The following is a 57,671-nucleotide window of genomic DNA, read 5'->3' on the forward strand; positions in this document are numbered from 1 at the left end:
TGTCTAATGGCCTAAGAACAAAGCTTTCCCTCTCTTTTACACCTGACTTAAATAAATAAGTAGCTAAAGCGGGTACAAAAAACAACGCAACCACAATAGCAGATATAACAGCTAAAATGATGCTTATTGCCATAGGTTGAAATAACTTTGCCTCAACACCTTCAAAGCTAAATAAAGGCGTAAATACAACTAAAATAATAGAAGCTGCAAAAAATACGGGACGAGCCACTTCTTTACCCGCATTTTGAAGACGTAACTTAATACCATGCTCATCTTGTTCTACATCATGTGGATCAGTATCAGCACTAGGCACTCTTTCTTTTACAGTTTTTAAATGGGTAGAGTCTGGTCTATTTAAATGCTTAAACATGTTTTCAACCATCACGACTGAACCATCAACTAGCATACCAATGGCTACGGCAATGCCACCCAATGACATAAGGTTTGCAGAAATGCCCCACCAAGCCATGATCATTAACGCGATACCAATTGAAATTGGAATAGATATTAGGACAAGGAAGGTTGCACGTATATTCATTAAAAATAGTGCTAATACAATACAGATGAAAATAAATGCTAGTAATAGTGCATCAACTACTGTATCAACGGCTTTTTCAATCAAATCAGCCTGATCATAAAATGGTTCAAAGCGAACACCTTTAGGCAATGCTTGATTAATCAATGGGATTCTTGCATTGATACCATCAATGGTGGCTTTAGTATTAGACCCCATGCGTTTTAAGACAATGCCAGAGACAACTTCACCTAAATTTTCGACTTTACCGTCTTCGGTTTTGCGCGTCATTGTGACAGCACCTTGACGAATTTCACTGCCCATTTCAACTTTAGCAATATCCGAAACCGTCACAACTGTCCCATCAACTGTTTTGACGGGAACTTGTTTGATATTACTAATACCAGCGTCACCACTTTCAAACCAACCTGCACCTCTAATAACAAGCTGCTCTTGCCCACGGTTCATATACCATCCGCCAACATTGGCATTGTTGTTATCTAGGGCACCAACAACGTCTTCTTGCGTTAGGTTATAAGAAAGAAGCTTAGATGGATCTACATTTACTTGGTACTGCCTAACAATACCTCCAAAGGAGAGTACATCAGTAACACCATCGACAGGCATAACGAGTAATTTTACTACCCAATCATTGAGACTCCTGAGTGCCATAGCATCATAGCCTGCATCTTTATCTGAAATAAGAAGGTACTGAAATACTTGGCCTAGCCCTGAGGTGTTTGGCCCCATTTCGGGTGTGCCGACACCTTCTGGTATCAGTTCTTTTGCGGCTTGAAGACGCTCAAATACAAGTTGTCTTGCAAAGTAAATGTCGGTGCCTTCTTTGAAAACAACCGTGACGCCAGACAAGCCTGTCTTAGAAATTGAGCGCACTTGTTCTACATCAGGTAAGGCATACATGACCGCTTCAATGGGGTACGTAATGAGTTGTTCAACTTCTTCAGCAGCTAGTCCTGGCGCTTCAGTATTTACAGCAACTTGAACATTAGTAACATCAGGAAAGGCATCTAAATTTAGTTTTGGTATAACCATAATTGCGCCGACAATTGTGGCAAACAGCGCAATCAAAATCAGGAGTCTATTATTAACAGACCAATCTATTATTTTATTAAACATAGTCTTGCTCCTTAGTGGTTATGCGGATCAAATCCGCCTTTAGCGATTTCAGAAGCAACAAAAAATGCGCCTTTGGTTACAATTCGCGTCCCACTATCAAGGCCAATGATTTCCCTAAAATCACCTAAGGCTCGGCCTAGTTCTACTTCTACAGCTTTAAATTCTCCAGGGTGGTCTTCGACAAATACGGTCCAATCACCATCTGCGCTGCGGATCAATGCTTCTTCTGGCACAGCCATCACTTTCTGCTTTGTGGCAAACTGAAAGTAAACTTTTACAAACATACCTGAATGAAGGTTATCATCAGCATTCTGTACCCCCAATCTAATAATTCTTGTACGAGTTACGGGATCAATTGTATGGGCTTCTTGGATAACTTTGGCATTGTAACTCTGGCCTTCTAATTTAAGTACCGCAGGAGAATCAATTGATAAATTTAGCTTTTTATTTGGAGAAACTTTTGCTTCAACCCATAGTTGTTTTTCATCAGCTAACAACATGACTGAATCCCCAGCATCAACACGTTGCCCTTGGATAAAGTCGTCTTGAAGCACGACACCTTCACGGTGCGCCGTTAATGCATATTGTCCAAATGCTTTAATGTCTTTGTTAGAAATACCATTTATTGCTTTTTCAGTTAACCCTAAAGCAATGAGCTTGCCATAGCTCGCATTGTATGTTGTTTCAGCTTGTAATAATCGACTTTCACTCACCGTCTTATTACCCAGCTTTTTTACACGTTGCCATTCGGTTGAAGCGATTAAATAGTCAGCTTGTGCTTGTGCCATTGCTTCACTAAATAAAGTGACTAACTTTTGGCCTATTTCTACGTGCTCTCCAAGCGCTGCGTGACGACTAATAATGACGGACTCAGTACGAGGTGAAACCACGTAGCTTTTATAACCGTTGGCTTTTATTTCTCCGGGGGCATATATCGTGCTAAATTGATATTCTGGGATGACGCTTTCTACTTTGATGTTAGCAAGTGACATATTTTTCGGGCTAAGAGTTATACCTTCTTCATGTTCGTCTTCTTTATTCTCATTTCCGTGGTCATGGTCACCTTTTTCTTCCTTATGTCCTTTTTCGTGGCCGTGCTCGTCAAGATCTTCTTCTTGACCTTTTAGGCTTTCTCTTTCTGAGTACTCACTATGCTCAGGGTGTTCTTTAGCATGAACTCTCTCGTTCTCAGAGTGTTTATGTTCTTTTGTGTCTTGTTTGGAAAGCTTTGTGACAGAATCAGTAACATCTGACGACTGTGCAAAAGCATCATGACTTGTAGTAAGCCCTACTAACAGGCTGCTAATTACTACGGCTAAAAATTTTTTACTAATTACTGTATTCATTTTTGTAACCTATATTTTTAATAAATTTAAGATTTCGTTTTTCGCTACTGAAAAAACAAAGCGCTCAAATCTCAAATTTGGATAACTGACCCATACTTAAAATGAAGGATATTTCTGCAAGCTTGAATTGATTTTCCAAACGTATTCCTGCATGAAGCCCTTCCGCACGTTGATTTAATGCAAGTAAGTAGTCAGAAGTATTAATGTCACCAGCTTCCCAGCGCTTATTTAATAAGTTTTCGCTGCTATCTAATCTGCCTTTTGTCAGTTTTTGCCATTGCTCATAATATTTTTTACTGACAATAAGCGATTCATAATTAGCTTTTGCTTCAAATGACTGCTTTCGATAAACCGACCGAAAGTTAGCCTCTGCTGCAATTGCTTCTGAATAAGCGGCTTTAACAGTATCTGAATAGTTATTTCTGATATTTAAAGGCATTGAGAAAGTCACGCCAATCAAGTCTTCATCTCCACTTTTCCCTGCGTTAACTCCAATGGTTGGATTGGCTTTAGATTCCATAGTGGTTAGTTGAGCTTTAGATTGTTTTATCTTCCATTGCGCTCTAGCGAGTTTAACTTTTGGATGTTCCTCAACCCACTGAGAGTTAAATGAATAGTTTGTTGCTCCAAAAGTAAATGAAAACAAATTGGTAGTATTAGGCGTCCAATCAGGCAATAACTCCTGAACATTTACCTCTGCATTTTTCAAAGCAATTTGCGACTCAGATATTTCACTGAAAACTTGGGACAAGTTTAAATAAACCAGTTCAGCGTCAAGTGGCTCTAGAAGTCCTGCTTTTCGCTTATCTTCAATAATTCCAACGAGCGTTTGTAATTGATTTTCTCTTACTGAAAGTAACTGAGCCACCTTTTTTGCTGCTTGCCAATTAACTATTGCAGTTAAAGCGTTAGCCTTTTTAGAATCGAGTAGAGATAACAATTGTTGCTGGTTTGCATAAACACCAATTTCACCAATGCTTTTATTTGCTGATTGCTTATCCCAAAAATCAATCGTTTGACTGATACCAATAGAATAATTATCAAAATCACCCTCTTTTTCATAGCTTGCTTCAAGCTCTGGGTTATATACGGCTTTAGTTAAGCTCTTGGCTCTATGATTACTTGCATTAAGTAACTCTTTAGCCGCAACAACTTCGGGATCTTTATTTATTTGACTATCTAGCCATGAAATACTTTTCTGTTTGGCATAAGTGGCAACTGAAAAACTCACAGCCATACATAAAGACAGGACTAAACCTGCATTTTTTAAATATATATACATAAAAATTCTTAATTTTAAAATTAATAAACACGAAACCTTTATCCATTATTAAAGGATAAATAGGTCATTAAAAATTAATCTAATTAAGAAATAGGCGGACGAAGTATCGCTTCAAGAAAGGTACTTGTTTGATCAATTTGATAAGGCGTTTTATTGATAATGTTTAGTTTGCCCGTGGTATTTGAATTACTGACTAAAATCCAAGATAAGTGGCTGCCACTGCAATGTCCGCAGTGATGACAATCTTTTTCATTATGCTGCTCATCACCTACATTATCATTTGAGACATTTCGATCATCTGCATGATCATGTTGAGTTTGAAGGTGCTCTATATCTATTTGGTGATTCTCAGATGTTGAGGATGCTACAGCAGTTAACGATTGTAAAACAATCGAAATAACCAAGAGCATTTTTAGTACAACATTAAGGTTCAAAGTTATCACCAGTTAAATATAGTATTTAAAATACTAGCAGAAACTATTTTCTTAAACTAGCTTTTCAATTCAGTTTCCACGCTTTTACATTAAATAATTTTTTATTTGACTCTATAGCCACTATAGATTTTATACTTATTTTAATATTATTACGGAATGTTAAATATGTCAGAAAAATGTAGTGGTCAGTGTCAATCATCTTCTACCAATGAAGATGTAAAAATTGATACACAATTAGATAACTATAGTGGCGCGTTTGTCAGTACATTTAAAGTACCTCAAATGGACTGTCCTTCAGAAGAGAGATTGATTAGGTTAGCACTTGACTCAATTGAGCCTTCAGTTGGGTTGCAATTTGATATTCCTAGCCGTTTAGTCAAGGTTTTTCATGATGAAAATTTAGATGAGATAACAAAAAAATTACAACAACTCAATCTCGGTGCAGAGTTGGCATCAACTAAAGAAAGTTGCAGCACCGAAGCTGCAAAAGCAAAAGATCTAGCCCAAAAAAATGAGATGAAAGAAGCATCAACCCTAAAATGGTTGTTAGCCATTAATGGAGTCATGTTTTTTATAGAAGTAATTGCTGGGTTGATTGCACAGTCTGCTGGCCTAATTGCGGACTCATTAGATATGTTTGCTGATGCTGCTGTGTATGGTTTGGCTATTTATTCGGTAGGTAAAAGTATCAGCATGAAACTTAGAGCGGCACATATATCTGGTGTGCTTCAAGTTATTCTAGCGCTAGGTGCTTTGAGCGAAGTCGTAAGACGCTTTGTTTACGGTAGTGAACCGATCTCTTCTTTAATGATGATATTTGGTGGAATAGCACTAATCGCTAACATTGCTTGTCTATTTTTAATATTTGGTAATAAAGAAGACGGCGCTCATATGAAAGCAAGCTGGATTTTTTCCGCAAATGACGTTATTGCAAATGTTGGGGTAATCTTAGCTGGCTTTTTAGTTACAGTAACAAGCAGCCGTTATCCAGATTTAGTGATTGGTTTGATTATTGCTGTTGTCGTTTTAAACGGTGCTCGCCGTATCTTACAGCTAAAGTATTAAACAAATTCATCATGGCTATTTATTTAAATTTTAAAACCATTAATAGCATCTTTATAGCTAGTTTAAGTCTGCTTCAAACGGCTAAAGGGAAATGAAGTTATGAAAAACAATGCCTACATTCCGCCATTACGATTTCATTGGTTAACTAATTTTTATGACAGCCTCGTTGCTATCACCACGAGAGAAGCATTTTTTAAAAAACTGATTGTAGATAAAGTTGCCAACGTCAAAGGAAACAACCTACTTGATGTTGGATGTGGAACCGGAACGCTAACAAAATTAATAGCTGAAAAATCACCTAAATATACCGTAATAGGCTTAGATGCAGACCAAACCGCTTTAGATATTTCACAGAAAAAAGTTATAGGCAAGGATCTTAATATTTCTTTTAGACAGGGCTTTGGACAAGAAATGCCTTTTAGTGATAATTCCTTTGATATCGTAGTTTCAAGTTTGTTTTTTCATCACTTAAGCCGTTCAACTAAGCGTGCGACATTAACTGAAATTCGTCGGGTACTGAAACCGGGTGGCATTTTATTAATTGCTGACTGGGGAAAGCCGACTTCAATATTTCAACGGATATTGTTCTTTGTCGTTCAGTTATTAGATGGTTTTGAAACTACAAAAGATAATGTAGATGGAGTCCTTCCTTCTTTAGAGGTTGAATCAGGGTTTACTCATGTTTCAGATTTAAACATAGTCCCAACGACTTTGGGAACTATCAGACTGATTGAAGCGAACTAGATAACAATGAACCTAATGCGTCCGTCATATTTTAAACCATATATATCATACGTGATAATGATTTTAATCGCGGTGCAATCTGTGTTTTTTTCGCTAGAAGAGCTTGAAGTAAACTTAATTGAAAGTTCTTTTAATACATCACTAACTGAGTCTATTACCCCGCTAGAATCTCCAGAAACCTCCAATTTATTTGAGGTGAGTAATAGCCAAACTTTAATTGATAATTGTAATTTTTGTTGCTGTTGTCACTTATTTTTAAATGCAGATTATTCTTGTAATATTTTACAAAAAATAGAATATTTCCTTACCTACGCCTTAGTTTCTCCTGAGCTAAAAGGCTATATGTCGGTGCCATTCCGCCCACCTAAATACGCCTAAATTTTATAGAAAATTAAGAAAGGTCAAATGTTAATGACCTAAATATCACATATTAATTTATAGGAAAGTATACATGGCACTTAATACCTGTGAGCATCGCAAGATAGCAATTTTGAGGTGTGTAACACCTCAGCTTAAATATATCGCGTTTCTCGCGTTGTCACTTTTTACATTTAATGTTTATGCCTTTGAAAAGCAGTTAAATCTTCAAGAGGCAATTCAGTGGACGCTTAAACAAAATCCTGAACTCAAAATATTTGATTTCAAACAAACCGCATTAACAGGACAAGAACAAACAGCAAGTTTAAATCCCGCTTATGAACTAGAAGTTGAAGCTGAGAACTTTGCAGGCTCAGGTGAATTTAATGCATTCGACAGTGCTGAATTAACAGTCGCTCTATCTTCGGTTATCGAAATGGGAGATAAACGCTCAGCGCGGATTGGACTTGTTTCAAAATCAAGAGCACTACTCAATGCTGAGAAAGAAGTCTCTGCGCTTAATTTAATGGCTCAAGTCACTGAGAAGTACGTGGAAGTACTTGCAGCCCAACAAAGAGTGATATTGGCAGATAATGCATTGAGCTTAGCACAAGAAACGTTAGAGATTGTATCTCAGCGTAACCGCGCAGGTGCTACTCCTGAGGCTGAAGTGAAACGTTCAAAAGCAGTTATTGCTCAGGCTAACCTCACCCTTCAATCTGAACAAAAGCGCTTGGAATATCTAAAGCTTTCTTTATCAGCTTACTGGGGAGAAACATCAGTGTCATTCTCTAGAGTAACTGGAGATCTGTTTCAGTTTGGCAATGATAGTGATTTTAGTAGTCTCTTTGCGAAATTAGAGAAAAACCCTGCTATTCAAGTTTATGCAAGTGAGCAGCGACTAAAAGAGGCCGAATTACAGTTGGCTAAAACAGAGTCAACGGCCAATATCAAATGGTCTGTTGGTGTTAGGCGCTCTCAAGAAGCCAATGATACGGCACTGGTCGCTGGCTTTAGCTTACCTTTGTTTGCTGAAAAGCGAAATTCTGGTGCAATCGCTAGTGCGCTAGCAGAGCGTGACCAAGTTGCCATAGAGAAAGAGGCGACTAAGTTGAGGTTTAGAAATCACTTACTACGAGCATACTCCAATAGAAAACAAGCCATATTAACAGCTAATTCATTAAAGCAGTCGGTTATCCCAATGCTTGAAGATGCACTGGAAGATACTCAAGACGCCTATCAAAAAGGTCGATATGGATATCTTGATTATGTATCGGCTAGACAAGAGCTGTTAAATGCTCGGCGAACCCTCATTGATGCGGCATCTGCTGCCCTAATTTATGGCGCAGAGATAGAAAAACTAACAAACGAAGCGCTGTCACTCTAAATAAACATCACTTTAAGTTTAATAACAATTTATTGATTCAGTTATTAACTGAATCGTTTAGGAATTCAAAATGAAAAACTATTTACTCGCACTATTGATTTTTATTGGGTATCTATCACCCATTCAAAGTGTTTTCGCTAGTGAAGATGAACATGAAGGCGAAGAAGGCATAAGCAAAATCGACAATAACATGGCAAAAAGGCTTGGTGTTGAAACAGCCTATTTAGCTTCAAAAACGTTGAACCAAACTATCCCTGTATACGGCTCTACGACGATAGGCGCTGAACAATTATTTCAAGTTAGCGCTAGATATAACGGCGTTATAAAGACAATAAACTTCACTGTTGGTGATACGGTAAAAAAAGGCGATCTATTAGCCGTTATTGAATCTAATGAGAGCTTAAATACTTATAAAATAACATCGCCTGTTTCTGGGACTGTTTTACAGAGAAATGGAAATATTGGCGGTATCACGCAAAACACTAGCTTGTTTGAAATCGTCAAATTTGACACCTTGTGGGCTGAATTTAAGGTGTTTACCAGCCAATATAATCAAATCAAAGTCGGTCAGCATGTTGATATTGAGCATGGTGAACAGGCATTCAACTCAACCATCACCAATATAATTCCAGCTAAAGATCAGTCTTATGTTTTAGCACGTGTACGTTTAAATAACACTGAGCTAAACCTAACCTCAGGCCAATTATTAATGGGCAGCGTAAAGATAAACCGATTTGAGGTGGATTTAGCCGTCGAGAAAGTTGCGATACAAGAACTGGGAGGACAATTAGGTGTCTTTGTAAAAGAAAATGAAGAGTACGAGTTTGCACCACTTGTCCTTGGTCGTTCAGACAAAAACTATATCGAGGTCATTGATGGCCTCAGTAAAGACGCTGAATATGTAAACAAAAACAGTTATCTGATTAAAGCAGATATCTTGAAATCTGAAGTAGAAGACGACGATTAGGAGACGCAATATGATTGAATCAATTTTGCGTCTTGCAATAAATAGGCGCTATTTAGTATTAAGCTTGCTGATGGTAATCATCGGCGTTGGTATGTGGAGTTATCAAAAACTTCCCATTGATGCTGTTCCAGATATAACAAACGTACAGGTACAAATAAATACCTCTGCCCCCGGTTATTCACCTTTAGAAGCGGAGCAAAGGGTAACTTTTCCAGTAGAAAACGCATTAGCTGGACTACCAAAGCTGTCTCACACCCGCTCTCTTTCAAGATATGGTTTATCCCAGGTGACCGTTATCTTTGAAGAGGGAACCGATATTTATTTCGCACGCAACTTAATCAATGCAAGATTAGCTGCGATAAAAGGCGTTATTCCCTCTGGCTTAGAGCCAGAGATGGGTCCTATTTCCACAGGGCTTGGTGAAATATTTATGTATACCGTACAAGCTTCTCCTGACGCTAAAATGCCTAATGGAGAGCCTTATACCGCTATTGCTTTAAGAGAAATACAAGACTGGATCATTAAACCGCAATTGGCTCAAGTTAAAGGCGTCATTGAGGTCAACAGCATCGGCGGCTATAACAAGCAGTATCATATAACGCCGAAACCCGAAAAATTACTTTTTCATCAGGTAAGCTTTGAAGACGTTTCTGATGCATTACGTAAAAATAATGATAACCGTGGCGCGGGTTATATTGAGCAAAACGGACAACAAGTGTTAGTGCGCTCCATCGGGCAACTTGCGACAATGGATGAAATCCTCAATGTCATCATCAAAAAGAACGATGGTATTCCTGTAAAAATAAGTGATGTTGCCAATGTTGCTATAGGCAAAGAACTTAGAACAGGGGCTGCTACTCGTAATGGCATTGAGACAGTGCTTGGTACAACCATGATGCTGATTGGTGAGAATTCTCGCACCGTTGCTTTAGAAGTGGAACATAAGCTCAGCGAAATACAAAAATCTCTGCCAAAGGGCATTACCGCAGAGCCTGTTTACGACAGAACAACGTTAGTAGATAAAGCGATTGCAACCGTTACCAAAAACCTCGTTGAAGGTGCGCTTTTAGTTATTGTTGTGTTATTTATTCTACTTGGAAATTTACGTGCAGCTCTCATTACCGCTGCTGTTATCCCTATTTCCATGTTAATGACAATCACAGGTATGGTGCAAGCAGGAGTATCTGCCAATTTAATGAGTCTCGGCGCATTGGACTTTGGCTTGATAGTGGACGGGGCTGTAATCATCGTTGAAAACTCTGTCCGTAGGTTAGCACAGGCCCAACACAACGGTCATAGGCAAGACTTAAGAGAACGCCTAAATACCGTTTTTGAAGCCACTTCAGAAGTGATACGTCCAAGCTTGTTTGGTGTGGCAATTATCACTGTTGTTTACATCCCCATTTTCACGCTAACTGGCGTTGAAGGGAAAATGTTCCACCCTATGGCGGCAACTGTCGTTATGGCGTTAATTTCCGCAATGATCCTTTCAGTTACACTGGTTCCTGCTGCTGTAGCTGTGTTTATGAAAGGTAAAATCAGCGAAAAAGAAAGTGTAGTTATTCGTTCAACCAAGTCTATTTATGAACCATTGTTAAAAATGGCGATGAAATTTCGTTGGATTATTGTCTCATTCTCAACGCTGTTAATGGGGTATAGCCTTTGGTTAGCAACTACGCTTGGGACAGAATTTGTTCCTCAATTAAATGAAGGTGATATTGCACTACAGGCATTAAGAATTCCATCGACTGGCCTAGAGCAATCAGTAGAAATGCAAGAAGTACTTGAGCAACGTATTAAAGCGTTTCCTGAAGTTGATAAAGTATTCTCGCGCATCGGCACACCAGAAGTAGCAACTGACCCAATGCCACCGAGTATTGCTGATATCTTTGTTATTTTAAAACCACGTAAAGATTGGGCCGAACCTTCAAAGCCAAAGAGTGAATTAGTTGAAGAAATGGAAGAGGTACTGAAAAACATTCCGGGCAACAACTATGAATTCACTCAGCCTATTCAAATGCGTTTCAATGAATTGATTTCTGGCGTTAGAGCTGATGTCGGCATCAAAATATTTGGTGATGATTTGGATCGGTTATTACTCACCGCAAAAGATATTCTAAATATAGTGAAAACCGTGGACGGTGCTGCTGATGCCCGAATGGAACAGGTCACAGGTGTTCCATCTTTATCAGTAATTCCTAAACGAGAAGCGCTTGGTAGGTATGGTTTGAGCGTTACCGAACTGCAAGACTGGGTTGCTACTGCAATTGGCGGTGAATCTGCGGGGATCATTTATGAAGGAGACAGACGATTTGAGTTAGTTGTTCGTCTACCGGAGCAAATAAGAACGGATATCGATAGCTTGAAGCATCTGCCGCTTCCACTTGAGAATGGTAACTATGTGCCACTTGAAGAAGTTGCAGAGCTTAAATCTGAGTCTTTACCTGCTCAAATTAGCCGTGAGAGAGGTAAAAGAAGAGTTGTGGTTACCGTCAATGTTCGTGGTAGAGATTTAGGCGGTTTTGTCAAAGAAGTGAAAGCTAAAATTAATCAGGAAGGAGAAATTCCAGCAGGATACTGGCTTGATTATGGCGGAACCTTTGAACAGCTAGAGTCAGCGAGTAAAAGATTAAGCTTAGTTGTGCCGATCACACTAATTGTTATCTTAGGTATTTTGGTTATTGCATTTGGTTCATTAAAAGATGCATTGATCATTTTCAGTGGTGTACCGTTAGCATTAACTGGGGGCGTAATTTCTCTTTATTTAAGAGACATGCCTTTATCTATTTCGGCAGGTGTCGGCTTCATTGCATTGTCAGGTGTTGCCGTATTAAATGGCTTGGTTATGTTGGCTTTTATTCGAGATCTTTGGCATGAAAAAGGCGACCTTTACGTAGCGATCATTGAAGGTGCCATCATTCGTTTAAGACCTATTTTAATGACGGCACTGGTCGCAAGTTTAGGTTTTATTCCAATGGCGTTAAACACTGGAATTGGTGCAGAAGTGCAACGACCACTAGCAACAGTTGTTATCGGCGGTATTGTATCTTCTACAATTTTAACTTTGTTTGTATTGCCTATTTTATATCAATGGGCGCATGGCGCTGAGAGTAGTAAACAGCAATCTGACGAAATTTAAAAACAAAAAAGCAGCTTAATTTATGTTTAAGCTGCTTTTATATTTAATCTTTTTATTTTAATTTTTAAAGTTTAATTCGCATCATCTCGGCAAGTTTCTTTAGGAAACTCAAATTCAATGGTTGTATGAGACAAGCGATAGGCAGAAAGTCTCTTAGCCACTTGTTCCTTAAGTTTAATTAATTCATCAACGTCAGTTTTTTCGACTAATTCTATGTGAGCAGTTAATACGTGACTTTCGCCATCTAACGACCAAAAATGCAGATGATGTACGCCATTAACTTCTGGAAGGTTAGTTAGCGACTGTTTTATACTTTCTTGAGTTTCTTCATCTGGCGCGGCCTGAAGAAACAAGACAATTGTTGATTTCAGATTTTTAAAAACATTGAACAAGATAAACAATGTGAAGCCAATAGATAGTAACGGATCTAAAATGGGCAAATCTACAAATAACAGCACAATAGATACAATAAGCACAGCAACCCAGCCAAGTACGTCTTCAAGCAAGTGCCATGTAAGTACTTTTTCATTTAAGGTTTCTCCAGCTTTTAATTTTAATACAGCATATCCGTTAACGGCAACGCCGAGTATCGCTAGCCCTAACATCCCCTCGACTACAGGCATTTCAGGATTGGACAGCCTTGGAATTGCTTCAAATAAAATCCAAATTGAGCCAATGATTAAAACAATACTGTTTATCAATGCGCCAAAGAGTGTAAGTCTACGATAACCATAACTAAACTTATCTGATGCTTCTTTATCTGAAAAACGACTTAAAATCCACGCAAAACCTATTGAAAGACTATCACCAAGATCGTGAACGGCATCTGCCATTATCGCCGTACTGTTAGTGAGCCAACCACCTATAAATTCTATAATAGTGAATGTCACATTAAGGAAAAATGCCCAACCAATACGGTCGTCTTTACCATGCTGATGACTGTGACTATGGTTGTGCATTTTGTACCTCCAGTACTTTTTTATTTCTTATTTTTGATACATTCATATTAATCAAATGTCGGATCACTCGTTGATACAACCAACGTTTTACACCTGATAGATTAGTACCTTTTTCGAGATAGAACTTATCTGGTGAATCATAAAGCCCAAAGTCGTCATGAATACCTTCTTTTTGAATATAGGTATCCTCTCCACGCCAATCCGTACCGGGTGAAGATAAGCACTTTGTTGCAACACCATAACCACAAAACTCATCTTTTGCTTGGCTAAATTTCTGCTGTAGTGAGCTTAAGTATTGCTCATCCAATATAAAGCCCTCTAAGTTTATCCAACGCCCTTCAAAGTAAACTTCTACCCAACTATGAATGATGTATTTAGGTGCTAACCAAAATACATAGCTTGGGATAGCACCTTTTTGTAGTTGCTGATCAATGGTAAAACCATGGAAACGACACTGGATACCTAGTCCACGCAATAGTGCCATTAACAGATTACCCTTAGTATTACATTGTCCATAACCATCTGCTAGCACATCGCTTGCTGAAATATCATCACTCTTGTTATAGCCAAACATTATTTCATCTTTTACAAACTGATAAGCGGCACCAGTTTTGTTGAAATTATCCAAATTTTTCCACCCTCGTTGATCGATCAGGGATTGGATATCTTTGTGTTCAAAATTAACGATATTCGTATTGTTTAAATATTTCTCAGTCATTTTTATATATCCCTTTCGTTGCATACCTATACTATAGATCCTATAGTAACTATAGAGTCAAATGTCTGGGGGAAATTGATGAAAATAGGCGAATTGTCAAAAAAATCGGGCTGTTCAGTACAAACGATTAGATATTATGAAAGAGAAGGATTACTGTTAAATCCAAACCGTTCAGAAGGTAATTTCAGGCTGTATGATAGTAAAGCACTTAAACAATTGGAATTCGTAAAGCATTTTCGCAGCCTAGATATATCACTCAATGATATTAAACGTCTTATCGAATTAAAAAATAAGCCAGAAGAAAGCTGCTCTAGCGTTAATGCATTAATTGATCAGCAACTTGCACTAGTGAATAAACGTATGAAAGAATTAAGGGCGCTTAAAGCTGAATTACAACAGATGGCAAGTGCTTGTGGTTCAGACAATACAATTGAAGCGTGCGGCATCATCAAATCATTGGATAGCTAAACTAAATATAACTTTAGGTTAGTAGTATTCACAAAGGCAATAATGAAAACCATTGGCAAATTAGCACAATCATTAAATTTAAATGTAGAAACCATTCGTTTTTATGAACGAGAAGGGCTGATTACACAACCTGAAAAACCAATATCTGGTTATAGACAATATGACGAAACAATAGCAGGACAACTTAGGTTTATCACAAAAGCCAAAGCGCTCGGCTTTACGTTAAGAGAAATAAAATCGCTAATGTCTATGGACAGCAACTGCGCTCAAGTTGAGCTATTAAGCCGACAAAAGTTAGCAATCATTCGAGACAAAATTAATGACCTTCAACGTTTAGAGAAAGTAATTGTGGATATGACAAATACCTGTATGCAAAACGAAGATCCAACACATTGCCCCATAATTGATTCATTAAAATGATTGACTCCGTACTTATATACGGAGTTTAGAATGATGGTAATATCAACCAATAGACTTTCAAATGATAAATAAAATATTAGGCAGAGTAGGCTCTAGTGGCGTTTGGCTAGCGGCACGGCCTGCTTCCCTGCATTAAGGTCACTTGCATCGGCATTAGGACTAGGCTTCTTCTCTCACTTCGAAGGAATAGCTGTAAATACGCTTTTACCTATTTTTGCATCTTTGGAACTATTGGTAAACTTATACAACTGGCACAAAAATAAAAACCATACCAGAGCTGTCTTCAGCATTCTAGGGCCTGTAGCAGTGCTATTAACGCTTTATCCTCTTTGGCTATATGATTGGAGCACATACCTATTTTACTTTGGTATTTGCTTAATGGTCGTTATGTCGGTTTTGGATATCGTAAAACCAGTAAGGGAGCAAACATGCAACGTATGGCTAATTGCCGTCGTTGAAACGATTAACGGTCAATATCTGCTTTTCGCTCAAATAAGACCCAAAAAATGGCTCATATAGCTATCTAGGTTAACGCTTTCAAAAACAGAAGTATATTTCCGATAACTACCTTTGAATTCCTATAAACGGAAGTTTGCTTCCGAAATATAGCAATATTGGGTTAGAAACCGGAAGTTTACTTCCGTTTTGTACTTTAAGATTATAAGTGGTATCTAATGAAAGCTCGGAAGTCCAACTCGTTTCTACCCCATTGTGTTTTACGTTAGTTTTTCTACACAGCATTCAGTTTAGTATTTGACTTACTTTACCTTATGACAAAAACTCTAGCTATATGGTCAAACTTACTCATCCACTGCAGTCCGTCAAGTTGATAGCTATTCAATAACTAAGTGCCGGTTAATAGCTTTTTTACACTCAAGGGTAAAGCGCCCCCCCATGTCCCTATCTACTTCGAACCTTTTCTTTTCCGAATCGACAAACCTTACAGTTGTTTTTATGTGCTCACCTTCACCGCTCAGGATGAGGGTAAGAGTGTTCTCATCTACCTCTTTGTAACCGAGAGTTAGCTTCTTCTCTCCAGCTTGGTTGTATATGTCATATTTTGGATAGTTGTCATCAACCTCCACAGCGCCTATTTTATCGCTTTCGCCTAGTAGTGGTTCAAGAACAATATCTTGAATAACCTGACAAGCTAATAGGTATAAAGGAGAACCCTGCGCTTGTTTGATGATCGACCTTAGCTGGATGCTTCTATACAGGCCACCAAATGTAGCCCCTTCACTACTGGTCACTAAACTCTCCGCTATTTCATGGGCAGCAACAAACATGTTCAGTATATCCTCTTGTGAGTTGGATTTTTCAGTTGATGGGGTTTCAACCACTTGATTCACTATGGGGGATAACTCTCCACCTAAGAAGTTTGTTAGATGGAGTGTTTCGAAAAAAGCATCTCGGTAGGTATTTATATCTGAGCTATCCAAATTAATCACCCTCATCCCAATTTCATAATGCAGTGTTAGTGCACATTGATTTAAATACTGAATTAGCTGGATGATCAGACTTTCTTTGATGTGCCTATTCGGCGTTTCTTTGGCTTCTTCGTTTTGCAATAGGTTTAGAGCTTCTTCTAGTAGCCTTTCGGTATTCCGAAAGTAGTAGTCAATGGCTCGTATCGCTTCATCACAGACACTTAGTTTACCACGTTTAATTAGACGGTCTTCCGCATACACCTTTGAGTGAATTGCTGGCAAGTCATCTGTTGAAATAAAAGTAAATGCACGGTCAGAGGATAATTTACCAAACTGCTTAATTAAAAGACGCTCACTAACATCATACTCATCTCTAAGGTGTCTATTTATTACTTGCTGCTCCTCTAATTCGGATGGCTTATTTGAGTTGTGAGCTATCAACCATTGAATTAATGTCGTAACACAAAAAACAACAGAAGCCAGCGGTATCCGATAGGTTTCTAATGTATGTTTTAGCCCCTCAGAGAAGCCAGAGACATTTTGAGCCATAGAGACCAATGTCAACACTACAATTAGAGTGAAAAATGGCAACACCCAAAACCAAATGGATTTGTATGGAGGTTGCCTTCTAGCTTTGCTCTTTATTGTGTCCATAAATATTTCTCAGTCAGTAGGTTATGTACTAGCTTACCCTATGAAACCCGTCATAACCAACAGAGTTTGCTTGCGTTGCACATCATCCACACTGCCAGAAAGTCCGCCGTGGCGAGCCGCTTATTCAATACATCACCTAATTCTAACTGAGTTAATTTAACAACCTATGTAACTCAAAATTGTCCAAGAACGAGCTTAAACGACCGTCCGCTTCTCGCTCTAGGTCGAACTTCATTACAGTCCCAAAACAGACGCTAATTGACAGTTTTTGGTTCGCTAGCTAATACATCCTTAATCCACTTACTATAATTGGAAATTCTCACTTGATATGCAGTTGTACCATATAACCCACCCTTAAAATCAGAAATATCGCCATGCGCTAATTGCCAACTTGAAAGCCCTACAAGAAAGGGTATACCACCCTGATAAATGACAGAGGCTCCACCACTATCACCTGAAGCGTGCATTCCCTCTAGAGGTAATCCATTAGGTGCCTTATCAAACCTGAATGTCAGCCAATTAGTTTCTGCATTTTCGATAATATTTTGGAAGTGATTCAGCTGTTTCAAAGATTTAGTCTCAGACTCTTCGCCAATAAGCCCATTACCTGTGGCACCTCTACCAAAAACTGTAACTGTTTTTCCTTGTTCTTTTGTGTTTGTGTAAAGAGTAATCGGTAATACATCGCTCACAGGCGAAGTTAATTTGATTAATGCAATATCACTTCTTGCTTTAAAAAAACTCATTAAAGGCGCTAAATTTCCTTTCAACAAACTTTCGCTAGGTTTTTCAAATTCAGGATGTATGTACACTTTTTCAATTTGATATGTATTTGATCCAATCCTTAAACTTTTACCAATATAATTATAAAAAATGGTATGCGCGACAGTTACAACCCACCTTGGGTTAATTAAAGCGCCATGCCCTTCATGAGGCATATCCACTAAGAAGTTAGGAGCTTCTTTCGACACATAATTCTCAGGGGGAATATCATGCCTTTTTACAACAGCGAGACAGCTAATAGAAAAGACAAATAGAAAAATGAAAAAGAAAGCTTTCATAGTGCGTCCATGTTTTTATGAATGCTTTACAGGCTACCTTGCAAGCTAGGAGAAGGCAACTAATTCGACCGTCTGCAATTCGCTCATAGCAGTCTGCCTGATGAAGTCTAAACGTATTCACTTAAACTGTAAGATCAGATATGAGCTGGTACAACTTGACTAGTACACCATTATGTTTTTAAATTAAAGCTGTTGTTTACTTAATAAACATCCAAATACCGGCAGCGATCATAAACAGGTTTTCTGTTAGGGAGATAAACCCTAGTGGTACGTTACTGTCACCGCCTACACACGCACATTTTAACTCTCGTTTATCTATATAGACTGCTTTTATCACTGAAACAGCACCAACCCCACCTATGAACAATGAAATAGGGGCAATAATATAGGCTGGTAATCCGGCTATCATTCCAACGCCAACAAATGCTTCTAAAAATGGGTAAACATAGGCGTACCTGACTACTTTCATAGCGACTAAGTCATAGGTTATAAATGAATTAGTAAAGCTAAATAAGTCTTGAAGCTTTTGTATTGCTAACACTGCCATTGTTAGGGCTACAAATAGTTCAGCGGTTTGCATTGATAATAAGCTATTATTCGCTGCAAAACTAAATGCCACACTAAGCAAAAAACTAACCGAAAAAATCGCAATCACGGGCGTGTAAGTTGTACCTTCTTGCCCAGCTTTTGGCTTATCAAAGTAATCGCGTAAGTCGTCATAGCCACCTATACGTTTATTATCAATAAATGTTTGAGGTGTAGTTTCTACACTGTGTTGTTTTTTAAATTCATCTGTTTGCTCTCGAGAAGTTAATAGCTGATCATCAACTGTATATCCCTCTCGCTCTAGTAGGTCTTTTGATTTTAAACCAAACGGGCAAATATGCTCATCTGTGGCCATTCTAAAAAGTTGGGCTGATTTACTCATGTTTAGCTCCCTTTTATGTATTGGTATAAAATTTTACTTAGCATTAAAATCCGGTACGGTCCTAGATTGTGCTTGCTCCTGAGTTTCTGCTAGGCCATTTTTCTCTATATCCTTTAGTAACCACTGCATTTCTTTAATCTCACGACGCTGTGCCTCAATAATATTTGTTGCAAGCTCTTGGACTCGCTTATCTTTGATTTTTGCCCTTTCACTGGTGAGTATTGCAATTGAATGATGTGGGATCATCGCCGACATCCATGAGCTATCATCAACAGTCGCTTGTGATCGAACTAAAAATAAACTTCCCGCAAATACGGTAACACTAGCAATGAGTACTGTTATATTTTTCTTTTTATCTTTATACATATTGAGCATGAAAAGTAGCATTATCACTGCCATCATGGCTCCCATATAAAGCGCCATATAAGTGCGAGTTTCACTAAAAAAAACATGACTTAGCTGATAAGTATTCAAATACATCAGTACAAACATGACTAATGTTGATGTGGCTATCATTAAGAAAAACTTTAAATACTGCGACATTAGATGGCTCCTTTCTATCATTTACTTTGTATATCATTTATACCAATGGGTAATTCTTACAGGTTATTAGGCGTAAACCCACTATATATTTAATCATTGAATCAATGTTTATTATTACATCAAGAGTTGTGCCATAAGTGTTAAAACTGCTCAGCGTATTTGCTAATATGCTTATAAGTATTTTGCTGTAAATCGTGCGTAAGCATTTCAATATTATATTTATAAAAGCGATCGCCCATTTCCATACCTGGCGTACCAGCAGGCATAGCGGGAACAGAGAGCCCTATCGTCTTTTCAGGATGTTGTTCAGCTAAAAACTGTTTTATATGTTTGGCGGGAACATGACCTTCAAATACAAATCCATCGGCTGAAACGGCTGTATGGCATGACCGCATATTTGGTTTTATTTGATACTGAGATTTAATCGTCCCCATGTCATTGACGTTAATTGCTTTTGTTTGAATATTGTTTTCGCTCAAATGAGCAATCCACTTATTACAACATCCACAATTTTTACTTTTATAAACGGTAAGCTCAATTTTAGGTTTTTCTGAATTCTCATAAGTTATTAATGCTTTATGTTGTTTTTCGATACTTATCGCCGAAAATGACATAGTTAATGATAAAAATAACGCTGAGGTAATGTAGATTACTCGCATTGTTAACTCCTTAATTTGACCAATGAATATGAGTGATTTTCCAACCTGTATCGGTGTTTTTTAATGTGATTGATTCCATTCCCATAGACTTAATATCTTTTCCTTTGTACTTTCCTTGAGTTTTACTTCTTGAAATTGAGTAAGCTATGTCTCCATTTGTGTAAACTTGATGCTCTAGTAGTTCACTATTAACAGCACTTAAGAATTTCATATCCGCTATCATATGATGTTTCGCGTATTCATCTGCAGAACGCTCAACACTTCCGCCTTCAAAAATGATGACATCGTCGGCCAGTAATTTACGTGCAGCTTCGCGATTGCCTTGTTTTAGAGATGCATGAAATAGGCTGACTGTTTTTGCAGCCTCGCTATCAACATTGACAAAGGCCTTGCCTTTTTTTGAATATTTTTCATCGTCATGTGCACTAACAGTAAAAGAACTAACAGTGCTAAAAATTAGTAGCAATAAAATTTTTAAATTAAAGGATTTAATTAACATACGTTTCCCTTTTTATTAATCGTTAAATAGGCGGACCAACAAGTGTGGTAAATACACTTGTTGTAATAAGTACAAACAGGGCAATTACTATTTCAACAGTAATCGAGCGTTTTAATATACTTATATGGTGTTGTTGAGTGATTTGCGGGACTAAAAAAAGCTTATGCCATGCACCTAGGAGCAGCATCGCGCTGACGAGTAACAGCTTTAATAAAATTAGTTGCCCATAATCTGATGTAAACAATGCAGAAAATGACTCTAGGTACTGCAGGAGCAGAGTTAAGCCCGAAATAAGTAGTACAAATACAATAACAATAGCGAGTTGACCAAAGTAATGCATTAACCGCTTTACTTCACTGGTAGGTAGTAAAGTGCAGCTTTTGTAAAGCGGCCACAATGACCCTAACCAGCTCGCAATGGCAATAAGGTGAAAGGTTAAAATACTTTTCACTAACCCATTTTCGTTTGCACTGTGCCCAGTAAAAGTGAAGCTATAAGCGATAAACCCAAGCATGATTAGTATAACGGCACCGTTTTTATAACCTGCTACGTTATCATCTGATTCCACATTCCACATACATGCGCTAATTAGAGCAATAATAAGCGCTGGTATTCTAAACCTTGCTTGGTCACCTATGACTGATTGCCAAACAATTTCAAGCATAAAGGGGTCAAACATTCCCATAAAGCCTGATTCAGCCATTGCTCCAGCTTCTATAGGTACTTGTAAAAGTGCAGCAATACTACCTGTAACTACACACGTAATTTGCCAACGTTTTAAGAACTGATGAAAGCTAATTAAGTGATGCCCTGCAACATTGCTGTTGCCACACATAAAGCGCATTAATAAAGTGCCCGCAAGCCCTACAATTGCTATATAGCTTGCTAGTTTTAATAATAGTAAGAGCACTGACCATTCACTTAATTGCATGATGTTGCTACTTAATGATTATGTTTGCTGTGGGTATTAGATTGTTCTTGCATCATCTTATGCGATTCATTTTTATGTACCATAAATCTAAACGTGCCAGTCATTTTATGTCCATCACCACCCAGTGCTGTCCATTTAACCGTGTAAGTGCCTTGGGCTAGGCTCGGTAATGACCAATTAAAGTCTGTGCTTGGGGTGGCGCTGGGTTTGAAATCAAAGTTTATTGTTTTATTTTTTTCATCTTTGATGATGACTTTTGCTAGCCTTACTTCACCACTAAAAATTAACGAAAGTTCCTCTGGTCCTTGCATTAACATGGCTTCTTGTGCAGGTATTGATTGCTTGAGTGATATATGCGCTGATGCGGAAAATGTAAGCACTAAACCTAAAATGGCTACTGCAGAGTTAAAAAACTTCATAATTACCTCTTATTTAAAATGATTAAAACCAAAATTTAATACCCGCAACAAATGCGGTGTTGTTGCTACTTTGTCCACTTGATGTGGCATAGTCGGCGGTATTGCCAAATTTATTGCTCCATTCAACGCCAATATAGGGCGCAAACTGGCGTGTAAATTCATAACGAACCCTAAAGCCAATCGCGCTGCTTGATAGGCCACTTCCAAGCTCGTTTTGTTTATCGTTTTTGCCATAAAGTGTAATTTCGGCTCGCGGTTGTATAATTAGCTTTTGCGTGAGTAGTAGTTCGTACTCTGCCTCTAACGTAAATGCGGTATTGCCTCGCTCACCTACGTATGCTGTCATATCAAGTTCAAACCAATAAGGGGCTAAACCTTGTAAGCCAAAAGCCAACCATTGCCGATTTTCACCTTCTTTATTGTAATCAAGACGAACACCTGCTTGAGTATCCCAATATGCTGATACGGCGTGACCCCATAAAATATCGGTTTGGTTTTCTTCAATACTTCCTTCGCTGAAATCACCCTCGGTTTTAATTACCAATCGATCAAAGGTAGTGCCGTACCATGCTTGTAAGTCAAATACACCTGCGTTTGCTTGCTCGTTATATTCAAGACGATCGCCTAGTAATGCGTAAAATGGATGCTCATCAGCGAGTGTTAATCGCTCATTGCCCTCAAGCGCATATGGGCCTTCTGTTAAAGTTGTTCCCGCAGAGTAAGCATGGGGGTCTCTTGCATCTTTAGGTGCACTTCCTCCTTGTGGTTGCATCTTAGCGCTATTCATTTGTGCCATTTCACTTTGCGCTAATAAAGGGAAACTAATTAATGAAGCCCCAGTTAACATTAATAAACTAAATGATTTAGATAGTTTTAATTGTTTCATGATACGACTACCTCTCTAAACATGCCGGCATCCATATGGAATAATAAATGGCAATGCCAAGCCCAGCGCCCTACATCGTGAGGGGTGGTTAAAAAGCTGATTCTTTGTGCGGGTTGAACAGGTATTGTATGACGTCGCACTTGCACATCACCTTGCTCGTTTTCTAAATCACTCCACATACCATGCAGATGCATAGGGTGCGTCATCATGGTATCGTTTTGTAAAATAACTCTTAAACGTTGGTTATGCTTCATATGCACTGGCGTGCTTTTACCAAATTCTAAGCCATCAAATGACCAGCTATAACGTTCCATATTTCCGGTTAAATGCAACTCAATTTCAGCTTCTGGCTCTTGCTGGTTAGTGATCCCTTCAAGTGAGTGTAAATCTGCAAGTGTTAAAACACGGCGACCATTTTTACGTAAACCAATACCAGGATCATCAAGATTTGTTCTAGGCATATCAACGCGCATATCAACTGAAGCTCCATACTCCGTTTTGGCATGACGCACTTTAGGGCTGGCAACTGCCAATGGGTTTTCAGACATACCATGTTTGCTATGATCCATCGCCATTGCACCGTGCTCCATAGCGCTATGATCCATTTCTTTAGAGTTCATACCTGACATGCCAGCCATACCTGCCATTGCAGAATGCTCACCGCCGTGGGTCATATTGCCCATCATATCGGTCATCGTTAACCATTCAACAGGGTCAAGTGCAGGTACTGGCGCATCAATATTAGGCGAGCTTGATAAAGTTCCTTTTGCGTAACCAGAGCGATCCATACTTTGAGCAAAAATCGTATAGGCATCATTTTTAGGCTCAACAATTACGTCGTAGGTCTCACCAGGGCCGAATCTAAATTCATCAACTGTCACTGGTTCAACGTTTTGCCCATCAGCTTGTACAACTGTTAGTTTTAGTTCGGGAATACGAACGTCAAAAAAAGTATTGCTTGAGCCATTAATAAACCTAAGTCTTACTTTTTCTCCAACTTTAAACATTCCTCGCCAATTTGACATTGGCGTACTACCGTTCATTAAAAAGGTCATTGCTGATGCAGATAAGTCAGCTAAATCTGTAGGATTCATTCTCATTTGATTCCACATTTTGCGGCGTTGCAAAGCATTCGAAACACCGCTATTTGAAACGTCATCAAAAAATTCTGGAACAGTGGGCTGATTGAAGTTAAATACATCACTCTGTATTTTTAATTTGCGGAACAGCGCCATTGGGTCATCATCAGTCCAATCAGATAATTGAATAACATGCTCGTTATCTGCACTAATAATATCTTTTTCTCGCGGTTCAATAATTAATGCACCGTACATGCCAGTCATTTCTTGAAAGCCACTATGTGAGTGATACCAATATGTCCCGCTTTGTTGTAATTTAAATTTATAAACAAAGGTTTCGCCAGGCATAATGCCTTTAAAACTGATACCAGGTACGCCATCCATTTGATACGGTAAAATAATACCATGCCAATGGATTGAACTCGGTACTGATAACTTATTTGTTACTCTAATAGTAACGTCATCGCCTTCTTTGAGGCGCAAGGTAGGGGCGGGTATAGAGCCATTGATAGTTGTCGCCATACGTACTACGCCAGTAAAGTTAACCGGCGATTCATCTATAACCAGATCAATTACTTTGCCGCTAAGTTCGGGCACAGTGCCTGTTATTGTTCCTGCTACTAAAGATGATGCAGCATGTAATACACTCGGAAAAGCAGCAAGTACACCTCCTGCAATTAAGCCTTGAACAAATCGTCTTCGTGGTGTGCTAACCTGTTGTGATGACTTTTTAAACCCCATTTCCTTACTCCTTCATACCAGAATATGTATTGAGTATAGAAAATAGACCTGTCTTAAACATGACGCGAACATTACAAAGTTGTAATGTTGGTGTCATGTTGCTGTAGTGACAGATACTGCATAATATTTGCAGAGGTAGTTGTTAGGACTTTAATGAAGGAATTGTATGCGCTTATTAGTTGTTGAAGATGAATCAAAGACAGGAGATTATTTAAAACAGGGACTAAGTGAAGCTGGTTTTCAGGTTTCTTTGGCGCGCAATGGACTTGACGGTCATCACCTAGCAATGACCGACTTATTTGATGTAATAATACTTGATGTCATGTTACCTGACGTATCCGGTTGGAAAATTTTACAGTCGCTACGTGAAGCAGATAACAAAACCCCAGTACTATTTTTATCTGCTCGCGATAGTATAGACGATAGAGTAAAGGGGCTCGAACTTGGTGCTGATGACTATTTAATAAAGCCTTTTGCTTTTGCTGAAGTTTTAGCAAGAGTACGCACTCTTATTCGCCGTGGTGTAGTACAAACAGTTGACGATATACTGATAGTTGCTGATTTAGAAATGGATATTCCAAAGCGAAAAATACAACGTGCAGGCAAGCGTATTTTATTGAGTAATAAAGAGTTTAGCTTACTTGAACTATTGTTACGGCGCGAAGGTGAAGTACTGCCACGTTCGTTAATTGCTTCTCAAGTATGGGATATGAATTTTGATAGCGACACCAATGTGATTGATGTTGCCATTCGTAGGCTAAGAGCAAAAGTTGATGATGACTTTACTGTTAAATTAATTCATACGGTTCGTGGTATGGGCTATAAATTAGAGGTTGAAACTGATGGCTATTAAGTCACGGCCTTTATCACTTACGATGCGTGTTGTGTTGTTTGTCGCTGTAACCGTTATTGCGTGCTTAACTTTAGTTGCCACCTTAATAAATAGTTCGATAAAACATCATTTTTTCCAGCAAGATAGTAGTGAACTGCATGTTATTAATCAATCTATTGAATTAGTTTTAAGACAACAGTATAAATCAAACCTGAAACTTAAAAATGAATTATCTAACGCTGTAGCGGGTCATCACGGTGTTTACTATCAGGTAAATACCGCAAAAGGAGAGCTCATTTTTCAAAGTTCTGAACGAGATTTTAGTGATTTTGTAATGAGTGCTAATGCTTCAGCTGGCTTTAACCGTAACAACATTACCTCATGGCAAAATGATACCCACACCTACCGAGCTCTGGTGAGTAATTTAAGTACTGGGCAACAGCAATACAAAATTACTACAGCGATAGACATGAGCTTTCATTTACACTTTCTCAATCAATTTCAACAAAGTCTTTGGGCTATTATGTTTGGCTCTGCGGTACTCATTTTATTGGTGGCTTGGTTTGCTATACATCAAGGATTGAACCCTTTACGAGGTTTGAGTCAGAAAATGCATGACATCCAAACTAATAAGATGGATGTAAGGCTTGATGAAAATAAAGTGCCTATTGAGCTTGTTAATATGGTGCAGTCGTTTAACTCGATGCTCGACAGGCTCCAAGGTGAATTTATTCGTTTATCAAATTTCTCTAGTGATATTGCGCATGAGTTACGTACTCCACTAACAAATATAATCACTCAAACACAGGTTGGTTTATCTAAAAAAAGACAGTTGTTAGAGTATCAAGAATTATTGTTTTCTAATCTAGAAGAGCTGGAACGACTAACTAAGATGGTTAGTGATATGCTTTGGCTTGCAAAAACTCAGAATGGACTGGTTAAACCCGTTCAAAATACTCTAAAAAGCCATGATGAAATTGAAGCATTATTTGAGTACTTTGATGCTTTGGCTGAAGACTCATTGATTACATTTAAGAAAAAAGGTCAAAACCTTTGTTTTTATTGTGACAAATTACACTTTCGCCAATTATTATCAAACCTCCTATCCAATGCAATAAGGTATGCCCCAAAAGGCTCATCAATCACAGTAAATAGTGAAATATTTACCGCTGAAAAAATATGTATTTCAGTGATTAATACTGGGGAGAGAATACCTTCTGAGCATTTACCTTATTTATTTGACCGCTTTTATCGACCCGATAAATCGCGCCAACGACACAGCGATGGAGCTGGTTTAGGGCTTGCAATAGTTAAAGCTCTAGCGCAAGCAAACGGTGGAAATATAGAGGTCAGTTCAAATAATCAAACTACCAGCTTTAAAGTTTTTCTAAATTTAGCTAAAAGCTAATTATTAAATTTAATAACCCAATGTTTGCTTGTACCTCTAGACTTCCCAGCTTTCATTAAACACCGGTTTATAAACTTAAAGTACAAAACGGAAGTAAACTTCCGGTTTCTAACCCAATATTGCTATATTTCGGAAGCAAACTTCCGTTTATAGGAATTCAAAGGTAGTTATCGGAAATATACTTCTGTTTTTGAAAGCGTTGGCCTAGATAGCTATATGAGCCATTTTTCGGGGTCTTATTTGAGCGAAAAGCGGAGGGTCGGGTAAACTCGTTTTTGGACAAAAATGAGTTAGAGCTGAAGGACGGCTCTGTGCCAAAAGCAGCCCTTGAGTGACTTAGTGATAAAGGCTGCAATGATACGATTGCTGACATTTCACTATTTCTTTTTATGCCTTCTCATTGCCATTAATAGACTGTCATTTAGCTATCGCAACAACTTTGACCTTCTTGAATTGGCGGGCATTTCACTGTTCCATAAGAGCAATATACGCAACAATCGCCTTTCAAAGGCTTTAGGAGAACTTTGCAAGATTCACATTCATAATACCACTGGCAAGCGTTGGTTGGCATTTCTTCAGTTTTACTGAAGCCACACTCAGGGCAAGTAATGGTAGAATTTAACTCTATACTTTGCATGTTTGCTCCTTCAAAGGTTTAACAATGTCTAATACGGACATTACAATCATCAAACAAATACCTACATAAAACAAATAAGTGCTCCATTCGTATTGCCATAGTGGATAGAGGGTTAACAAAACCGCTATAGGGCCAATAACCCCAAGAATACCTCTCGCATGATTTTGGTTTTTATACCAGTTATACAAATTTACCAACAATGCCAGAGTTGCAAATATAGGTAACAAGGTATTTACAGCAATTCCCTCAAAGTGAGAGAGAAAGCCTAATCCTAATGCTGATGCTAACGAGCCGAGTGCGGGGAAGCACCCCGTACAACTAAGAGCCGCAAGCCAAACACCACCTGAGCTAACTTTATCTAAAATCTTATTAATCATTTTTAACGTCTAACATTATTTGAATGATTTGAGTATGAACTCCGTAGGTAGGTACGGAGTCAATACTATTTTAGCGAATCGATTATTGGGCAGTGGGATTGATCGTTATTGTTGCGGCATGAATTAGTCATTTCTTTTATGACGACTTCTAAGCGTTGAAGGTCAGCTATCTTATTTTGAATTACGTTCAATTTCAGCAAGCCTAGGGATTCTACTTTGGCACAATCGCCATCCATTGACATCAATGAAGCCACTTCTTTTAGAGTAAAGCCAAGTGCTTTGGCCTTACAGATGAATTGTAATTGTTTGGTGATTGAGTCGTCATAGACACGATAACCATTTTGAGGTTTTTGAGGCTGTTTTATCAAGCCTTCCCGCTCATAAAACCGTATAGTTTCTACGCCTATATCAAGTTCTTTAGCCAACTTGCCTATTGTTTTCATCGTCCAACCATAAAATCAACTTTAATCATGACATTAGTATATCAATACGAAGTAAAATTGCTCGAACTACAATGACTGGTTTTCACTAAAAGCTGCCCTTAGAGCATTTACGTTAACTCGTCTTGGGGCAGAAAAGAGTTGGACTGCCGAGCTTTCATTAGATACCAACTTATAATCTTAAAGTACAAAACGGAAGTAAACTTCCGGTTTCTAACCCAATATTGCTATATTTCGGAAGCAAACTTCCGTTTACAGGAATTCAAAGGTAGTTATCGGAAATATACTTCTGTTTTTTGAAAGCGTTAACCTAGATAGCTATATGAGCCATTTTTCGGGGCCTTATTTGAGCGATCAGCGGTCATTGAGATTGGATAAATTTTAAAAATAACCAATATAGTTTATAAATACAGCAACCCAGACGACTGAACATATCAATAGAGCAATTAGTACTGCTGCGGAGCCTAAATCTTTAGCGAGACCAGACAATGGATGAATTTCTAAGCCAACTCTGTCTATTGTTGCTTCTATTGCTGTATTAACAATCTCTGCGAATATCACAAATAAAACAGAGATTAGGAGCATGACCTTTTCGTAAATACCTATCTGCCAAATAGAAATAATAGTTAGCGATAAAGCAAGTAATAAAAGCTCTTGTTTAAAAGCAGCTTCATTTTTGGCAAGCCATTTAAATGCACGCTGTGAATTTTTAAAAGCTAAAAATACTCGATTAATACCTGACGGCTTATTTACATTATCAAACTGCATTGGGAATTCCCTCATTGTAGGCTTCGGCCTTACAGGCGTTAAAAATATCGTATATAGGTTGGTATTGGTTGCTATTTACATGAGTTAATCCAAGCAAAGTGTCAAAAATATTGTCGTGTGAAAATGTTTTTGAGTGTTGCAACTCAACACAGCGATTGAATTCAGAGTCAGTAAGCTTATTACTCCAAAAAATCATTGGGATATGAGTTTGCTCGGTTGGTGCTAGTGCATAAGGAAACCCATGAAGGTATAAGCCTTTTTCACCAAGTGACTCACCGTGATCTGACACATACAAGAGTGATTTTTCCGTTTCGTTACTTTCTTGTAATACTTTTATTAATTCGCTCAATACCCTGTCTGTGTATGCAATAGTGTTATCATATGTGTTTGTTAGCTCTGTTGTAGTACAGTTCTGAATATCGCTTCGATCGCAGTCAGGTTTAAACAAACTTGCGTGTTCAGGGTAACGACGATAATAAGTTGGCCCATGTGAACCTATCATATGTAGAATAATCAATTTATGCTTAACGTTACTTTTAGCTATTCTGTCTTTGAATTTCGAGACTAATATTTCATCAAAACAGTAATCACCGTCACAGAGCGAGTGCTTTTTGTTCGGCTCAATGTTTTCTGATTTGACGCGAGCACACACTCCTTTACAGCTGCTATTATTATCAATCCATGTCACTTCAACACCACTACGCTGGATAATGTCTAGGACATTTTCTTGACTATTAGCAAGGCGCGAATCATATTCTTTGCGATTAAGCCGTGAAAACATACAGGGCACGGAGATAGCCGTTGCCGTTCCACATGATGAAACATCACTAAAATATTTCACGCCTAGCTTAGAGGTATAAGCATTCGTTGCTCTACTATAGCCTTGCAGTGAAAAGTTAGCAGCCCGAGCAGTTTCTCCTACAACCATTACTGTTAGCGAGGTGGTCGTTTTATTTTCTAAAGCTGGTAAATTATCAAGTACCTTAAAAGGTAGGGGGGGGTAAAAGTAATTATCTCTCAAATATTTATAACCCGCTGTATAAAAAGCAAACGGGGTGATATAGCTTGTAAGCTGTCGGTTATTACGCCCTACAGAAGCGTACTCTTTATAAAAGGTTGCTGCTATTAAAGCACAACAAAGCAAAGCAAATAGATTTAGCTTCACAAAGCTCTTTAAACGTACTCTAAAACTACCAATAATTATGAACTTGGAAAATAAGTAAGTAGGTACAATTCCTAATAAAACTACAAATATTACAAGCTGAAAATTTAAATATGAAAATGCTTCACCTGAGTTTGTCTCAACAATATTTTGTAACATGCTTTTGTCAAAAATAACGCCATAATTAAGTGTTGAATAAAACAATAATGAGCAAAGTAAAACGCTAAATAAAAGTACGGGTTTAACAAAAGTAACTAAGGACAACCAACTCAAAACTAAAATAGTCAATGAGAAAAGCATTAAAGGAATAGACGTGATAAAAAGCCAATTTATATGGCCTGGCTGTGTTGCAGCAATAAAGGTGTTGTATAAAAACAAGCCATTAAATACGATAACAATATACATCGAAACTAAGCAAACGAAATGACTATAACTTACATGCCAAGACGAAATGTTAAAAATTTTAAAAGCATTTTTCATAATTATTCCTTATCGCTATTTTTATCAGCTAAACGATAAAGCTGCTCTGTGTAAGCTAAGTTGCTAAATAACACATGAGCGAGTGCTTTTTCAGCTAACGTTTTATCTGCGTTTTCCGGTTTATTTCTTTTTTGTATTTTGGTTTTTTTGTTATAGCGCCAATAGCTAGTTTGTTGATTTGGCATTAGGATGACAGCGCGATCATTTTCTAGGTATGCAAAATTGTCGTAGTACTGCATCATCACGCGTTCAACTGGATAATTTTTGGTGAGATCAAAGCCCACCATTGGAGTTGCTTGTTCAATTCCTAAAAGTGACAACAAAGTAACTGGTAGGTCAATTTGACTAACAAGTCTTGAGTCGCGTTTAGCCTTCATATCGCTGTTTAAAATAACCGCAGGTATGTGAAAAGACTTTAAAGGGACGGGCTCAGAGCCAAAAACACGCACATCATGGTCTGCCACAACCAAAAATACGGTGTTTTTCCAGTACGATTGTGTTTTTGCTTTATTTATAAACTTCCCTAGTGCGTAATCTGCATACTTAATTGCAAGATCACGTTTATAGTTTTCAGGGCTATACCCTTCAGGTAGCGATACCTTACCTTGTGGGATGTCAAATGGATCGTGATTGCTCGAAGTAAATACAAGACTAAAAAATGGCACTGCCGCATTACTTAGTTTAGTCAGTTCCTTATCTGCTTGTTGGAATAAGTCCTCATCACTCGCGCCCCAAGATGAGATAAACTGAGGGTTTTCAATGTGGTTGATGTCAACAATATCGTTAAATCCGTTTCCTAGGAAAAAGCTTTTCATATTGTCAAAATGACTTTCACCGCCGTAGATAAATTGGGTAATATAACCTTGTTGACTCAATACATCAGCTAATGAAAAAAAGTTATGCTGGGATTTAGATAGTTTAACTACCGAGCGAGATGGAGATGGCATAAAGCCAGTGGTAATTGCTTCAATACCTCTCACGGAGCGCGTTCCCGTAGCATAAAGGTTGTCAAACCCCCACCCTTGTTGATATAGCTCATCAAGTTCAGGAGTTATACCTAACCCACCAAGTTGTCCAACAAATCGGGCACCTAAACTTTCCTCAAGTATAATTACTAAGTTTTTTTTAACTCCAGAAACAAAAGGTTTGTTGTGTGCCAAGGTCGGAATATTTCCGGTGACAAACTGCTTACGATAAGAAGCCTTTTTGACTATATCTATAACTTGCTGATGAGGCATTGTGCCATACAAATTGCTAGCACTTTTTTCGTTACCCATGTTTTTCAGCGCAAACGCAACACTGTAAGTGGAGTTAAGAACAAGTGAATTTACTAGTGAATCTTGAGAAAAATAGACTAATGCAGGGTTAAGTGGCCGGTGGCTCAATGTACCTCTGGCAGCAAGGAAACAAAGTATTAAAACACCCATAAGAATAGATAAATTAGCTACTTTTTTCAGTGGCTGTACTTGTGGTTTTGTGAATGCTCTATATAAAAGGCGATAGCTGTAAATACTTGTTATTGTCGCCACAAGTAATGTACTTAGCATTGCTAAAAGGTGACCATGAATTAGCATCGAGAATACTTCTTGTGGGTAATCAAGATATTCAATATATAACCGGTTAGGCCTTACATCATATTGAGTGATGAATGCAGCTGTTGATGTTTCTAAAATAACAACAACAGTCGCAATAATGCTACCGTAAAGCGAAAACATGCGCTGGAATAGCTTTGTTTTAGAGCGTGCAATTACATGCAGCATCAATATCAGCACTCCAATAGTTGCTAAGTATCCAACGCTACTTAAGTCTATTTTGATAGCACCTGAAATGACTGGCCAAATATCACCATCATTTAATCTTGAATGTTGCCATATCAATAGCCCAATTCGGGAAGTTATAAAGATTGATAACAATATAAGTGTAAAACGTAACAAGGGTTTTAAAACGGAAGTATTTGCTGACATAGTTGTACTCGTCTTTAAAAATTGCAGCAATACTAAAAATCGAAACTTAAGAAATCCTGATGATAAACTTAATAATGGCTATACTATAAAAACTTAAGGAAGCCTTAAGTAAAACTTAAGTTATATAGCGTAACCTAGTGATTAAGATGTATTTTCAGGTGAACGAATAGAACATGAAGTTATTAATAATTGAAGATTCAGGGTCACTGCGACGTAGTTTACGGGTTGGCTTAACAAATTTGGGCTTTGCGGTGGATGAAACCGGTGATGGCTCACAAGGGTTGAGTATGGCAATGACAGGTGAATATGAGCTTGTAATACTTGATATTATGCTACCTAGTATCGATGGCATCACTGTACTGCAAACCATAAGAACAAAACAGCTTGATACTAAAGTTTTAATTTTATCCGCAAAGCAAGAACCTGAAGACCGCGTTTTAGGGCTTCTAACCGGAGCGGATGATTACCTCACTAAACCTTTTTCATTTGATGAACTTCACGCTCGACTCTTAAATTTAATGCGTCGTGGTGGACTAAAAATGGTCAGTGATATTATAGTTATTGATAATTTAGCCCTGAATTTACAGTTAAAACTGCTAAAAGTTTCTGACAACGTTATTGATTTAACACCCAACGAGTACAAAATTGTCGAATGTTTATTTAGCAATCAAAATAAAGTGTTTAGTGCGGAAAAGCTAAGTACCTATCTTGCAGGACAGTATGATTTAATATCGAAAAACTCGATTGAAGCCCATTTATCATCTGCTCGTAAAAAAGTAAGAGTTGCAGGGGGAGAGCTACCAATTCAAACCAAACGTGGCTTTGGTTATATTGTGCAAGGGCAATGATGAAATCTATTCGCAGTAAACTAGTAATTACTCTCTCAGTAACTATAACAGGGTTAGTTTTATGCATATTGTTGGCCACTGATATTGCTGTTGATAGCTGGATAGACAATGAGTTTGATCGCAGCCTGCAATCTAAAGCAGGTATGTTAAAGACCTTAGTAAATAAGACCGATAATGGTTATTCCTATAATTTTTCCAGTGAGTTTATGCCTGAGTTCGCAGGAGAAGTTGAGCCCGAATACTTTCAAATATGGAACAAAGAAGGTACCTCCATCCGCTCAAAAAGTTTAGATTTATTTGAGGTTAAAAACCTACCATTTGAAAACTTGGAAATTGGCGAATCAAAAATACGACCTATTCAACTACCTGATGGTCGAGATGGCCGAATTTTTTACAGTCGTTTTATACCACAAGTAAAAGATAATGCATCAGTTGACACCTCTAAAAAGACAGACGGTGAGTCAATGATTTTAGCTTATACAGCATCCTCTGAGGAAGTTGATTTTGTACTTTGGTTGATTGACGTTATTTTTATAGTCACGACGATTACAGTTATTGTATTTATTCGATTGTTTGTCAGAAAGGCCATAGATACATCACTTGCGCCATTGGTACAATTAAATAAGGATATCAGTCAGTTAAGCATTATCAGTGAAGGCTCAGAGATATTTATAAAAGAGCCAGTTAAAGAGCTCTTGCCAATTGTTGAAAGTTTAAATGCCTTTATTAAAGAGAACAGGCAACTTTACCTAAGAGAGAAGCGCCTCACATCAGATATTGCCCATGAAATAAAAACGCCCATTGCCGAACTAATTAATATGGCAGAAGTCTCCATACGGTTTCCAAATGAAAAAGAGCTCAATGATGACTTTAAGCCTGAAGCTTTGAAGATAAGCCTGAGACTTAAAAATATAGTCTCAAATTTATTGCTATTACATAAATACGGGGGAGGTAAGCTGAACAAGCGAGATGCCTGTGATTTAAATCAAGTTATTAGCAGAATACTGGAAACCCATGATTTATCACGTGTAAATTTGCAGTTGGATGAAAATGCACCAGCAATTATGAGCAACTTGTTTGCCCTTGAATCAATTTTTAGCAATTTAGTTAACAACGCGAAACAATACAGTCCACTCGATTCAAAAATTTTAGTCTCCACGAGAGTTGTAAGGGATAAAAACTTAATATTATCAGTTACTAATTCCCTTAATGAACCTTTGAATGATAGCGATATAGACCAATTATTTGACCCATTATGGCAAAAAGACACTTCAAGAACATCGATTGATAACTTTGGATTAGGGCTATCAATCGCTAAGACGCTTAGTAAAGCAATTGATGCGCAATTAAGCGCGAAAGTTAGTGACAAAAAAATTACATTTTCTTTAGCCTTAACTACGGATTAGCTTATTCACTAACTACATAGAAATAAAGGCTGGGGTGTACAATTATGTGAAGAGGCTCCTATATACTTAATTTTCTGGCAGCTATAAAACAATCAACACCTTTTCTGCGGCTTAGCTGGGTGTTGTTATCACTGTCCGCTCATGGAATAAATGCGTCTGTTCGATTTGATTGACTTTATTTGTTCAAATCTGACAGTTTTGGTTAGATCTTATTAAATGAATACATTACGCGCTTATCTTGTTAAGCAAAAATGCTAACTAAATCACTGTTAAAAGAAAGTCCGCTTAAGCTATTTTCATTAACCAGAGATTTAAACGCAGCATTACAATAAAGTGCTGTCCCACCTTGCATGCATGATTTAAAAACAAGATTTTTGTCTGATTTAAATGATAAGGATTTGAGGCCATCCTCAATACCATTCAGGTAAGCCTTTTCAGTAAGAGATTCGTCTTCTTCTTCGAAAACGAGTGGATTAAATAAAATTAGCTCTTTATCACACCTAAGCGGTATAAACTCCCCGTATACTTGCAGATAGTTCCCTAGGGCAATATACGCTTTTTGGTTCAAAACAAGGTAATTCGTAAATAAGTTTACGTCGTAGGCTTGCTTTAAAGCTTCTTTTTCAACCTTGCAGCTAAATCCGTTTTTGACTATATCCGTTATTCTAGTTTTGCCGCTTGGAAAGCCAATCTTGGCTAATATTACTGCTTCTTTATAACTGAGGTTATTTTCTTCGGCAATTTGGTCTGCCATCGATACGATATCTAGGTCAATTATATCGTATGTTCTATCTGGTTTGTGTAATTTATAAATATCGAGTTCCTTTCCCATAAGTAATCCTTTGTGAAGTAATATTTGTGCTTATTAAAGATTAATGAAGCCAGAATATCAACTCCTTCGGCAACGCAAACAGAATCTTATTGAATATTAGCCAAATTTTATTAGGCTGGATTACTAAGGGAGTGCGCGTTAGTTATACCTGTACTCTATTCATTTATTAGCTTTTACTGTATTCATTTATTAGCTTTTACTGTATTCATTTATTAGCTTTTAATGTATTCATTTATTAGCTTTTAATGTAGAACTAGCAATATTTACATAATACAGATTCTCATCTTTGCCTACCAAAGCCCCTAGGTATCTACCGTAATGTAGAGCTCATGACCTTTAAAAGTAAAATAGACAGATTAGAAGGCGATAATCGCCTTATTTATCTTCCATAATATCTTTAAGTGCAATGCGCTTTAGCTTAGTACCATCGCGATACCCTTTTACTAACAATTCATCTAATACAGCGCCAGTGTAGAAGGTATAGCCATTTTCTTCATCAACGGGAAGCTCGTATACAGAGCCTGATATTTGAGGCCAAATCCAATAATTCCCACAGGGTGATAAGTGAGGTAGAACCATTGAACCTGAGCTTACTCTCCATTCATCATCATTTTTCCACGAACAAAACAACACATAGCAGGGTTTGCTATCAATAGTTTGAAACGTTAAAACAACCCACCCTTCTGGCTTGTGTTTCATATGTCACTCCATCTTGTTTACAAAAAAATTTAAGCCTCCATTAACCTTAACTTAATAAACAAGAACACCCCCTCTTTTTTCTTAAAAAACACAAAAAATAAAAATGCTTAAATTAACCTAGAATTAATATCGTTGGCATTTTATGAATTTTAAAACCCAAATCAAAGACACTTAAAGAAGATAGCGAGAGGTCTGACCAGTTTAACCTTCTCTATTTCTGTAATATCTGCAATCATAGTGACTGCCTTTTGAAAAGCATCAACCTTGCTGGGGGCTAGGTGTGAAATTTTAAATTTAAGCTTTTAGGAGCAGCACTGAATACTAATTTCACTTTGGGTGTTTTACTTGAACATAACAACGTCATGTTAAACACAAACATAAAATCGGTTTGGATAAGGTAAAAACAACTCGAGAAACCTTCACAGTACTTTAAAGATAAATTTTTTTTGAGAATAAATAATTTGCTCGTAGAAAAAACATTGAACTTAACTTTTGAATTTTAAAGTGAGATTAACCCTTGAAAATAAAACAAAATTTTCAGTGGCTCCAAGGATTGATAAGCCTAATTATGACGAAAGGAATAATGTAAAAATGCTTACCAAGAACAACTATTCTAAAGATAAACCTTTTAATTTATCACCCATTATCTATAGTGTAAAGACATTTATTTTTTGGGAGGTGAAATTATGACCGTTACAAAGACGAACGCTAACGTTCACAGAGGTCGATTTGTTATACGATTTTACTCCCATAAAAATCAGTGCGCACTTAATCCCGAGTCATTTCAGGAGCTGATCCTGGCTTTTAAACTGGAATGTGACCCTAATGTGAAGCTGTTTGCCACCCAGCCTGAGCAAATAGAAGTGACTATAGACAAAAAAGTTTACCGCTATACACCCGACTTCTTAGTCCTATATCATTCTGGCTTCGCTGAATATATTGAAGTTCATCATGAGTCTCAGGTTGATAAAGAGTATCACTCGAAAATTCATCTTTTTAATGAGTACACCCGAAAAAAAGCACAAATAGGTTTACGGTTAATCATCGTCGATAAGCTCAATACTATCTTTATGGCGAACCTTAATCTGATAACAATGTATTACTCGGAGCATTCATTCCCATTAACAATGCTGCCTGATGGAGATTTAACCTTTGGTGAACTCATCGAATGCTTGGAGGGTATAGCTAAAAACCCAGTGGCAGAGGCTTATGGACTAATTGCATCAAATGTATATAAATTCGATATGGAGAAGCCGTTAAACGCCTCTACTACATTGATGCGAGGTCACCTCAAATGATCGGATATGCTACGGGTACTGACTTGACTAATAAGTACGGTAACGTTGAATCTATTGCGTTTGTTGACAGTACATCAATACTCCTTTCCGGTGATGGTATAGAGACTAAGAAGCGCCTATTACCTCGAGACGACTTTGAGAAATCAATTGATGATCAAGGCTTTATATTAAGAAGCGCACAGCATCCACATATTGAACTAACAGAATATCAAAAGTTAACGGTTACATCACGATTGATGTATCAATCTATCTTGAAAGAACTCGTTAGTGAAGGATACCCTGCTACAACCAAGAAGACATATGATGAGCTCATCAAACGAGTCGAGAGCCAACATCCTGCAACTATTGCCACAAAACACCCGCAATGGAAAACGGTATGTCGCCATTGGCGCGTATGGGTTCAATCAGATTTTAATGATGAGGCGCTTGCGGGAGTGAAGCGTAATAGGCCTATACGGCTAAATGCGGCCACTGAGGCTTTCATACAGCACTACATCGCTACCGTCTATTCGTGTAATAACTCTGCTTTCAAAGGCGCATATTACAGTAACTATAAACGAGAAGCGCAAGAAGCTAGCTTGAAAAATAATGAGATTCAAATCGCATCACAACGCACCTTTTACCGCCAGTTACAAGAGCTTACTGATGCCGAAAAACTTGCTAATTTTAAAGGTCTTTCACAAGCGGAAATCAATAAGCGACTAACAACGCTACGTAAACGAATAAAAACCTATTACGCAATGCAACGCGTTGAATGCGACCGTGTTGTGCTAAATATGTGTTTAATTGATGATAAAACAGGTCTACCGACACCGCCTATTTCTTTGTATGTAGCAATAGACGTTTACACACGCGCACCTATCTCTGTGGTGCTTAGCTTTGAACCTGAAAACTCTGCCGGTGGGCTTAACCTTTTACGTCAAATATTTATGGCGGATAGTAATCTTACAATGAATGGACGTAAACCGACTACATTGATTATGGATAATGGCCCAGGGTTTAATAATCGTTTGATAAAAAAGGCTGCGGAGCGACTTGAGTTAAATATTCATTATACACCATCAAATCAACCTGCTAAGAAGCCATTCATTGAGTCATTTTTTAACGTATTAAGAGATCACTTTTTTTCAGGTATGAAGATTGAAACGCAAAGTGGTGAGACGAGTATTGGATTTCAAAGTTATTCAGGAAAACGTACTAACCCGAACTCACTCGACACAATTCCATTAGCTAAACGTGCGGATATAAAGGTATCTGATTTTACAAAGCTACTGAATATATTTTTGACAGAATACATGCACAAACACCATAAACAGGCTGGCCATACGCCTATCAAAAAATGGAATCAGTCCATTATTGATACGCCTATGCCTTCATTCACATATGATCAGCTACAACATTGCTTCCACGTGTCCAGAGCCCAGGCCTCACATAAATTACAGCAACGTGGAACTATCAGATGTTTAGGTCAAGATTATTACAGTGATGAGCTAAAACAACTATACGCGGCTACTAAAACAGACATGGAGCTGGGTGAAAACCCCTCTGTTTATGTGTTTCATGACGACCTAGATGCCAGAAAAGTAACAGTTCAAGCAACACTGCCTGGCGAGAACAATCCTGTGGAAATAGTGGCTGATAATATTGACCATCATGATACTAAACTACCAGTCAGCTTTGCTGAACTAAATGGTAATCAAACTCTGACCCAACTCGGAATATATACAGAAACTTTCTCCCATACTCCTACTGGTCACTATGTCGGTGAAATAACTGAATTCGTAAAGCAAAAGCCCAAACGCAAACAGCACAGAGGCCCAAAGGTAGCGTCTTTCAATAAAAATACGAAAGAGAACTTATCCATTGTAGAGCGAATAAAAAAATCTCATAAAGTGAATGAACTTAAATCACAGATATCGCACTCAGGTGAACAAGATACCTACGCAGATACGATAGTGAGCAAAACCAGAGAAATGGCCTCTACCCGTTATAATGATGATGAAGGAAATGAAAAACAATGGTAACTATGCCCAGTACAATTTTCGCATGTGACATACAAATGAAGATATGGCAGAGGATAGCGGAAATCCACAATATGTATCACGTACCTTCAGAGGATAAACGAGCTCAACTTATTTATGGTGCCTCGGGTGCTGGCAAGACGTATATATTAAAGCAGTATCACGCTCAGTTTTTACCTGTTACTAAGCCAGAAAAAACGACAAAACCAATCTTTTATGTCGCTTTTAAGGAGTTTAAAAAAAGTACTGCAGAGATAACTCGATTTTTAATTTCAGAGCTAGAGGGAACAACACAAAATTCTCGCACTACTGCAGCTGAATTGGATGCCCAACTTATCTCACTTCTCAAAGACCTAGAAGTGGAGCTAATCATTCTTGATGAAATTCAGAATATTGCCTCAAGTTATGATGGGATAGAGTTTCAACGAATTATTAAATATTTTTGCTATCTGATCGATAGCAACAAGATCCGTTGTTCGATTATTTTCGCCGGTACAAGCAGTGCTAAGCGCCTTATTACATTTGGTAGAACCGCCGGTAAATTTGACGATGACGAGCAGATGTCTCGTCGACAAATGCGCCCCATTGAAATTAAGCCAATCCTTCCTAAAACGAAAAACTGGATTGCCTGTTGTAATTGGTTCATTCAACAAGTTGGGTTGCCAAATTTAACAAAGGATGAGCACAGTGAGCTACTTGATCGTATTTACCTTGCGTACAGTGAGCACACCATGAGTACAATGCGCGATTTATTTTTACGTAATAACACACGAAATGCAAAAAACTATGATCAGCTTATAGAAGCCTTATTTGAAAACTTTGAGAAATATGCAATTGGGGCTGTCAATCCATTTGATTATGAACTTTTAACAAAAAAACAATTAGATGCATATCTAAATGAGCAAGATAAAAACCTTAGAAGTCAGTTCTATTCGGGGTTATGCTAATGCGTTTCCCAATAAAACCCTCTTACTATGAAGCGGAGTCAGGTATTGGTTATGTACTTCGTTTACTTAAAAGAAATGGCATACAATCAGAATCTCGCGTACTCAATAAGGCTATGCTAACCAGTATCATCAAAGGTAGATCAACAAAGAACGAACTCCTTGATCACCTTATTCCTATAACTCGCACTTTATCATCATTAAAGATAAAGTGCTGGACACATGCGAGATTGCTAACGCCACAAGTTTGTCCAGATTGTGTTAACCAATATGGGTATTTTAGGGCCCAGTGGCAAAATCCATTTTTACGACACTGTATTATTCATGAGTGTGCCCTCTTATCCGAATGCCCTCATTGCAATTCACCGCTGCAATTTACCATTAATCTTCTAAATGGCCGCTGCACATCACCTTTGTGCGGCTTACGCTTAACGCATATGCCATTGAATAATCAATTAAAATCACCTGAACAAGTCCACGATGCATACCTCATAGCTAAAGTGATAGTTGACGATAGTAATACACGAACGAGTTTCCCACCAAAGGAGATTACCTCCACATTATTAAATAGAGCGGCTGATATTCTTAATAACCCAGATAGTGCTAGAGTATTCTTAAGTGAAAGGGCTAAACGTGTACCAACAGATCTACCGTTGAACATTGAGTTTCACAAAATTGAAATTATTGTTCAGAATTTGCTATGTGAATGGGGGTCATTATCCACACTATATGAAATGTATAATAGCGAGTATATTCGTTCAAAAGCTCCCATAACTCAGCTTTGGTTTGAAGCTCAAACAGCCTCCTCTATAATTGGGATAACGTTTAAACAAATCGCTCTTTTAGTCGAAGTTGGATTGATAAGAACTGATTCAAAAAAGACCTTAAGAACAGATACTCGCGTTGAAATATCAGGTGTTTATACCTTTTTAGCCGAGTTCAGCCACAATAAAGATTACGTCCCCCTTTCTGAGCTACGTCGCTTTATGGCTCTTCATAATATCTGTATAACTGATGTACTGATAGCTGCTAAAAATAAAGAATTATCAATAGCATACAAACCTTCATTAGACTTAATGCATTCCATACACGTTTTGCCTGAAGCATTCGATACCTTTTGTAAATTACACACTCAACTTATAAGAGATAAAACGATGTCCGTTGCAAACGTAGCTGAAGTCACCGGTATACCAAAGGTAGAACTAATGAGGTTGATTAATACCGGTAAGCTCAGGCCCGTTTACATTCATGGCAATAATTCAAAACGTATACTTAATTGTGATACTTTGAAGTTGGCGAAAACGCAAAACAAACAGCTATCACTCGACATTTAGTACTTTGTAATTTCAACTTTAATTTTTAGGCCGAGACATGTTCTCGGTCTATGCTTTATTAATAACAATAACGGCAGTTCACTAAAACTAATCGACTTAATATCAATAAGTTTAACTTTCCCTTTTTTAATAAAAGTTTAGTAATTTCATCCATAACTAAACCTAAATCAAACCAAATTTGAATTAACTCAACATTACAAATGAAGCTTCGCATATCTGCATTTTAACTTTCACTTAAATGGCTTCATTTCTCTTTATCCTAAAAATCCATTTTCTAATCGATTTACTACACTTTTACTAAGTAAATATTAGCGTATAGTGTTCGCCACTAATTTACCGAATACAGAATCTACTTAATTATGTGCTCATTAAAATCAAGTCAGAGTTCTTCAGTGGCAGAATGAGAATCTGCAAGGCAGAATGAGAACTTTTTGGCTGGATGAGAATTTGTGTTGGGGCAGTTTTTAGCTATAAATAATTCTCAATTTAAGAGGCGCAGTACCCATAAAGAACACAAGCTAAGTTATTGTTTTGAAATCTTATTACATGGCTGAGATTCTCAAGTTATATGGCGCCGATCAAACATGATCAGTGCCACTTAAATCGAGAATTCACGGCACGTTGAGAAGTTATTGATTTATAACTAAACATGGCACTTAAATTGAGATTTATTAACTTAATTACACTCTAAAAATAATTATGTTTTTTATTAGGTAAATTTCACAAACAATGAGAAATCGCTTGAAAACGTCTATTAAAGTAAGTGCTTTGAAGTGATAATTTGACTATCTATTATACGAAAGCTAATCGGGTTTACTTCGAGGTAGAGTTTATTTAGGCCGATGCTTGCCAGAGGATCAACAGCGCATCTTTATTTTTCATTACATAAAGAACTTCTATTCATGGGCAGTTATAGCCGTGGATTTCTGCACTCAATAATCACCGGCGGTCTGCTCTGTGCCATAAGCGGTCATTCACGATTTTTAATGTATGAAGTCAAGATTTGATACTCATATAGAAAGGTCCTCGAGTTTTACGATACAGTTTGTTGACCAAAACATATACTGAATCCGAGGAGCTTGGTATGAAACTATGTGGTGGAATTGACTTGCATTCAAATAAAGTGTTATCGCTATCATTAATGAACACGGTGAAACACTTACCGCTAAGCGTTTAAATAATGATATGTCTGTCATTTTATCTTTTTTAAGTCCTTACAAAGACAACTTAGAAGGGCTTGTTGTTGAATCGACCTTTAATTGGTATTGGTTAGTCGATGCTTTAATGGATGAAGGGTGTAAACTTCACTTAGCAAACCCCGCTGCAATTCAGCAATATTCAGGTTTAAAACATGCTGATGACCATAGTAATGCATGCTGGTTGGCTAAAATGCTACGTCTAAACATTTTGCCTGAGGGCTACATTTATCCTCGTGAACTCAGGGCTGTTTGCTACTTAATGCGTAAACGAATGGACATTGTTCAACAGTCCACTAAAAACTTATTATCAGTGCAAAGTTGTTACATGCGTCATCTTGGGTATAAGCTCAGTAGCAACAAAATAAAACAAATGGCGCTATCAGAAAAGGCGTGAATGTTGAGCAAGTACACATCGATTTCAGCTCAACGAATACAGCACTGTCAGTCATTTCTAACCTCTCATTAATACGCTGTGCTCAACAGCAAATCAATGCGATAGAGGGCGCTATTAATAAAACATCACTCTCCTCTGAGTTTATAAACCTAACCAGTATCGATGGGATTGGGAATACGTTAGTACTGTCCATTATGTTAGAGACAGGCACTATTAAACGTTTTGATAGTCCAGGTAATTTCTCCTCCTATTGTCGCTGCGTGAAAAGTGCAAAATACAGCAATGGGAAGAAGAAAGGCGCTACAAATCAAAAGAATGGTAATCGTTACCTTGCGTGGGCGTTTACTGAAGCTGCTAACTTTGCTATTAGGTATAACCCGACAATTAGAAAAAATTACCAACGCAAGCTGGGTAAAACCAACCAAATTATCGCGATTAAAACAGTTGCACATAAAGTCGCAAGAGCGTGTTATCACATACTTAAGGACATGTCCCATTTGATGAACACAAGGCTTCTTCTTAACGACCATAAAACGAATTAGGTTAACGTGTTGAGTTAAAGACGGGGTTGGTAAACCATCAGATTTGATTGAGCCTGCACGTTAACCGCTCTTATTTAAATGTTGGGTAACCCGTCTATATTCGTCTACCTATTAGCGGTAATATATTTTGCTAAGTATTCCACTGCCTCATTCGAATTTATTACTTCGTTCGACACATAAACATCTGGTTCGATAGGTTGCTGACAATGCTCTTTTCCTGATGGGCGAGTAAAGATAAGTGTCGGCATGTTTAGTTCTAAATTAGAACCAGGCAATACATGAGTTTCTATACGCCCAGTAGTGCAAGACCTTACATTTGAATGACCCGCGATGACAGCCTGACGAGAGTCCTGTAGTGAGGTTAAAAACAAAGTAGTGGATGAATAACTGAGCGGCCCCATTAGTAAATATGCCCGTCCAGGTACCTTTAAACCCTTATGCGCGTCGACAGGCACTAATTGATTAAATGTGCCTTCAATAACCTCACCTTGATTACCTTTAATAGGTCCTAGTTTGATATTTCGTTCAGTCATACGAATTTTAAAGTTTGACAGAAATGGAAATGGCTTGCTCGCAATGTAAGGTGCAATACCTTGCTGCCAATAGTGATCGGTCCCCCCAGGGTTATGGCGAACGTCGATAATCACATCTTTGACGTTCGCATCTTTAAACGCCTGCCACGTTTCATCTAGAAATGTGAAAAAAGGTTGTTCTTGTTCTTGAGAATAAAAAAAGCGATCGACACGCAAATACCCTATGTCATTGTCTAGTATTCGACTTTGGACAAATTCCCTCACATCAGCATTGTGATTTTCCGGCTCATCAGTGACACCCATTATAGAGAATTGCTTGCGCTTATTTTTATGCATAAACTCAATTTGATAATCTTTGCTACTACCAAACAGTAACCAGTACATTTTGTTAAATCGACTGGCAGCAAAAGCAGCCCTAAACTCTAATGAGTCGCCATACATTCTTGCCAACATAGTTTCAATTATTTTTGATGCCCTAACTCCGTTGACTGAGGTAATCTCATCACCGATTTTAATATCTGAATAGCCCTCAAGAGTTTCCGCCACAAGCAAACGTTGAGATGCATCTATCATTACGTCAAATGGAAATAGCCGACCACCGTTCTGAATGTGGCTCTTAAATTGATCATCAAGCTGTGGCGAAGCAATTAGCATGTGTCCATCTTTAAAGTAAGGATTCAGCTGAGAGAAATATTTCCATGCTTCATAATGTGTCATGGGTGAAGTTATACCTTCTGACAAGGACTCTATCTGCGATTTAACTTCAGATACATCCATAGTAAAGCCCGGGTCTGGGTGGATCGTATCAAGGCGTTGACTTAGCTCAGTCAGGTTGCTTTTTAATACTTTAATGCTCACTATCTTGCCAGATGAAGGCAGGTTAGTATGAGTATTACTTTCTTGCGTTTTTGTGTTTTTTGTAATTGACTTTGGTTCATTCAAGCTAGTGCAGCCAACTACAAACGCAATAAAAAAAGTTAAAATTATAGTCTTCAATTTTTGTCCTCAATTCTATTTTCCACTAATTAAATCGTCTGATGAATATTGTTATCCACGGCGATTAGAAGTTGCATTAAAGAGCAGTCTAAGAGAAAAATCGTCTGATTTGGACGAGTTGGACGTGCGATTCGGTCGATTCGCACTCATTCGCAATCGAGTTTCAGCTGTTTCCTGTACTGGCTTGGGGTCATTCCTTTGAATTGCTTGAAAACGGCATTAAAGGTACTTTTTGAGGAAAACCCAGCAGATAGAGCTAGATCAATAAGTCTCTCTTTTGGATTAGAAGAAATTTGAGAACAGACTGTTTTTATTCTGTATTCGTTAACAAATTGATAAAAGTTCTTATTTGCTTGCTGATTGAGGATTTCAGATAAGTGATGACTACTAAGGTTGGTATATCTTGCTAGCGCATCTAAGCTAAGTTCACTTTCTAGATAAGGTTGCTCTTCTTCCATATATTGAACAATGTTTTCTAATAATTTGGCTCTAGTATTAAAGTCGAAGCATTGTGCCTTGGTTGTCGAGTTGAGTGCTTCCGCTGGAGTTTCACTCAAGTTGTCAATGGTAAATAAGTTTGGCTCACGCCACTGAGCCATCGAAACGCTGTATATCAAAGTAAAGGCAATGAGATCACTAGCAATAGCCAAAGTAGAATTTGCGCCGATTATTGTGCTGACAGCTTCTGTCAGCAACATTGCTGCGTACAAATTTAATACTACCCATAACCAGGTAAATATTTTGGGATTAAAGTTGGAAAGCGTGTCACGCGCATGGCGTCCACTTTTAGTTATCAGTTTGACACTCAATGCTAAATAAAAAAATGCCTGTACGAACATAATAACTTGAGTCAGCAGTTGGATATTTTCTTTGTGTAAAGCGTTATTAGCGATGTTGATTTTTTCAGTCGGGGTAGAAAACAAAAAATCTATATTTAAGAGAAGACAAAGTAATAACGGCGTAGCGTGAATACTATCCTTTAAATGGAATGACTTTTTAATTATCGCTGACCGAAAATATAAATATAAAAATGCACCAAAGCTGGCGGGGACAAAGTAGCCCCATCCAATTAGATTAGCAAAAACAGTATCCTCAGCATGCACTACAATCAATGGACAGCAGAAATAAAATGCTAGAAAAAGACACCAAACGCCCATTATGCGCCCAGTATTATTAACGCCAGCACTAAACAAAAGTATTGCTGCTAATAAGATGCCTTGGAATGTTCCGATGACATGAAGATATTGCATTGGCAAGGAAATAAACAGCATTGGGATAGTTGTAAATAGAAATCAGGTAGATGTTTAATGTTCCTAGATTAGCAGATTGCTAAACTTATTGTTAGCTGTGTCTGACATATTATTCAGTTTGAGCTGTAGAGGTGATTCCAGTGTAGTGCCATTTTTAATATTTCGGATGGAGTGTTCTTCACTAAGGGCTTTGTCAAAGCCTACAACATTAAATGCAAACCACTTCTCACCTTTTAAATTGCATTCAAGCAGCTCAACATTGTTGCTAAAATCGTTTAAGAATAGCGGTGAATATTTAGGGGATACTACAATTGTTGAGGCACACAAACCGGCTATATCAGGTTTTTTTAAATTTTGGTGAGCTGTACTAGGCTCTAGCAACCAATCAACGCCCAACTCTCTCCAATTGTCTCTCATGCTCATACCGTCGAACATTAACAACTGGCCCTCGGTCAATTGAATTGTTTGTTCGCCCCCGTTTCATTAAGTAAGAGAAACTCATCAAGCTCGACACTCACACTGTATACTTTATTAAATTTGTCTGTCATTAAGCATTACCTTGAGTCAATAATGAAATACGTTTTTGAAATTGAAAATCTAGGAAGCGATTCATTATTCACTAATATTAAGCAGTGCAGTAACAACCACTGGTTTTATTAAGTAACAGTTCGCTGTTAAATCCAGCTACAAGATTATTTATAACCGTTTCAACAAAACCACTGCCCTGCGCGCAGCCAAGCCCTTGAGAAAGTGGGCCGGCATAAACAAAGTCACCTTTATCGTTAATCACCACGGCAGCTGGTGTAGCAGGGAGCAGTATTTGTAAAGAGGCTGTTTGCTCAATATTGATAAGCGTAATATTTTGCGCTTTAGAAAACGCAGCCAACTGTTTTAAATGGGGCTGGGCTTGCTTGGTGCAGCCACAGCCAGGGTCAGTAACGATAATCAACGAATTATGCTTTGCTGCTGTAAACCCTATGTGTTGTTTAAATTTAGTAAACCACCCTGGTTGCTCAAGCACGCCATAACTGTCAAAAACGCGCAACTGATTATATTGATAATAAACTAAACCAGAGACCGTCAACACTAACCACAGAGCAATCACTGCACTCATTTTAATGGATGAATTACTTAAATTTAGCAATGCTTTGCTCTAATACCGCAATACTTACGTCGATCATTTGTACTTTAGCGGTTAGCTTTTCTACCACTTTGGTATCTTGATATTGGCTTTGCTGCATTTGTTCTGTGCTTGAGGCTATTTGTTTTGTGTTTACAGCTTGCTCAGCAACAACTTGCGCTACAGAGTGAGTACTTTGGCTGACGGCTTTTATTTGCTCACTCATGGAGCTTATGTTTTCTTTCATGGTGGTGCTGATATGCGTTAAATCAACAACAAAATCGACACACTGGCTCATAGATTGGGTTGACGTTTTACTGTTTGTAACTAAATCTTTTAATGTTAAAGCAATTTTATCTGTCGTGGCTTTACTGCTTGTAGCAAGCGTTCTGACTTCATCGGCTACAACTGCAAACCCACGTCCATGCTCACCCGCTCTTGCGGCTTCAATGGCTGCGTTAAGCGCAAGTAAGTTAGTTTGCTCTGCAATGCCTGATATTTCATTCAACAACCCTGATATTACATCGCCAGCGGCCACCAAATGATTTATTTGCTCTTCTGTATGATTAAGTAAATTAAGTAGTTCCGTGCTTTTAGTGTCTGTTTGCATAACGTCATTTAAGGCGCTATTTGCAGCTTGAGTAATGTTATCTACCTGCTGCTTTAATACTTCACTTTCATGCTCAACTAAGCTAAAACCCTGTGCAACTTGAGCACCAGAGTCAGCTATATCATTAGTTTGTTGCTTTCTTTGCTCTGCCCCGCTTGCTAGCTCATCGTGTACGTTTATTAATTGCTGCGAATTTTGCTGCAGTGAAAGAGACTGCGTTTGCACTTGCCTAATTACATCTGATAAATAACCCAATAAAGTATTAAAGCCCGCTACTGCATTGCTATTTTTATCATCGGCCCTAAGCGAAAGCTGTATATGCTCAGGGTCTTGCATAATGGCTTCGGTCGCTTTGGTTAAAGACACGCCAGCTCTGCGCTCTTGTTGTAGTGTTTTAGCAATATAGCCTGCTACAAACACTTCTACTATTGCATAGCCGGCATGTATAAGCACCGTAGTAAACGCCAGTCTGTCAGGGTCAAATACATAAAAACCGGTGTTTTGTGTTTGTAAAAAGTAAAAGCTTAAATGATGAACGGCCACAAAAATAATGGCCGTAATAAACACCTGCCACTGTACAAACATAATCAACATGGCCATTAAGATGAATATTTCGAAGTGTATTTCTATTAACCCAAAGGCTTGTTGTATGTGCAAAAAAGAAAACATCATAATTGCCGCAGCAACAACATGACCTGTGATTGGGTTATTTTTCTGAGTTTTAAGTAACCATATAGGCATTAAGCTTAAAGGTAGGCCGACTATAAATGCTTGTGTAAGTGTCCCAAAGTACAAGCCTAGGGCGATAGACTCTACAAACAAAAAAATGAATATTATGGTGAATAAACGACTTACACTATTCATAAATACCTTTAATTATTAAAATTTTTTTAAACAAAATCAGGGTTTGTACGTATTAGCTAATAATTACGACCACATTTAATTATCAATATAGCCTAGCTTGCCAACTTTATTTAATAATTGATAAAACCGCTTTAAACTCAGGTAATGCTGCGTTTTTTGTCCACTGAAAAATGATACTTTCTACGCTTGTAATTATTGCCCCTGCCTGTTGTAACTGCTCTAGCGCTAGCGATTTATGCATCGTATTTCGTGAACCCACAGCATCTGCCGCTACATGCACCTCAAATCCTTGGGCTATTAAATCTAAGCAGGTTTGTAACACACATACATGCGCCTCTGTGCCTATTACTATAATTTGTGAACGCGCAAGCTTTGTAAACACAGCATTAAATGCAGGCTCATTACACGCACTAAAATGTGTTTTTTCAACAGTCTGTGCGTTTATAAGGGTGTTTTTTAAAAGCCTGTTTGTACCACCAAGCCCTTGAGGATATTGCTCAGTCACTATGCTAGGAATTTTAAAAAGGGCGCTTACTTTGGCAATTTTTATTGCCCACTCTAGTAAATCAGAAAATTCGCTAATAGCGGGAGAAAGCTTATCTTGAATATCTATCACTAATAACACGCTGTTATCTGCAGATAAATTTTTGTGACTAACCATAACACCCCGTTTTAAGTAATTATAATTAGTAAGCGTAGCTTAAATGGTTATAAATAACTAAATTAGTGCTTTAATTTAGTTGTTATAAGTTGTAATCCACATTTTAAAAAATGTGCTATATTTAACTTTTATATGTATATCCCCTGCCCTAGAGCGAGTTTATTAGTGCGATTGAGTATTTTGTTTTTTCTCTTCACCACTGTATGTTTTCTTTGTATTACTAGCGTATCGGCCTCCACAAATTATGCTCAACAACTACAACGAATATCTACCGATGAAGGTTTATCCCAAAATTACGTAACTAAAATTTTGCAAGATGATTTAGGTTATATTTGGATAGCTACAGCGCAAGGGCTTAATCGATTTGACGGCTACACGGTAACCCCTTTTGATGGCGGATTTACCCTTAACGAAAACTTCATCACTACACTATTTAAAACGCATGCAGGCAATATAATTGTTTCTACTGAGCTTGCCGGTGCCTATTTAGTTAACCCTAAAACGTTAACTACTCGTAATATATTTTCGGGCAATCTTGCAGGTAATACAGCTAGTTTCGCTTCTATTGAAGCGATAGCCCAGCACCAAGATACCTTTTACCTTGCCATTTTAAACAACGTGTATTCACTTAACTCTAAAACAAATTCACTTACTTTAGAGTTTACTATAGGCAATGAAAACAGCGTGGTGCGCGCATTAAAATATTACAAAAACACGCTATTTATAGGCACACAAACGGGTTTATTTAGTTACGACCTAAAAACAGAGTCATTAACCCCTCTTAATTTACATACTCCCGATAAACAAACAGTCGATAACAGTAATGTTAAATTTTTATCTGTAGACCCCGCGCTAGGATTATTAGTAGGCACCGTTGAGGGCATGTACGCATTAAGTTTAAATAGCTCAGCAGGAGCAGCTGCAGATCAAAGCACTAAAAGCGTGATTGCTGATTACAATATTTGGGATTACAGCAATACACCCTATGGCGAATTTATTGCCACAGAGCATGGCTTGTTCGAATTTAACCGAGAAAAGGGCACCACTGAGTTAATTCTTAGCTTTGATCAAAGTAAATTTAATATTACCGAAAATACTATTAACGATTTAATGGTCGACTCAAGTGGCGTGTTTTGGCTGGCGTCACGCACTCAAGGCGTGCTTACTTGGTCAGTAAACACACGGCGCTTTAACAAAACCACCCTACCCGAAAACAACTATATAAACAGTATTTACCAAGACGATGATTTAACTATGTGGTACGGCACCGATAATGGCCTTGCCCATGTAAATGCTAAAAACAAAACAACCTACTACCTAACCTCGCAAGACCCTAAAGCGGTTTATGGTGAATACGCTATTTTTGCAATTAATAAAGCGGATTTAGATTCCACTTCGCGGTATTTATGGCTAACGGGGTACTACAGTTTAATTTTATTTGACAAAGAAACAGGCACAGCCGTTGCTAAAAAAGATTTAAATAACGCACTGTCTGAAGGTGCGGTTATTTATGGTTTGTCTGAGGTAGCCCCCGACACATTCGCTTTTTATAATGATCACAGTTTTTATGTGTACAATGGAAAAACAGGCTTAACGCGCGAAATTAACGGGTTAAAACAACATGTAACCCCTTTAGAGGCCTATACTTTTCATCGACCTTTTGATGATTACCCAAATGAGTTTGTATTAAGTACAACTACCCACTTTTACCGGTTTAACGAGCAAACAAACACCCTTACCACTATTTATAAAACCAGTAAAAAAGACAGCCAAAATTACCACACAGTAGAAAACTGGTTAACCGATAAAAATAACATTTTATGGTTAGCAACAACCAGCGAAGGCCTAGTCGGTATTGATGCGCAGAGCTTTGAAAAAAAGCACCACTTTAACGTAAGTAACGCCTTAAAAACGCAGTCTATTTATTCACTTATTAGCGATGAGTATGGCTATTTATGGTTTAGCAGTAAAAATGGTTTGTACCGCTTAAATACCGATACGTTGAGGCTGCGAGTTTTTACAGTAAAAGATGGTTTATCGGTTAATTTATTTAGTACTTTAGGAGCAATTACGCTTAAAAATAACACTGTAATGTTTGGCAGCAGTTATGGTGCAATTTCGTTTAACCCCGCTGAGTTTTTACAGCAAAGCACGCAAACAACAACCTCAATAACCGATATTACATTAATGTCGCGCGATTTAGACTATCAGCCAAATCAGTTTGCCACCTCTGCATTGCAATTAACACATGAAGATATGGGTTTGGAGGTCAGCTTTTCTAATTTTGATTTTCAAAATAGCGCGGAAACACGTTACAAAATTACGCTTCAAGGACCTACTTCGCTAGAGTATGATGATTTAAAAGCAAACAAAATATTTTTTACAAAGCTCCCACCAGGTAATTATCAATTAAAGGCCAGCGCGTATAATTTTAATAGTGCGACTGAGTCAAAGCCGGCGCTGTTAAATTTTAATGTGGCATACGCGCCGTGGAAGTCTCCTTATGCGTATGCGGCTTATATTTTAATTATTATAACTGTGCTGTGTTTACTGTTTTGGCAATACAGAAGCAGACAACTAGCCATAGCTAATGCGCAAAAAGCGACAATACACTCGCAAAAACAAACGGAACTTGCGCTCAGTAACAATAAAAGTGGCATTTGGGATTACCATTACAGCGACGATTCGGTAAATACAAACCGAGGGAGTGAGCTTGGGTATACTAATTTGCCCAACCGTATTCCATTAAAACATTATTTAGCTTTAATTCACCCTGAAGACAAACCACGGGTTATTTCGCACTGGTTAAATTTTACCAAACAAAAAAAGCATGAGCACTGGCAAGCAACTTATCGGTTAAAGCATAAGCTTGGCCATTGGTTGTGGTATCAAGATTTAGGGCAAATTATTTATGACGAGCACACAAATAAACCGGTATCTGTATCTGGCATATATACCAACATAACAGAGCAACGTGCCAATGAGCAGCAAGCCAACATTTTAGGTGAGGCGTTTGGGCAAATAAACGACTGGCTGCTTATTCTAGATAATAATTTGGTGCCGGTTTCTGCAAATAACAGTTTTATAAAAACCTTTTCGCAAACTCATAAACATCCGCTTAGCTTAAAAGTGTTTGTTAATGCGATAGGTAAAACGCAATGTAAAAGCTATGCCAGCACATTAAAAAGCTTAACAGCAAAACAAAATTGGCGAACTGATGCCGTTATTAAAACTGCAACTAACCCGCACCACCCCATACATATAAGTGCCACTGCAATCGCTAAAGATACACATAGCATAAGTTACTATGTGATTGTTATTTCGGATTTAACCGAGCAAAAAAAGGCAGAAGACGAGCTGCGTTATTTAGCCAATTTCGATCCCCTTACACAATTGCCTAACCGCAGTTTAATGCATCAAAAAATTGGTAAATCGATTAAAAAAGCTCACCAACAGCTCACTCAAAGCGCTTTACTATTTATAGATTTAGACAAATTTAAACCGGTAAACGATACATTTGGCCACGCAGTGGGAGATCAACTGCTGTGTAATATTACCCAAAGAGTAAGCGCTATGTTGCCAAGTAATGCTACGCTTGGCCGCCAAAGCGGTGACGAATTTTTAGTGCTTATTGATAACGTAGAAGACATAGCCGCACTTAATAACATAGTCAAAAGTATTAGCTCAGAACTTGCCAATAAGGTCATTATCGAAGATTTTTCTATTAATATATCAGCCAGTATTGGCGTGGCTTTATACCCATTTGATGCCAGCTCGACCGATTTACTGATCAGAAACGCCGATGTAGCCATGATGCATGCAAAGCAAGCTGGCCGAAACGGGTTTAAGTTTTTTAACGACTCGATGAACGAGCAAATAAAACAAAAGCTCATCCTCGAAAACGATTTAAAAGACGCCGCGAAAGATAATCTATTATTTAATCACTACCAACCCATAATAGACACGCACGCACAAACAATAAATGGGGTTGAATTACTTATGCGCTGGGAAAATAACGGCCAATTTGTCTCGCCGGCATTATTTATCCCTATTGCTGAAGAAACAGGCCTGATAGAAGCATTAACTGAGCAAGCTTTAGAGCGCGCGCTAACTGAGCTAGCCCCTACACTGGCCAACAACCCATTGTTTTATATTTCACTTAACTTGTCGCCAAAGCACATTTTAAGGACGAATATAGCAACTAAGCTGACCAATATATTAAAACAGCATCAAATGAGTCCAGTACAACTGCGCCTAGAAATTACAGAAAACATACTGCTAGAAGACAAGCAAAAAGCCGCAAAGCAACTACAAAAGTTAAAATCGGCTGGTTTTAAGCTGTTACTCGATGATTTTGGCACCGGCTACTCATCACTTACTTATTTGAGCCAGTTCCCTATTGATGTCATTAAAATAGATCAAAGCTTTGTGAATAGTATTGGGATTGATAAAAGTGATGAGTCGATCATCAAAACCATTTACACTTTAGCTCAAAACTTAGAGCTTTATTGCATAGCCGAAGGCGTTGAAACTAAGCAACAAAAAGCCTTTTTAGAAGGGTTAGGTTGTCATGTTTTACAAGGTTATTATTTTGCAAAACCAATGCGGGCAGAGCAATTACAAAACCCCGAAACGCATGAGCATATTCACACTTTAATAAAAAGTTAGCTATGAATATGCTGGCATTCGTGGCTTTCTATTTGTAGTACGCTGCTTTTAACATTAAAACGCGCAGCGAGGAGGTTTTCTATTTTTAAGCGGCAGGCTTCATCGTGCTTTTCAATTGTACAATGCTCTTTTAACACCACGTGAGCGCCGACAATAATATCGCTGTCTTTGCGCGACACCGTCACATTATGTACGTTATGCACATGCTCTAAATCGGTAATTGACTGCTCAATATCCTTCACTTTAGGCAACTTAGCGTTATTAAAGAACAGCCCTTTAATACAGCTCGTGATCACTTTACCGCCAGTAAATAACACAAACGAGGCAATTAGCATGCTCGATAAAATATCAATAATGCTCCAGCCCGTAAAATAAATAAGTACGCCAGCTATAAACGTAGAAATGGTCGATATAATGTCAAAAAACGAATGCAAAAATACAGCGTACACATTAATGCTTGCTTTGCGCCCTTTATAAAGTACCCACGCTGCAGCACCATGAAATAAAAACCCTACAGAGGCAATACTCGACATTAAAAAGCTGTTTATTGCTAAATCATGGCCATCGTTATGATGGGAAATTCTCTCTACACCTTCATATAAAATTACGGAGCTTATTGCCAAATACAGTAAACCATTAATTAAACCACCAATGAGCTCAGCGCGTTGATAGCCATCGTTATAGGTTTTAGCAAAATGAATTGCTAAGCTTGAGGCAATAAGGGCAATAAATAGCGAGCTATTATGCACAAATAAATGCCCTGCATCGGCAAGTACAGCAAGCGAATTAGCGTAATAAGCGCCAATTACCTGAATTATCATAAATGAACATGTTATCGCTAAAGCGATAAGTAACCGACGACGAGACGCCTGGTGTGTAGTGATTTCTGTCATGAAATGCTTGAAAAACCTATACTTAAAATGCAAATAAGCCGTCAGGTGGCTTAGAGTAGAAAAGGGTAATGATATACAGTAGCAATTGTAATACGAAGCCCTCTTAAACGCACTAAAAACTTAGCAAAATAGCTAAAGTTGTACTAAATAACATAGTAGGAACAATTAAATTGTATGTAAAATCAACTGGAGCAATGAGTGGGCTTAAAACCAATCGAAGATATGTGGAGTACTATAAAGCTTATTCCGTTTGCCGTTGTACTTTATGATGCTAAAACACAAGCCTATAAAGCAAACACTCAAGCGCAGAGTATATTTGATTTACCCTCACAGCCAACATTAAAAGATGCAGACTTTAAGCACCTCACGTTAAGTAGTCCAGAAAGTAAAAAACAATTTACTGTTGCGCAATTGTTTGAAAAATACTTAGTTATAAATACTAACTGCCACGTATTTTTACAAAAACAAACGCACGGCCTATTACTAAACGCCAAACTTGCCTCGCTAAATAGTCACTTATACATTGCTACGTTTGAGATAATTGAACACAACGAAGATGCGCAATATAACTTTGATAAAATTATTTCAAAAATTTCTACCGACTTAATAGATATTCAAATTGACGATATTGATACTCATATAGAGTTTGCGCTTAAAGCCATTGGCACTGTATGCCATGCCGATAGGAGCTACTTATTTAAATTTTCTGACGATGGTAAGTCAATGCGTAACACCCATGAGTGGGTTAACCAGGGGATTCAGTCATTTAAAGATCAACTACAGCACATACCAAAAAACTCACTCCCCTACTTTGCTAATTTAATGGGCACCACACACTTATTTAAAGTAAATGATGTTGCCAGCCTCCCAGCAAAAGCGGCTAAAGAAAAACAAGAACTTGAGCGTGAAGGTATTCAATCGGTACTGTGTATTGGCCTTCGCTACGATAAGGAGCTAGTAGGCTTTATTGGTTGTGATTGTGTAAAGCAAAAACGTGAGTGGACAGACTTAGACTTAATTAGGTTAAAACTAGTAGGTGAAATAATCGCTAATGCGTTTAAAAACTTAAACTACAAGCAAGAGCTTCAGCATATTCAACAACAGCTAATTACCGCAAATCAAAAGCTTAACCACCTTGTAAATACCGACAGCCTAACCGCAATTGCAAACAGACGTTGTTTTGACAAAGCACTAGAGAGCGAAATTAAACGCTGCGCACGTGCAAAGCAACCCGTTAGCTTAATTATGTGCGATATAGATTTTTTTAAAAATTACAACGACTGCTACGGCCATCAACAAGGCGATGAAGCCTTAGTTAAGGTGGCAGCAGCGCTTAAGTCGCGATGCCGACGCGAAAGCGATTTAGCCGCGCGCTATGGCGGTGAAGAATTTGCCGTCATTTTACCGGCAACTAATGAGCAAGACTGCCAACAATTTACCCGCTTAATTCAACAAGCAATTAAAACGGCAGGCATAAAACACAATAACTCTACCGTAAGTGAGTACTTAACATTAAGTATCGGTTTTTATTCAGCCACACCTGATAGAAATAGCACGCCACAGTGCTTTATAAGCAAAGCCGATCAAGCACTCTATACCGCAAAAGAAACAGGCCGTAATAAGGTGTGCCAATTTACATAACTAAATCTATTATAAAGTAACGGGCGGCTCTAGCTGCCCGTTTTTTATACCTGATATTTTAAATACATTACCTTGTAATGACTGGT

Annotated in this window: 53 protein-coding genes (2 of these 53 cut by a window edge); 21 read left to right on the forward strand and 32 right to left on the reverse strand. The window is 38.0% G+C overall.

Annotated features, from left to right (window positions below; all coding sequences use genetic code 11):
* The 4 genes from MSC25_RS15660 to MSC25_RS15675 all read right to left on the reverse strand — a co-directional run.
* Nucleotides 1-1,651 carry the 5' portion of a CusA/CzcA family heavy metal efflux RND transporter gene (locus MSC25_RS15660; protein WP_055018868.1) on the reverse strand. The gene continues 1,550 nt to the left of window position 1, outside the view, so only the first 1,651 of its 3,201 coding nucleotides appear in the window; the start codon lies at nucleotides 1,649-1,651; its stop codon lies beyond the left edge, outside the window.
* A gap of 11 nt (nucleotides 1,652-1,662) precedes the next feature.
* Complete coding sequence (locus tag MSC25_RS15665) at nucleotides 1,663-2,997, reverse strand: efflux RND transporter periplasmic adaptor subunit (RefSeq protein ID WP_248443925.1); 1,335 nt, start codon at nucleotides 2,995-2,997, stop codon at nucleotides 1,663-1,665.
* A 64-nt stretch (nucleotides 2,998-3,061) separates the two neighbouring features.
* On the reverse strand, nucleotides 3,062-4,279 hold the full coding sequence (locus tag MSC25_RS15670; RefSeq protein WP_008468875.1) for a TolC family protein: 1,218 nt from the start codon (nucleotides 4,277-4,279) through the stop codon (nucleotides 3,062-3,064).
* Nucleotides 4,280-4,362: 83 nt separating this feature from the next.
* Nucleotides 4,363-4,713, reverse strand: a complete 351-nt coding sequence (locus MSC25_RS15675) for a hypothetical protein (RefSeq protein WP_028835965.1) — start codon at nucleotides 4,711-4,713, stop codon at nucleotides 4,363-4,365.
* Between the two features lie 165 nt (nucleotides 4,714-4,878).
* Here MSC25_RS15675 and MSC25_RS15680 point away from each other — a divergent pair, with 165 nt between their 5' ends.
* From MSC25_RS15680 to MSC25_RS15705, 6 genes are all read left to right on the forward strand, one after another.
* On the forward strand, nucleotides 4,879-5,778 hold the full coding sequence (locus MSC25_RS15680; RefSeq protein ID WP_029771720.1) for a cation transporter: 900 nt from the start codon (nucleotides 4,879-4,881) through the stop codon (nucleotides 5,776-5,778).
* A 99-nt stretch (nucleotides 5,779-5,877) separates the two neighbouring features.
* Nucleotides 5,878-6,522 carry a class I SAM-dependent methyltransferase gene (locus MSC25_RS15685; RefSeq protein WP_008109690.1) on the forward strand — a complete coding sequence of 215 codons (645 nt, stop codon included), beginning with the start codon at nucleotides 5,878-5,880 and terminating at the stop codon, nucleotides 6,520-6,522.
* 81 nt (nucleotides 6,523-6,603) lie between these two features.
* Nucleotides 6,604-6,900 (forward strand): hypothetical protein, encoded by a 297-nt coding sequence (locus MSC25_RS15690; RefSeq protein WP_223230508.1) that lies wholly within the window; start codon nucleotides 6,604-6,606, stop codon nucleotides 6,898-6,900.
* A gap of 73 nt (nucleotides 6,901-6,973) precedes the next feature.
* Nucleotides 6,974-8,266 carry a TolC family protein gene (locus MSC25_RS15695; protein WP_008109686.1) on the forward strand — a complete coding sequence of 431 codons (1,293 nt, stop codon included), beginning with the start codon at nucleotides 6,974-6,976 and terminating at the stop codon, nucleotides 8,264-8,266.
* A 70-nt stretch (nucleotides 8,267-8,336) separates the two neighbouring features.
* Complete coding sequence (locus MSC25_RS15700; protein WP_248443926.1) at nucleotides 8,337-9,233, forward strand: efflux RND transporter periplasmic adaptor subunit; 897 nt, start codon at nucleotides 8,337-8,339, stop codon at nucleotides 9,231-9,233.
* Between the two features lie 10 nt (nucleotides 9,234-9,243).
* Nucleotides 9,244-12,372, forward strand: coding sequence for a CusA/CzcA family heavy metal efflux RND transporter (locus MSC25_RS15705; RefSeq protein WP_248443927.1), 3,129 nt, complete (start codon nucleotides 9,244-9,246; stop codon nucleotides 12,370-12,372).
* Between the two features lie 71 nt (nucleotides 12,373-12,443).
* Here the strand turns inward: MSC25_RS15705 and MSC25_RS15710 are convergent, their stop codons facing one another.
* Both MSC25_RS15710 and MSC25_RS15715 read right to left on the reverse strand, forming a co-directional pair.
* Nucleotides 12,444-13,331 (reverse strand): cation diffusion facilitator family transporter, encoded by an 888-nt coding sequence (locus MSC25_RS15710; protein WP_029771724.1) that lies wholly within the window; start codon nucleotides 13,329-13,331, stop codon nucleotides 12,444-12,446.
* Nucleotides 13,318-14,049 (reverse strand): transglutaminase family protein, encoded by a 732-nt coding sequence (locus MSC25_RS15715; RefSeq protein WP_029771726.1) that lies wholly within the window; start codon nucleotides 14,047-14,049, stop codon nucleotides 13,318-13,320. Before MSC25_RS15715 ends, MSC25_RS15710 begins: the two co-directional genes overlap by 14 nt.
* 78 nt (nucleotides 14,050-14,127) lie before the next feature.
* On the opposite strand from MSC25_RS15715, the gene cadR reads away from it, so the two are divergent.
* The 3 genes from cadR to MSC25_RS15730 all read left to right on the forward strand — a co-directional run bounded on the left by cadR (nucleotide 14,128) and on the right by MSC25_RS15730 (nucleotide 15,456).
* Nucleotides 14,128-14,517, forward strand: a complete 390-nt coding sequence (gene cadR, locus MSC25_RS15720; protein ID WP_096041309.1) for a Cd(II)/Pb(II)-responsive transcriptional regulator — start codon at nucleotides 14,128-14,130, stop codon at nucleotides 14,515-14,517.
* Between the two features lie 42 nt (nucleotides 14,518-14,559).
* Nucleotides 14,560-14,937 (forward strand): MerR family transcriptional regulator, encoded by a 378-nt coding sequence (locus tag MSC25_RS15725; RefSeq protein WP_074498699.1) that lies wholly within the window; start codon nucleotides 14,560-14,562, stop codon nucleotides 14,935-14,937.
* 102 nt (nucleotides 14,938-15,039) lie between these two features.
* A complete protein-coding gene (locus MSC25_RS15730) occupies nucleotides 15,040-15,456 on the forward strand; it encodes a MerC family mercury resistance protein (RefSeq protein ID WP_223230624.1) in 417 nt (138 codons plus the stop codon).
* 314 nt (nucleotides 15,457-15,770) lie between these two features.
* On the opposite strand, the gene MSC25_RS15735 is transcribed toward MSC25_RS15730, so the two are convergent.
* From MSC25_RS15735 to MSC25_RS15780, 10 genes are all read right to left on the reverse strand, one after another.
* Nucleotides 15,771-17,018, reverse strand: a complete 1,248-nt coding sequence (locus MSC25_RS15735; RefSeq protein ID WP_248443928.1) for a hypothetical protein — start codon at nucleotides 17,016-17,018, stop codon at nucleotides 15,771-15,773.
* A gap of 254 nt (nucleotides 17,019-17,272) precedes the next feature.
* On the reverse strand, nucleotides 17,273-18,079 hold the full coding sequence (locus tag MSC25_RS15740; protein ID WP_055018908.1) for a trypsin-like serine protease: 807 nt from the start codon (nucleotides 18,077-18,079) through the stop codon (nucleotides 17,273-17,275).
* 196 nt (nucleotides 18,080-18,275) lie between these two features.
* Nucleotides 18,276-19,007, reverse strand: a complete 732-nt coding sequence (locus tag MSC25_RS15745; protein WP_248443929.1) for a glutaredoxin — start codon at nucleotides 19,005-19,007, stop codon at nucleotides 18,276-18,278.
* A 33-nt stretch (nucleotides 19,008-19,040) separates the two neighbouring features.
* Nucleotides 19,041-19,550, reverse strand: a complete 510-nt coding sequence (locus tag MSC25_RS15750; protein ID WP_024032683.1) for a DUF305 domain-containing protein — start codon at nucleotides 19,548-19,550, stop codon at nucleotides 19,041-19,043.
* A gap of 140 nt (nucleotides 19,551-19,690) precedes the next feature.
* A complete protein-coding gene (locus tag MSC25_RS15755) occupies nucleotides 19,691-20,209 on the reverse strand; it encodes a DUF411 domain-containing protein (RefSeq protein ID WP_004588799.1) in 519 nt (172 codons plus the stop codon).
* A gap of 10 nt (nucleotides 20,210-20,219) precedes the next feature.
* Nucleotides 20,220-20,708 (reverse strand): nuclear transport factor 2 family protein, encoded by a 489-nt coding sequence (locus MSC25_RS15760; RefSeq protein ID WP_008109928.1) that lies wholly within the window; start codon nucleotides 20,706-20,708, stop codon nucleotides 20,220-20,222.
* Nucleotides 20,709-20,730: 22 nt separating this feature from the next.
* Entirely contained in the window at nucleotides 20,731-21,639 is a 909-nt protein-coding gene (locus MSC25_RS15765; RefSeq protein ID WP_024032685.1) for a CopD family protein, read from the reverse strand.
* 11 nt (nucleotides 21,640-21,650) lie between these two features.
* Nucleotides 21,651-22,058 carry a copper resistance CopC family protein gene (locus tag MSC25_RS15770; RefSeq protein WP_004588802.1) on the reverse strand — a complete coding sequence of 136 codons (408 nt, stop codon included), beginning with the start codon at nucleotides 22,056-22,058 and terminating at the stop codon, nucleotides 21,651-21,653.
* Nucleotides 22,059-22,080: 22 nt separating this feature from the next.
* Nucleotides 22,081-22,944, reverse strand: coding sequence for a copper resistance protein B (locus MSC25_RS15775; protein WP_055011431.1), 864 nt, complete (start codon nucleotides 22,942-22,944; stop codon nucleotides 22,081-22,083).
* Nucleotides 22,941-24,764, reverse strand: a complete 1,824-nt coding sequence (locus tag MSC25_RS15780; protein WP_055011432.1) for a copper resistance system multicopper oxidase — start codon at nucleotides 24,762-24,764, stop codon at nucleotides 22,941-22,943. Before MSC25_RS15780 ends, MSC25_RS15775 begins: the two co-directional genes overlap by 4 nt.
* 166 nt (nucleotides 24,765-24,930) lie before the next feature.
* Here MSC25_RS15780 and MSC25_RS15785 point away from each other — a divergent pair, with 166 nt between their 5' ends.
* The gene (locus MSC25_RS15785; protein WP_004588805.1) at nucleotides 24,931-25,617 is read left to right on the forward strand and encodes a heavy metal response regulator transcription factor; all 687 of its coding nucleotides are present in this window, start codon (nucleotides 24,931-24,933) and stop codon (nucleotides 25,615-25,617) included.
* Nucleotides 25,607-27,004, forward strand: coding sequence for a heavy metal sensor histidine kinase (locus MSC25_RS15790; RefSeq protein WP_055018910.1), 1,398 nt, complete (start codon nucleotides 25,607-25,609; stop codon nucleotides 27,002-27,004). The genes MSC25_RS15785 and MSC25_RS15790 overlap by 11 nt, the downstream gene beginning before the upstream one ends.
* A gap of 421 nt (nucleotides 27,005-27,425) precedes the next feature.
* Here the strand turns inward: MSC25_RS15790 and MSC25_RS15795 are convergent, their stop codons facing one another.
* The 6 genes from MSC25_RS15795 to MSC25_RS15820 form a co-directional block, all read right to left on the reverse strand.
* On the reverse strand, nucleotides 27,426-27,641 hold the full coding sequence (locus tag MSC25_RS15795; protein ID WP_076916053.1) for a GDCCVxC domain-containing (seleno)protein: 216 nt from the start codon (nucleotides 27,639-27,641) through the stop codon (nucleotides 27,426-27,428).
* The gene (gene merC, locus MSC25_RS15800) at nucleotides 27,629-28,018 is read right to left on the reverse strand and encodes an organomercurial transporter MerC (protein ID WP_024601094.1); all 390 of its coding nucleotides are present in this window, start codon (nucleotides 28,016-28,018) and stop codon (nucleotides 27,629-27,631) included. Before merC ends, MSC25_RS15795 begins: the two co-directional genes overlap by 13 nt.
* A 65-nt stretch (nucleotides 28,019-28,083) precedes the next feature.
* Complete coding sequence (locus MSC25_RS15805) at nucleotides 28,084-28,461, reverse strand: MerR family transcriptional regulator (protein ID WP_010557530.1); 378 nt, start codon at nucleotides 28,459-28,461, stop codon at nucleotides 28,084-28,086.
* Between the two features lie 378 nt (nucleotides 28,462-28,839).
* Entirely contained in the window at nucleotides 28,840-29,226 is a 387-nt protein-coding gene (locus MSC25_RS15810; RefSeq protein ID WP_024032690.1) for a diacylglycerol kinase, read from the reverse strand.
* Complete coding sequence (locus tag MSC25_RS15815) at nucleotides 29,216-30,868, reverse strand: phosphoethanolamine--lipid A transferase (protein WP_096042867.1); 1,653 nt, start codon at nucleotides 30,866-30,868, stop codon at nucleotides 29,216-29,218. The genes MSC25_RS15810 and MSC25_RS15815 overlap by 11 nt, the downstream gene beginning before the upstream one ends.
* A gap of 2 nt (nucleotides 30,869-30,870) precedes the next feature.
* Entirely contained in the window at nucleotides 30,871-32,832 is a 1,962-nt protein-coding gene (locus MSC25_RS15820) for an LTA synthase family protein (RefSeq protein ID WP_055018895.1), read from the reverse strand.
* Between the two features lie 173 nt (nucleotides 32,833-33,005).
* On the opposite strand from MSC25_RS15820, the gene MSC25_RS15825 reads away from it, so the two are divergent.
* Together MSC25_RS15825 and MSC25_RS15830 are read left to right on the forward strand one after the other, a co-directional pair.
* Nucleotides 33,006-33,680: a response regulator transcription factor gene (locus tag MSC25_RS15825; RefSeq protein ID WP_024032693.1), complete on the forward strand. Its 675-nt coding sequence runs from the start codon at nucleotides 33,006-33,008 to the stop codon at nucleotides 33,678-33,680.
* The gene (locus MSC25_RS15830) at nucleotides 33,677-35,086 is read left to right on the forward strand and encodes a HAMP domain-containing sensor histidine kinase (RefSeq protein ID WP_223866400.1); all 1,410 of its coding nucleotides are present in this window, start codon (nucleotides 33,677-33,679) and stop codon (nucleotides 35,084-35,086) included. The genes MSC25_RS15825 and MSC25_RS15830 overlap by 4 nt, the downstream gene beginning before the upstream one ends.
* Nucleotides 35,087-35,327: 241 nt before the next feature.
* Here MSC25_RS15830 and MSC25_RS15835 read toward each other — a convergent pair whose 3' ends face one another.
* Together MSC25_RS15835 and MSC25_RS15840 are read right to left on the reverse strand one after the other, a co-directional pair.
* Nucleotides 35,328-35,918: a hypothetical protein gene (locus MSC25_RS15835; protein WP_055018897.1), complete on the reverse strand. Its 591-nt coding sequence runs from the start codon at nucleotides 35,916-35,918 to the stop codon at nucleotides 35,328-35,330.
* A gap of 375 nt (nucleotides 35,919-36,293) precedes the next feature.
* Nucleotides 36,294-36,617 (reverse strand): hypothetical protein, encoded by a 324-nt coding sequence (locus tag MSC25_RS15840; RefSeq protein ID WP_024032696.1) that lies wholly within the window; start codon nucleotides 36,615-36,617, stop codon nucleotides 36,294-36,296.
* A gap of 686 nt (nucleotides 36,618-37,303) precedes the next feature.
* On the opposite strand from MSC25_RS15840, the gene MSC25_RS15845 reads away from it, so the two are divergent.
* The 6 genes from MSC25_RS15845 to MSC25_RS20365 all read left to right on the forward strand — a co-directional run bounded on the left by MSC25_RS15845 (nucleotide 37,304) and on the right by MSC25_RS20365 (nucleotide 44,349).
* The gene (locus MSC25_RS15845) at nucleotides 37,304-37,915 is read left to right on the forward strand and encodes a TnsA endonuclease N-terminal domain-containing protein (protein ID WP_024032698.1); all 612 of its coding nucleotides are present in this window, start codon (nucleotides 37,304-37,306) and stop codon (nucleotides 37,913-37,915) included.
* The gene (locus MSC25_RS15850; RefSeq protein WP_248443930.1) at nucleotides 37,912-39,939 is read left to right on the forward strand and encodes a transposase family protein; all 2,028 of its coding nucleotides are present in this window, start codon (nucleotides 37,912-37,914) and stop codon (nucleotides 39,937-39,939) included. Before MSC25_RS15845 ends, MSC25_RS15850 begins: the two co-directional genes overlap by 4 nt.
* 35 nt (nucleotides 39,940-39,974) lie before the next feature.
* Nucleotides 39,975-40,883, forward strand: coding sequence for a TniB family NTP-binding protein (locus MSC25_RS15855; RefSeq protein WP_223866401.1), 909 nt, complete (start codon nucleotides 39,975-39,977; stop codon nucleotides 40,881-40,883).
* A complete protein-coding gene (locus MSC25_RS15860; protein WP_248443931.1) occupies nucleotides 40,883-42,214 on the forward strand; it encodes a TniQ family protein in 1,332 nt (443 codons plus the stop codon). Before MSC25_RS15855 ends, MSC25_RS15860 begins: the two co-directional genes overlap by 1 nt.
* Before the next feature lie 1,185 nt (nucleotides 42,215-43,399).
* Nucleotides 43,400-43,807, forward strand: coding sequence for a hypothetical protein (locus MSC25_RS15865; protein ID WP_248443932.1), 408 nt, complete (start codon nucleotides 43,400-43,402; stop codon nucleotides 43,805-43,807).
* Entirely contained in the window at nucleotides 43,804-44,349 is a 546-nt protein-coding gene (locus MSC25_RS20365; protein ID WP_248443933.1) for a transposase, read from the forward strand. Before MSC25_RS15865 ends, MSC25_RS20365 begins: the two co-directional genes overlap by 4 nt.
* A gap of 104 nt (nucleotides 44,350-44,453) precedes the next feature.
* On the opposite strand, the gene MSC25_RS15875 is transcribed toward MSC25_RS20365, so the two are convergent.
* The 6 genes from MSC25_RS15875 to MSC25_RS15900 form a co-directional block, all read right to left on the reverse strand.
* The gene (locus MSC25_RS15875) at nucleotides 44,454-45,878 is read right to left on the reverse strand and encodes a S41 family peptidase (RefSeq protein ID WP_248443934.1); all 1,425 of its coding nucleotides are present in this window, start codon (nucleotides 45,876-45,878) and stop codon (nucleotides 44,454-44,456) included.
* Nucleotides 45,879-46,024: 146 nt separating this feature from the next.
* A complete protein-coding gene (locus tag MSC25_RS15880) occupies nucleotides 46,025-47,149 on the reverse strand; it encodes a helix-turn-helix domain-containing protein (protein ID WP_248443935.1) in 1,125 nt (374 codons plus the stop codon).
* Nucleotides 47,150-47,191: 42 nt separating this feature from the next.
* Nucleotides 47,192-47,563 (reverse strand): hypothetical protein, encoded by a 372-nt coding sequence (locus MSC25_RS15885; protein WP_248443936.1) that lies wholly within the window; start codon nucleotides 47,561-47,563, stop codon nucleotides 47,192-47,194.
* 190 nt (nucleotides 47,564-47,753) lie between these two features.
* Nucleotides 47,754-48,242: a DUF6436 domain-containing protein gene (locus MSC25_RS15890; protein ID WP_248443937.1), complete on the reverse strand. Its 489-nt coding sequence runs from the start codon at nucleotides 48,240-48,242 to the stop codon at nucleotides 47,754-47,756.
* A gap of 13 nt (nucleotides 48,243-48,255) precedes the next feature.
* A complete protein-coding gene (locus MSC25_RS15895; protein ID WP_248443938.1) occupies nucleotides 48,256-49,722 on the reverse strand; it encodes a methyl-accepting chemotaxis protein in 1,467 nt (488 codons plus the stop codon).
* Nucleotides 49,723-49,828: 106 nt separating this feature from the next.
* A complete protein-coding gene (locus MSC25_RS15900) occupies nucleotides 49,829-50,383 on the reverse strand; it encodes a hydrolase (RefSeq protein ID WP_248443939.1) in 555 nt (184 codons plus the stop codon).
* Nucleotides 50,384-50,515: 132 nt separating this feature from the next.
* On the opposite strand from MSC25_RS15900, the gene MSC25_RS15905 reads away from it, so the two are divergent.
* Entirely contained in the window at nucleotides 50,516-55,051 is a 4,536-nt protein-coding gene (locus MSC25_RS15905; RefSeq protein ID WP_248443940.1) for an EAL domain-containing protein, read from the forward strand.
* Here the strand turns inward: MSC25_RS15905 and MSC25_RS15910 are convergent.
* Entirely contained in the window at nucleotides 55,048-55,944 is an 897-nt protein-coding gene (locus MSC25_RS15910) for a cation diffusion facilitator family transporter (RefSeq protein WP_248443941.1), read from the reverse strand. The genes MSC25_RS15905 and MSC25_RS15910 overlap by 4 nt on opposite strands.
* A 198-nt stretch (nucleotides 55,945-56,142) precedes the next feature.
* Between MSC25_RS15910 and MSC25_RS15915 the strand changes: the two genes are divergently transcribed.
* Nucleotides 56,143-57,585 carry a diguanylate cyclase gene (locus tag MSC25_RS15915; RefSeq protein ID WP_248443942.1) on the forward strand — a complete coding sequence of 481 codons (1,443 nt, stop codon included), beginning with the start codon at nucleotides 56,143-56,145 and terminating at the stop codon, nucleotides 57,583-57,585.
* Between the two features lie 9 nt (nucleotides 57,586-57,594).
* Here MSC25_RS15915 and MSC25_RS15920 read toward each other — a convergent pair whose 3' ends face one another.
* Nucleotides 57,595-57,671: the end of an SMP-30/gluconolactonase/LRE family protein gene (locus MSC25_RS15920; RefSeq protein ID WP_248443943.1), read on the reverse strand. Its footprint extends 796 nt past the window's final position; only the last 77 of its 873 coding nucleotides appear in the window; its start codon lies beyond the right edge, outside the window; it ends in the stop codon at nucleotides 57,595-57,597.

Source organism: Pseudoalteromonas sp. 1CM17D (assembly GCF_023161805.1).
GTDB classification, from domain to species: Bacteria; Pseudomonadota; Gammaproteobacteria; order Enterobacterales; family Alteromonadaceae; genus Pseudoalteromonas; species Pseudoalteromonas atlantica.

What these genes read in the sequence shown, in the direction of transcription:
- MSC25_RS15665 (WP_248443925.1), bottom strand. Translation starts at nt 2,997, where the DNA reads ATGAATACAGTAATTAGTAAAAAATTTTTAGCCGTAGTAATTAGCAGC.
- MSC25_RS15860 (WP_248443931.1), top strand. Translation starts at nt 40,883, where the DNA reads ATGCGTTTCCCAATAAAACCCTCTTACTATGAAGCGGAGTCAGGTATT.
- MSC25_RS15805 (WP_010557530.1), bottom strand. Translation starts at nt 28,461, where the DNA reads ATGAAAACAATAGGCAAGTTGGCTAAAGAACTTGATATAGGCGTAGAA.
- MSC25_RS15885 (WP_248443936.1), bottom strand. Translation starts at nt 47,563, where the DNA reads ATGTTCGACGGTATGAGCATGAGAGACAATTGGAGAGAGTTGGGCGTT.
- MSC25_RS15900 (WP_248443939.1), bottom strand. Translation starts at nt 50,383, where the DNA reads ATGGTTAGTCACAAAAATTTATCTGCAGATAACAGCGTGTTATTAGTG.
- MSC25_RS15750 (WP_024032683.1), bottom strand. Translation starts at nt 19,550, where the DNA reads ATGTCGCAGTATTTAAAGTTTTTCTTAATGATAGCCACATCAACATTA.
- MSC25_RS15780 (WP_055011432.1), bottom strand. Translation starts at nt 24,764, where the DNA reads ATGGGGTTTAAAAAGTCATCACAACAGGTTAGCACACCACGAAGACGA.
- MSC25_RS15695 (WP_008109686.1), top strand. Translation starts at nt 6,974, where the DNA reads ATGGCACTTAATACCTGTGAGCATCGCAAGATAGCAATTTTGAGGTGT.
- MSC25_RS15865 (WP_248443932.1), top strand. Translation starts at nt 43,400, where the DNA reads ATGTCTGTCATTTTATCTTTTTTAAGTCCTTACAAAGACAACTTAGAA.
- MSC25_RS15845 (WP_024032698.1), top strand. Translation starts at nt 37,304, where the DNA reads ATGACCGTTACAAAGACGAACGCTAACGTTCACAGAGGTCGATTTGTT.
- MSC25_RS15745 (WP_248443929.1), bottom strand. Translation starts at nt 19,007, where the DNA reads ATGAGTAAATCAGCCCAACTTTTTAGAATGGCCACAGATGAGCATATT.
- MSC25_RS15795 (WP_076916053.1), bottom strand. Translation starts at nt 27,641, where the DNA reads ATGCAAAGTATAGAGTTAAATTCTACCATTACTTGCCCTGAGTGTGGC.
- MSC25_RS15890 (WP_248443937.1), bottom strand. Translation starts at nt 48,242, where the DNA reads ATGAGTGCAGTGATTGCTCTGTGGTTAGTGTTGACGGTCTCTGGTTTA.
- MSC25_RS15770 (WP_004588802.1), bottom strand. Translation starts at nt 22,058, where the DNA reads ATGAAGTTTTTTAACTCTGCAGTAGCCATTTTAGGTTTAGTGCTTACA.
- MSC25_RS15755 (WP_004588799.1), bottom strand. Translation starts at nt 20,209, where the DNA reads ATGCGAGTAATCTACATTACCTCAGCGTTATTTTTATCATTAACTATG.
- MSC25_RS15880 (WP_248443935.1), bottom strand. Translation starts at nt 47,149, where the DNA reads ATGCTGTTTATTTCCTTGCCAATGCAATATCTTCATGTCATCGGAACA.
- cadR (WP_096041309.1), top strand. Translation starts at nt 14,128, where the DNA reads ATGAAAATAGGCGAATTGTCAAAAAAATCGGGCTGTTCAGTACAAACG.
- MSC25_RS15670 (WP_008468875.1), bottom strand. Translation starts at nt 4,279, where the DNA reads ATGTATATATATTTAAAAAATGCAGGTTTAGTCCTGTCTTTATGTATG.
- MSC25_RS15775 (WP_055011431.1), bottom strand. Translation starts at nt 22,944, where the DNA reads ATGAAACAATTAAAACTATCTAAATCATTTAGTTTATTAATGTTAACT.
- MSC25_RS15740 (WP_055018908.1), bottom strand. Translation starts at nt 18,079, where the DNA reads ATGAAAGCTTTCTTTTTCATTTTTCTATTTGTCTTTTCTATTAGCTGT.
- MSC25_RS15855 (WP_223866401.1), top strand. Translation starts at nt 39,975, where the DNA reads ATGAAGATATGGCAGAGGATAGCGGAAATCCACAATATGTATCACGTA.
- MSC25_RS15785 (WP_004588805.1), top strand. Translation starts at nt 24,931, where the DNA reads ATGCGCTTATTAGTTGTTGAAGATGAATCAAAGACAGGAGATTATTTA.
- MSC25_RS15725 (WP_074498699.1), top strand. Translation starts at nt 14,560, where the DNA reads ATGAAAACCATTGGCAAATTAGCACAATCATTAAATTTAAATGTAGAA.
- MSC25_RS15830 (WP_223866400.1), top strand. Translation starts at nt 33,677, where the DNA reads ATGATGAAATCTATTCGCAGTAAACTAGTAATTACTCTCTCAGTAACT.
- MSC25_RS15850 (WP_248443930.1), top strand. Translation starts at nt 37,912, where the DNA reads ATGATCGGATATGCTACGGGTACTGACTTGACTAATAAGTACGGTAAC.
- MSC25_RS15815 (WP_096042867.1), bottom strand. Translation starts at nt 30,868, where the DNA reads ATGAAAAATGCTTTTAAAATTTTTAACATTTCGTCTTGGCATGTAAGT.
- MSC25_RS15905 (WP_248443940.1), top strand. Translation starts at nt 50,516, where the DNA reads ATGTATATCCCCTGCCCTAGAGCGAGTTTATTAGTGCGATTGAGTATT.
- MSC25_RS15710 (WP_029771724.1), bottom strand. Translation starts at nt 13,331, where the DNA reads ATGCACAACCATAGTCACAGTCATCAGCATGGTAAAGACGACCGTATT.
- MSC25_RS15840 (WP_024032696.1), bottom strand. Translation starts at nt 36,617, where the DNA reads ATGAAACACAAGCCAGAAGGGTGGGTTGTTTTAACGTTTCAAACTATT.
- MSC25_RS15700 (WP_248443926.1), top strand. Translation starts at nt 8,337, where the DNA reads ATGAAAAACTATTTACTCGCACTATTGATTTTTATTGGGTATCTATCA.
- MSC25_RS15685 (WP_008109690.1), top strand. Translation starts at nt 5,878, where the DNA reads ATGAAAAACAATGCCTACATTCCGCCATTACGATTTCATTGGTTAACT.
- MSC25_RS15790 (WP_055018910.1), top strand. Translation starts at nt 25,607, where the DNA reads ATGGCTATTAAGTCACGGCCTTTATCACTTACGATGCGTGTTGTGTTG.
- MSC25_RS15765 (WP_024032685.1), bottom strand. Translation starts at nt 21,639, where the DNA reads ATGCAATTAAGTGAATGGTCAGTGCTCTTACTATTATTAAAACTAGCA.
- merC (WP_024601094.1), bottom strand. Translation starts at nt 28,018, where the DNA reads ATGATTAATAAGATTTTAGATAAAGTTAGCTCAGGTGGTGTTTGGCTT.
- MSC25_RS15715 (WP_029771726.1), bottom strand. Translation starts at nt 14,049, where the DNA reads ATGACTGAGAAATATTTAAACAATACGAATATCGTTAATTTTGAACAC.
- MSC25_RS15810 (WP_024032690.1), bottom strand. Translation starts at nt 29,226, where the DNA reads ATGCAGTTTGATAATGTAAATAAGCCGTCAGGTATTAATCGAGTATTT.
- MSC25_RS15820 (WP_055018895.1), bottom strand. Translation starts at nt 32,832, where the DNA reads ATGTCAGCAAATACTTCCGTTTTAAAACCCTTGTTACGTTTTACACTT.
- MSC25_RS15825 (WP_024032693.1), top strand. Translation starts at nt 33,006, where the DNA reads ATGAAGTTATTAATAATTGAAGATTCAGGGTCACTGCGACGTAGTTTA.
- MSC25_RS15835 (WP_055018897.1), bottom strand. Translation starts at nt 35,918, where the DNA reads ATGGGAAAGGAACTCGATATTTATAAATTACACAAACCAGATAGAACA.
- MSC25_RS15910 (WP_248443941.1), bottom strand. Translation starts at nt 55,944, where the DNA reads ATGACAGAAATCACTACACACCAGGCGTCTCGTCGTCGGTTACTTATC.
- MSC25_RS15680 (WP_029771720.1), top strand. Translation starts at nt 4,879, where the DNA reads ATGTCAGAAAAATGTAGTGGTCAGTGTCAATCATCTTCTACCAATGAA.
- MSC25_RS15735 (WP_248443928.1), bottom strand. Translation starts at nt 17,018, where the DNA reads ATGGACACAATAAAGAGCAAAGCTAGAAGGCAACCTCCATACAAATCC.
- MSC25_RS15895 (WP_248443938.1), bottom strand. Translation starts at nt 49,722, where the DNA reads ATGAATAGTGTAAGTCGTTTATTCACCATAATATTCATTTTTTTGTTT.
- MSC25_RS15705 (WP_248443927.1), top strand. Translation starts at nt 9,244, where the DNA reads ATGATTGAATCAATTTTGCGTCTTGCAATAAATAGGCGCTATTTAGTA.
- MSC25_RS15760 (WP_008109928.1), bottom strand. Translation starts at nt 20,708, where the DNA reads ATGTTAATTAAATCCTTTAATTTAAAAATTTTATTGCTACTAATTTTT.